The following is a 57,671-nucleotide window of genomic DNA, read 5'->3' as shown; positions in this document are numbered from 1 at the left end:
CATATTGCGCAGATTGGCCGAGGTCAGCCCGCCGAAACGCACGTTGGCGTGAGTCAACATCACGCCCTTGGGTGTGCCGGTGGTGCCGGTGGTGTACAGCAAAATCGCCACATCGGTGGCATCGTCAGACGTGCCGCCCTCCAAGGGGGCAAAAGACAGCGTGCCGTAAACCCCCACCGCTTCCACCGCGTCGAACCGCACCCCGTGGGCGGCTGCATCCGCCGATGCGCCACTGGTGCAGACCAGCGCACTCGGCTCGGCATGGTCGATGATCTTTTGCACCTCGCCTGCGGTCTGGCGCGCGTTGAACGGCACCACGGTCGCGCCGATCTTCCAAGCACCGAACAACAATGCCACAGCGGCCACACAGTTTTCGGCCAGCATCAGAACACGGTCACCCGCAACCACGCCAAGTTCGATCAACCGCGCGCCGATCTCGTCGGCACTGGCGTCCAGCTGGGCATAGGTCACGCGAACGCCGGTGTTGTCCTCGAACGCCAGTGCATCGGGGCGAGTGGCAACCTGCTGGGCCAGATAATCTTCGACCCGATCGTTCATTTGCCAAACTCCGGCGCACGTTTTTCCAAAAAGGCCGCGATGCCTTCGGCGGCTTCATCCGCGCCAGCGGCCCATGCCATGCCGTCACGTTCCATATCCAGTTGCGCGGCCTCGTCCTGCTCATAGGCGCGCGACACCATCGCGCGGATGCGCCCTTGGGCTACACGCGGGCCTTTGGCGATGCGATCCACGATGGCCAGTGCCTGCGGCACCACATCTTCCGCCGCGCAAAGCTGGCTCACAACACCCAGATCACGCATCTGCTCGGCGGTTACCGGCTGCGCCAGCACGCACATCTCCATCGCCAGTTGACGCGGAATCATACGAGCCAGATGCGCGGTCAATCCGCCATCGGGCACCAGCCCAGCGTTCACATAGGACGCGGTGAATTTCACACCCTCTTCCGCCACGATCATATCACAGGCCAGCGCAATCGACGCGCCGGCCCCCGCGGCCCCCCCTTTGACGGCGGCGATCACCGGCACCGGGCTGTTGCGGATCAAACGGACCAGATCGTGCAATTCGTCAATCTTGGTGCGGCGTTCGTCTTCGGCCATGTCGCGCCGCGCGATCAGCACATTCAGATTGCCCCCTGCGCAGAAAAATCCGCCCTGCGAGGTCAGAACAACGGCGCGAATACGCGGCTCCTGCGCCTTGACAAAGGCCTCTGCGATCACCGCATACAGTTCGGGCGACAGCGCCCCGCGCATCTGTGCATTGCCATTCCAGACAATCAGCCGGTCACCCGCATCCTCCAGATAGGCATCGCTCATCCCCGCCCCTCCGGCACTTTTTTGTAAACGCCAGTGGCCGTGGCCAGCAAACGTCCGTCTTCGTGATGCAATTCACCCTCGACAAACAACAGGCTGCGCCCGCCGCCCGTCACCTTGCCCGTCGCCACCACGCGGCCCGTCAGCGCAGGTGCTATGAACTGGGTGTTCATCGAAATCGTCAGAAACTTGTCGCTGCCGTCTTTCGACGTATGCACAGCAGCGCCATAGCCCATCGCATTGTCCAGCAGACAGGCAATGATGCCGCCATGCAGCGCACCGTGGCGGTTGCCGTGCTGCGCGCCGATATCCAGCACGCAGCGTCCTTTTCCATCATCGGCCGAAATATCAACCACATAACCCAAGAGCGTCTGTGCGCCCGTCTCGTCGCGGATAATTTCCGGCCCGTCAGTCATATCAGGCCGCACTCAGCGCGATAAAGCGTTCCAGATGGTGATCGGTATCGCCAAAACGGTGATCAGCCATGGTGATACGTTTGGCGATATGGGCCAGTTCGTACTCCTGCGTCATGGCGATGCCACCGTGCATCTGGATCGATTCCTCTGCGATCAGACGACCGGCACGGCCCAGCAGGTTTTTCGCCGCCGAAATGTTCATGTCGCGCGTGCGGGTGTCTTCGTTCAGATTGCCCGCCGCGTTGATGACGGCACTGCGTGCCTGTTCCATCTCAATCAGCATGTCTGCCATGCGGTGTGCCAGCGCCTGAAAGGTGCCGATGGGGCGGCCAAACTGCTTGCGCGTGCCAAGATAGTCGTTGGTCAGACGTGTCGCCGTATCCATCGCACCCAGCGTTTCGGCACATTGCGCCATCGTCGCCAGCGCCATCACATCGCCCAGCACGGCAAAGCCGTCCTCGGTCAGCAATTCGCCTTCGACACCGTCCAGAGTGACCTCGGCGGCGCGGCCACCGGCCAGCAACGGATAGCCCTGAATGTTCAGACCCGCCGCGTCCTTGGCCACAAGGTACAGCGAAATGCCCGCCTCGTCCGCCTCGTCACCCGATGCACGCGCCGACACAATCAGATGGTCGGCATTTTCGGCGTTCATCACCACGGCCTTGCGACCGTTCAGCTTGCCGCCGTCGACAGACGTGCGCACATGACTCAGATCATAGCGGCTGGTGGGTTCACCATGCGCCACGGCCAGTTGCAAACCGCCCCCGATCATCTCTTCAACCAGTTCGGTTTTGCCACAGGCGGCCAGCACACGGCCCCCGATCAATGCGCTGTCCATAAACGGCTCGACCACACCCGCGCGACCCAGCTCTTCGAAGACCACGGCAATGTCGAAACCCGCACCTCCAAAACCGCCCTGCTCTTCGGTGAACAGCGCACCGATGACGCCCAGTTCGGCCAGTTGCGCCCAGACATCCGCCGACATGCCGCCCGCGCTTTCCAGAATCTGGTTGCGCGTGGCTGTCGAATATTTGTCCCGCAAGTAACGCCGCAGGCTGTCTTGCAGCATTTGCCGCTCTTCTGTCAGATCAAAGTTCATTGACCGCCTCCCATCATGACCTTCGCGATGATGCCGCGCTGGATTTCGTTGCTGCCGCCAAAGATCGACAGCTTGCGATTGTTGAAATATTGCGCCGCGACCGGACCCGCCTCATGCGGATCGGGCAGGGCTTCGTTGCTACCTTCAATGGCTTCGGAGGCGAACGGCATCGCGTATGGGCCAACGGCCCTGCGCGCCAGATCGTTGATTTCCTGACGGATAATCGTGCCTTTGACCTTCAGCATCGACGCCTCGACCCCCGGCGCACCACCTGCGGCAGCCGCCGAGATAATGCGCAGGTTACTGGTCGCCATCGCCTTCAGATCAATCTCGACCTGCGCCACACGTGCCGCAAAATGCGGGTTCGCCATCAGTGGCTTGCCACCGGCCATTTCAGCGCGTGCAATCCGTTTGACAGTGTTCAGACCCGCCTGCGAAAACCCGACGCCCGCGATATTGGTGCGCTCGTGTGTCAGCAGATACTTGGCATAGGTCCAGCCCTTGTTCTCTTCGCCCACAAGGTTTTCAACCGGTACTTTGACATCGTCAAAGAACACCTCGTTCACCTCATGCGTGCCATCCAGCAGGATGATCGGGCGCACTTCGATGCCGGGCGTATTCATGTCGATCAGCAGGAACGAAATGCCTTCTTGCTGCTTCACGTCGGGATCGGTGCGCACCAGACAGAAAATCATGTTGGCGTGCTGGCCCAGTGTCGTCCACGTCTTTTGACCGTTGACGATATAGTGGTCGCCATCACGCACGGCGCGGGTTTTCAGCGACGCAAGGTCAGAGCCAGCACCCGGCTCGGAATAACCCTGACACCACCAGTCGGACCCGTCCAGAATGCGCGGCAACCAATAGTCCTGCTGCTCTTTCGAGCCGAATTTTTGCAGCACAGGTGCCAGCATCGACAAACCGAAGGGCACAATCCGCGGCGCGTGGTGTGCGGCGGCTTCTTCCTCGAAAATGTGGCGCTGCACGGCGTTCCATTCGGCACCGCCGAATTTCTTGGGCCAATTCGGGGCCAGCCAGCCCTTGCTGTTCAGGATGGCGTGCCATTTCTCCTGCCCTTCCTTGCCCAGTTCGTCACCAAGGCGGATCTTGTCCGACATCTCCTTGGGAAGTTCGTCACGCATAAAGGCGCGCACTTCGTCACGAAATGCCAGTTCTTCGTCGGTATAGCTCAGGTCCATATCCGGTCTCCTTATCGGGATCAGGCCGCAGCGGCCTTGTTGAGGTCGTCGAATGTCTTGCCTTCGGCCACCAGCTGTTCCAGCAGCGGCGCGATCTGCCAAAAATGCGGGTCTTCCTTGCGGTATTCTTGCATGTCGGCCAGCAATTCCGGCAGGCCCACAATATCGGCCCATTTCAGTGGCCCGCCGCGATAGCGCGGGAATCCATAGCCGAACAACAACGTCATATCCACGTCCAACGGACGGCGCGCGATGCCCTCCCCCACGACTTTGGCAGATTCATTGACCATCGCGGCCATATAGCGGCGCACGATTTCCTCTGCGGTGAATTCGCGGGGACTAATGCCCTGCTGGGCCCGCTCGGCTTCGATCAGGGGCATAACATCGGGGTTCGGCACACGCGCCTTGGCCCCTGCGGAATAGTCGTAATAGCCCTTGCCGGTCTTCTGGCCGAAATGACCGTCTTCACACAGCTTGTCCGCATAGGAACTGTCGCGCGCAGCCGGATCAATGCCCTCGGCGCGTTTGCGTTTGCGCACGGCCCAGCCGATGTCCAGCCCCGCCAGATCGGCCACAGCAAACGGCCCCATCGCAAAACCGAACGCCTCCAGCGCCTTGTCGATCTCGTAGGGCGATGCCCCGTCCAAAATCATATGATCGGCAGCTGTGCGATAGGTAGACAGAATACGGTTACCGATAAACCCGTCACACACGCCTGCGCGCACGCTGATCTTGCTCATACGTTTGCCCAATTCGAAGCCCGTGGCGACAACGTCGGGCGCGGTCTTGTCCGCCACAACGATTTCCAGCAGCTTCATCACATGCGCGGGCGAGAAAAAGTGCAGCCCGATCACATCTTCGGGGCGGCTGGTGCTGGCGGCAATCTCGTTCACATCCAGATAGGACGTGTTCGACGCAAGGATCGCACCCTTCTTGCAGACGCGGTCCAGCTCGGCAAAGACGGTCTTTTTCACCGACATTTCCTCGAACACCGCTTCGATCACCAGATCGACATCAGACAGCGCCTCATAATTGGTCACGACCGACAGAATGTTGTTCAGAATCGCATCGTGCTTGTCCTGACTGATCTTGCCTCGCTTCAACGCACCGCTCAGGTTGCCCGCGATCCGCTTGCGCGCCGCTTCACCCGCTTCGGGTGTCATTTCCAGCAACGTCACCTGAAACCCCGACAGCAGCGCGGATGTGGCAATGCCCGCACCCATGGTGCCGCCGCCAATCACGCCGATATGCTGCAACGCGCGCGGCTCCACGCCCTTCAGTTCGGGCAGGTTGCCCACGGCGCGTTCGCTAAAGAATGCGTGGATCATGCCCTGCCGCTGGTCGGTTTCCATCAGGTCCATGAAAATCTTGCGTTCAGCGGCCAGCCCCTCGGCAAAGGGTTTTTCAACACCGGCCTGTACCGCACGCACACACCATGCGGGCGAAATCTGGCCGCGGCCACGGGACAGAATGGTCTCGAACGCGCCATCCCAATCAATCGCGGCAGGAGTTTCCATTTCCGAAACCGGACGGCGCGGCGCGCCCGCATCCAGCAGCGACTGGGTATAATCAATGCCGTTCTGCTTGGGGTCGCCGTCGCGCACCTCGTCGATCAGGCCCAGTTTGGCTGCTTCGTCCGCCTTGATCTGGCGACCTGTGGTCATCACATCCAGTGCCGCCTCGACACCGGTCAGGCGCGGCATACGCTGCGTGCCACCGGCTCCGGGGATCAGGCCCAGATGCACTTCGGGCAGGCCAACACGGGCAGAGGGCACCGCAATGCGGTAATGACAGCCCAGCGCAACCTCAAGCCCGCCACCAAGACTGACCCCGTGCATAGAGGCAACCACCAGCAAAGGTGACGCCTCGATACGGTTGATCAACACCGGCAGATAGGGCTCCATCGGTGGCTTGCCGAATTCGGTGATGTCGGCACCGGCAAAAAACGCGCGACCCTCGCCCACGATCAGCACAGCCTTGACACCGTCATCGGCCTCGGCGCGGTCCATACCGTCCCACAGGCCCTGCCGTACAGCCTGACTTAGCGCGTTGACGGGCGGGTTTTGTACCGTAAGCACGGCGATGTCACCGTGGCGTGAATATGCAATCTTGTCGCTCATATCTGGGCTCTCCTCCGATTCGGCCACCTTGCGAGCTGGCCCTCTGTTTCGGGATGCGAAACTGCATTCCGCTCCAGCGCTGCCAGATAGCCACAAGGTACATAACCCCGCAAGCAGAACATAGGCGCGATGTGAAACGCCGCCACGTCACAACCCGCACGGTCACCGCGTCACGGCGCAAGCCCGGCTTAGCGTGGTGCGCGGTAGATGAAACAGCGCTCTGCCACAGCACCCTCGGGCAGGGGCAGTTCCTCGAAGCCTTCAAAATACATCCGGTCACTGGCCACCATCACCCCGCCGGGTGCCAGCAACGGCTGCACATAAGGCGAAATCGCGCGGGCAAAGGCGTCGTTCTTGGCAGGGTTATGCCCGCCCAGATCGGCATGTACCAGCGCCGCCACAGGGCCGAACCGGTCCAACGCCAGCGGCAGTGTTTCGAAAACATCGCCCAAAATCAGCATGTCATCGGGCGGCGTGCTGTCGGGATGCGACGCAACTGCGCGTTCAAACACATAAATATCGCGCGGTGCCAGCACTTTGCGCATGTGATCATAGGTGCGCCCGTTGCCCAGCCCCAACTCAAACGCAGGGCCGTTCATTCCTGCCACCAATCCCGCCGCATGTTCGAGACCGGCGCGTTGCGACACCATCCGGTCGATAAATATATCCAGTCGGCTCAAGGCAACAATCTCCTTTCGATCGGCTTTCCCAATGTACATGGGCCACAAGTGGGCGAATGTGTAGGGTACGACACGGATAAACCCGCCATCACTGGACCTGCGCCAAGAAATCGGGTTTCACTGATACACAGACTGTGCCCCTATCCGGCACAGCAGGGGACAGCATGACACCACTTCTTGATGTGGCAGACCTAAGCATCGGGTTCGGCACTGCGCCGCCCGTAGTGCAGGGCGTCAGTTTTTGCGTGATGCCCGGCGAAACTCTGGCACTGGTTGGAGAAAGCGGATCAGGCAAGACCCTGACCTGCCGGTCGGTGCTGCGCATCCTGCCCGCATCGGCGCAATTGCGCTCGGGCAGCATCCGCTTTGGCCACAAGGGAGCAGTGCAGGATCTGCTGGCCCTGCCCGAACGCCAGATGCGCGCCATTCGCGGCAACCACATCTCGATGATCTTTCAAGAACCCATGCGGTCGCTGTCGCCGTTGCACCGGATCGGCAATCAGGTCTCCGAAGTGTTGAAACTGCACAGGTCGCAATCGGGGGCGGCTGCGCGCAAACAGGTGCTTGAGACATTTGAGCAGGTGGGCTTTGCCGATCCCATGCGCGTCTTTCGCGCCTACCCCTTCGAATTGTCGGGCGGGATGCGACAGCGGGCGATGATCGCAATGGCAATGGTGGCCAAACCCGATCTGCTGATCGCGGACGAACCGACGACGGCGCTGGACGTGACCACACAAGCGCAAGTGCTGGGGCTGATCAAAGATTTGCAACACGACACCGGCATGGCTGTGATCCTTGTCACGCACGATCTGGGTGTGGTGGCCAACATGGCCGAAAAGGTCGTGGTGATGAACAAGGGCATGGTCATGGAAAGCGGCCCCGCAGCCGCAGTTCTGGGCGCGCCAAAACATGGCTATACGCAAAAGCTGTTTGCAGCAGCGCCGATGATCCCACAGGTGGCCGCCCCCTCTGCGCCGATGCCGCAAGACGACCTGATCCTTGACATGCGACACGTCAACAAAACCTACGAGGTGCGCGCTGGCGGCTGGAAGGCCCCCATAATTGTGCGCGCCTGCGTCGACGTGAACCTGTCGCTGCCCCGTGGCCGCACGCTGGCTGTGGTCGGTGAAAGCGGGTCGGGCAAGACGACCTGTGCCCGCATTGCCTTGGGGGCAGAGCAGCCCGACGCAGGCAGTCAGGTGATGTTTCGTGCCAGAGGCGCCGACGCAGCCCTGCCCGTGCATGCAATGGACCGCGCCCAGCGCACCAAATTCCAGCGGTCCGCGCAGATGGTGTTTCAGGATCCCTACTCGTCCCTCTCGCCCCGTATGCGTATTCAGGATGCGCTGACCGAGCCGATGGAAATTCACGGGCTTGGAACGCGCACCGACCGCCGCGACAAAGCCGCCGAAATGCTGCGCTGGGTTGGCCTGTCGCCCGATATGCTGGGGCGTTTTCCCCACGCCTTTTCCGGCGGCCAGCGCCAGCGCCTGTCGATCGCGCGCGCTCTGACGTTGGACCCGCAACTGCTGGTCTGTGACGAGCCGACCTCGGCGTTAGATGTATCGGTGCAAGAACAAATCCTGACCTTGCTTGAGGAGATCCAGCGGCGCATGGGGCTCAGCTACCTGTTTATCAGCCACGATCTGGCCGTGGTGTCGCGCATCGCGGACGAAGTTGCGGTGATGCGTCAAGGTGTGATTGTCGAACAGGCCCCGCCCGACACGCTGTTTTACAGCCCCCAACACCCCTATACCAAGGCGCTGATCGCGGCCCAGCCCGAACCCGACCTGTCACGTCCGATTGATCTGGCGCTGGTCGCCAAAGGGGCGGGCGCGCCGTGCTCGTGGCCCGAGATGTTCCGCTTTGACGGCACCGCAGCTCCTGCGCTGGTCGAAGTGAACCCAGGTCATCAGGTGCGCTGCCATGTTTAACCGGCTGTTCCCCCTTTTGCTGGCCGCCGCCGTAGCCCTTTCCTGCCCGCTGGCCGCCCAAACGCAGTCACCGCACCCCGTTGTGCAGGAAAGCACCTTTTGGGCCGACGAGGTCGCGCGCGGTCTGATGCCCCCCGCCACGTGGCGCATCCCCCAAGAACCGCTTGTCGTCGACCTCGAGGCGAAAGGCCGCAGTTTTGGCACTCAGGGCGGCACCCTGCGCACCATGATCTCGCGGTCCAAGGATGTGCGGCAGATGGTGGTCTATGGCTATGCACGGCTGGTCGGCTATGACCATAAATACAACCTGAAACCCGACATCCTGCGCGATGTGACCGTCGAAGACGGCCGTCGCTTTACGCTGCATCTGCGCGAAGGACACAAATGGTCGGACGGGTCTGACTTTACCTCGGCGGATTTCGATTATTGGTGGAACCACGTCGCCAATAATCCCGAACTCAGCCCCAACGGCCCACCCGATGTGATGCGCGTGGGGCGTCAGCTGGCCACAATGAGCTTTCCCGACCGGCTGACCGTGGTGGTCGAATGGCCCGTATCCAACCCCGAGTTTCTACAACAACTGGCGGCGGCGCGGCCTCCATTTATCTACCGGCCTTCGACCTATCTCAAGCAATTCCATGTTGATTTTGCCGACCCTGCAATACTGAAAACAGAGATCGACAAACGTCGGGTGCGCGGCTGGGCAGCGCTGCACAACCGTATCGACAATATGTACAAATTCGACAATCCCGCACTTCCCACGCTGCAGCCGTGGATGAGTGCGACCGCCACCAAATCGACACGCCAACTTTACGTGCGCAACCCGTATTTTCACCGCATCGACGCGCGCGGGGTGCAGCTGCCCTATATCGACGTGGTGGAAATGACCGTGGTGGGTGCGGGTCTGGTCGCAGCAAAATCCAACGCGGGCGAGACCGACCTGCAAGCGCGTGGACTGGATTTCAACGATGTGGCGATCCTGAAAAAGGGCGAAAGCGATGGTGCGAATTATCATACGCTGCTCTGGGGCAACGGTGCTGCCAGCCAGATTGCGATTTACCCCAACCTGAATTTTGCCGATCCCGTCTGGCGCGAGGTGATCCGCGACGTGCGTTTTCGCCGCGCCCTGTCAATGGGCATCGACCGACACATGATCAACCGCGCACTTTATTTTGGATTGGGACAAGAGGGCGGCATGGCGGCACTTGCCGGAAGTGCATTCTTTAGCGAGGCAAACCTGCACGCCTGGGCCAGCTATGACCCCGACGCTGCCAACGCGTTGCTGGACGAAATGGGCCTGACCGAGCGCACCCCTTCCGGACTCCGCAAACTGCCCGATGGCCGACCGATGGAATTCGTGATCGAAACCGCAGGCGAACGCCAAGAGGTCGAAAACGCGCTGGCCATCATTACCGACACATGGCGCGAGATCGGGATCAAGCTGGTGATGCGCCCGCTGGACCGCGACATCCTGCGCAACCGCGTCTATGCGGGCGTGACAATGGCGGCGGTCTGGTACGGCTGGGACAACGGGCTGCCCCAACCCTATACGCCACCGGGCTATCTGGCCCCCACCCAACAGGACTTTATGGCCTGGCCAATGTGGGGCCAATACTACCAGACACGCGGTGCTGCTGGCGAAGCCGTCAACATGCCGCAGGCCAAACGGCTGTTGGTGTTGTCCGCGCAATGGACCGCCGCCAAAGATGACGCCACCCGCAGTGCCATCTGGCGCGAGATGTTGGAAATTCACGCCAGCGAACAATACGGCATCGGCATTCTGGCCGAAGCCCCCCAACCCGTCGTGGTCAACAACACCCTGCGCAACGTACCAGAGGCGGCCACATGGGCGTGGGAACCGGGGGCGCATTTCGGCGTACACCGGATGGATGAATTCTGGTTCGATCTGCCCACGCAGACCGCACAGGTGAGCAAATGATGTTTCTGAAATATGCGGGCTACCGTCTGCTGACCATGCTGCTGACGCTGTGGGTGGTGTCGATACTGGTCTTTGCGATCATCAACCTGCCCCCCGGTGACTACCTGTCGAACCAGATCGCCGAACTGCGCGCCACAGGTCAGGCCGAAGGTGTGGCCAAGGCCGAATTTCTGCGCACCGAATACGCACTGGATCGCCCCTTGTGGATGCAATACCTGATCTGGATCGGCGCCGCCCCCGGCCCGCAGGGCTTCAGCGGCATGTTGCAAGGCGATTTCGGCTGGTCCTTTGAGTTTGACCAACCAGTGTCCGAGATCGTGGGCGACGCGCTGTGGCTAACCGTGCTTGTCAATCTTGCGGCTGTTCTGTTTGTCTATGTGGTGGCCTTGCCACTCGGGGTGCTGGCGGCAGCGAAATCCGAAACATGGGTGGACTATACGGCGGCTTTTGTCGGCTATCTGGGACTGGCCACGCCCAACTTTTTGCTGGCGCTGATGCTGTTCTACTATGGTCACAAATATATGGGCCTACCCATCGGCGGATTGATGGCCCCCGAATTCGAGGGCGAACCGATGAGCCCCGCCAAGGTGCAGTCGATCCTGATCCACCTGATCGTGCCGACGTTCGTCATCGGCACCTCGGGCGCAGCGGCGATGATGCAGCGGTTGCGGGCGAATATGCTGGACGAACTCAGCAAACCCTACGTCGAAACCGCCAAGGCCAAGGGCATGGCCCCTGCCCGTCTGTTGGCGAAATACCCCCTGCGCATGGCGTTCAACCCTTTCGTAGCCGACATCGGCAACCTGCTGCCTGCGATGGTCTCGGGGTCGGTGCTGGTGTCGGTGGTGCTGGGGTTGCAAACCATCGGCCCCGCGCTGCTGACCGCGCTGAAGTCCCAAGACCAGTTTCTGGCCGGTTTCGTGCTGATGTTTGTCGCCTTGCTGACATTGATCGGCACCATGATTTCCGATCTGCTTTTGGTGCTGCTTGACCCGCGCATCCGCTACGGGGCGCGCGAAGGATGAGCATGTTGCCCGGCAATCACTACGTCGACGACGCCCCGTATAATCCGGACGTCAACCTGAGCGAACCGGACCGCAAAGACATGGACGCGCCTGCGTGGCTGCTGGTCTGGCGTCGGTTCCGGCGGCACAAGATCGGGTTGCTCTCGGGTGTTTTCCTACTGCTAAGCTATCTGATGCTGCCCTTTGCGGGCTTCATCGCGCCCTATACTCCGAACGAGCGCAGCGCCGAGAACCTGTACCACCCGCCGCAAGCGATCCGCTGGTTTCACGAGGGCGATCTTATCGGCCCCTATGTCTACGCCACCAGCGGTCAGGCTGATCTGGTCAACTTCCGCTGGCAATACGAAGCCGACACAGACACCCCCATGCGGTTGCAGATGTTTTGCACCGGCGGTGAATACAATTTGATGGGATTCATCCCCTCGGATACGCACCTGTTCTGCGCGCCCGAGGGGGCCACGGTGTTCCTGTTCGGATCGGACCGGCTGGGCCGCGATGTGTTCAGCCGTATTCTTTACGGCGCACAACTGTCGCTGACCGTGGGGATCATCGGCATCACCGTATCCTTTGTCTTGGGCATCTTCTTCGGGTCCATCGCCGGGTACTTTGGCGGCAAGACCGACTGGATCATCAACCGCGCCATCGAGATACTGCGCAGCCTGCCCGAACTGCCGCTGTGGCTGGCGCTGTCCGCTGCGGTGCCGTCAAACTGGGGGCCGGTGGCGGTGTTCTTTATCATCTCGGTCATCCTCGGCATTCTTGACTGGCCGGGGCTGGCGCGGGCGGTGCGATCCAAGTTCCTGAGCCTGCGCGAAGAGGAATATGTGCGCGCCGCCGAGATGATGGGCGCAAAGCCGGGGCGTGTGATCCGCAGGCATCTGTTGCCCAATTTCATGTCACACCTGATTGCCAGCGCCACGCTGTCAATTCCAGCAATGATCCTCGGGGAAACCGCACTGTCGTTTCTGGGGCTGGGTTTGCGAGCGCCTGCGGTCAGTTGGGGCGTCATGCTGAACGATGCGCAAAATCTGGCCAGCATCGAGATCTATCCGTGGACGGCGATCCCGATGCTGCCGATCATCATCGTGGTTCTGGCGTTCAACTTCCTAGGGGACGGGCTGCGTGACAGCCTCGACCCCTACAAGTCCTGACCGGATTTAGCCGCGCGGTTTGCGGGGTGGCTGGCTGCCACCCGAACCGGAAAAGCCGCGTTTGCCAGCCGGTTTGCCCTTGGACGGCCCACCCGCAGATGCGCCTTTGCCTTTGGGTTTGCCGCCAGTGCCACCAGAGGTGTCGCCAAAGCGCGCCTTGCCGCGCGGACTGGTCACAGCGCCGTCAGCGCGTGCCGTATCCATCGCACTGCGCGGCTTTTTCTTGTGCGCGCTGTGCGGGCCTGTCGGCTTGGCACCGGCCTTGGGCTTTTTGCGGCGCGGGGTCGATGTGTCGTTCCAATCCACCGGACCCGCGGACTTTGGTGGGCCTTTGCGGGCGGGTTTGTCATCGGGCGAATAGTCCGACTTCGGCTTATAGTCCGATTTCGGCGCGGGTTTATACGCGGGCTTGTCAGACTTGGGCGCGGTATGCGTTTCGGGGGCGCGGGTTAACGCCGGTTCGGCCTTGGGCTTGTCATCCCACTGCTTCTTCGGCTTGTCGTCCCACTGTTTTTTGGGCTTGTCGTCCCGTGGCGGACGCGGCGCGCGTTCACCGCCAAAATCGCGGTCTTTGCCTTTGTAGGGCGGCTTGCCACCCTTGGCAGGGCCACGATCATCACGCGGCTTGTACGCGGGCTTGGGGCGGTTGGCTTCGGCGGGCGGTGTCGCCAGACGTTCCAGTTTCAGGCCACCTTCGACAGTCATGTCACTGCCCAAAGCCGCGGCAAAACCATCCGCGCTGGACTGCAGAATCTCGACAAAGGACGCATCGTCCGAAATACGGATCGCACCCAGATCATCCTTGGTCACGTCACCGGCCTTGCACAGGATCGGCAGCAAGCGGCGCACTTCGACGCCCTGATTGCGCCCGCCAGACACAGAGAACCACACGCTGGGGCCAAAGGCCGCGCGCGGTTTCGGCGCTTCGTTGCTGGTGGCCGACAAATCTTCGGGCGCGGTATAGCGTTGCGCCAGCACCCGCACGGTGGCCGTCGCCAATTGCTCTGCCGAATAGGTTTCGACCAGTTTGGCAACCAGCCCCGCTTCGCTCTCTGCGATGGGTTCGTACCACATGGGGTCGGCCAGCAAACGCGCCTCGTCCTCGGCGCGCACGGCGTCAGCACCCGGCGCTTCGCACCACGTCGCTTCCAACTGGGCCATTTTCAGGATGCGAGTCGCTTTCGCGCGCACCTTGGCGGTGACAATCAGCGCGCTGACGCCCTTGCGTCCCGCACGACCGGTCCGGCCCGAACGGTGCAACAGCGTCTCATGATTCGACGGCAGTTCGGCGTGCACAACCAGATCAAGGTTGGGCAGGTCGATGCCACGGGCAGCCACATCTGTGGCCACACAGACACGCGCACGCCCGTCGCGCATCGCTTGCAGCGCGTGCGAGCGTTCGGCCTGCGTCAGCTCGCCCGACAGGGCAACAACCGAAAAGCCGCGGTTCGACAGACGCGTGGTGATCCGGTTGACCATCGCACGGGTGTTGCAGAACACGATGGCATTGGGTGCCTCGAAAAACCGCAGGGTGTTGATGATCGCACTTTCGCCATCGTGGTTGGCCACGGACATAGCGCGATATTCAATGTCTGCGTGTTGCGAAGTGCCCGAAAGGGTCGTGACCCGCTGCGCGTTGCGCTGGTATTTCTGCGCCAGACCGGCAATGGATTTCGGCACCGTGGCCGAAAACATCAGCGTGCGGCGGTCTTCGGGACATTCGCCCAGAATATATTCCAGATCATCCCGGAACCCAAGATCCAGCATTTCATCGGCTTCGTCCAGCACCACGCCGCGAATAGCGCTCAGGTTGATCGAGCCGCGCATGATGTGATCGCGCAGACGGCCAGGCGTGGCGACAACAATATGCGCCCCGCGGTCCAACGCACGACGTTCGTCGCGCATGTCCATGCCGCCAACGCAAGACGCCATGACAACACCAGCTTTTTCATACAGCCATGCCAGTTCGCGTTTCACTTGCATCGCAAGCTCGCGGGTTGGTGCGATCACCAGTGCCAGCGGTGCGCTTGCGGGATCAAAGCTTTCGCTGTCGCCCAACAGGGTCTTGCCCAGCGCAAGGCCAAAGCCCACGGTTTTGCCCGATCCGGTCTGGGCCGAGACCAGCAAATCCTGCCCTTCAAGGGCCGGATCGGTCACGGCCTCCTGTACGGGCGTGAGGGTTTCATATCCGCGCTGGGTCAGCGCATCGGCAAGGCTCTGTTTCAAATGTTTTGGCTTTCGTTTGCGTAAGGCACGCGACCTATGCCTTTTGGCACCTGTTGTCGAGGGAATTTAATTACGCCATTCCAACGCCTGCAACAGCTTTGGCGCATCAAAAAACATCATCAACTGCCGCGTCTGGGTGCAGTTGCGTTTAACCAAAAGATCCAACTCTTTGGGATGCAACGAGGTTTGGGCATGTGGCACCTCGAAATCGGTCTCGTCGGGGAATGTTTCAAACTGGGCGCAAACCTCTTGCGACGGCACCACCCAACGTTCGAGGGCAGCAATCTTGGGGCGGGGCATGTTCCAGCCCAGCGGCAATTCCTGCGCCGAACTGTCGATCAGCGACTGAAACAGGCCCGCATAGATCTGTGGATCGGGAGAATGGCTGGTCTGAGTCGCCAATTCCAGCCCGCAGCTTTCGCCAAACCCGCAGCGGCGCTCCTCTAAAATGGCAATCGCCAGTTCGCCGCGCGCGGTGCGCGCCTGTAGCAAGGTCGTGACCGGATCTTTCAGAAACGACTGTGGCGCGCCGCTTGCGGGATGTTGTGGCGTGTTGCGGATCAGCACGGCGATAGTGAAAAACGGCACCTCGCACGGGGCCCAGTCCACCGGCCCGGTCATGAAGGGCACCGCGCGCGCCTCAAGCGCGTCGCAGCCGTCAACATCGGCAAAAGAGCGGTGGCGATAGTCGTCGTTGACCCCGTACCAATGCTTGCCCGTGCCCTGATTGATCACGTCCTTTTGCAAAAAGGTGGCATAGCCGTGGTTGATCGAGGCCAGGATTTCCGACAGCGTTTCGGCACCCGAATTCTCGAAATATCCGCCATCCACCAGATTTACAGCCTGTGTAACCTCGGGGCCGGTCAGAGTGGATCTGTCGGCGGGCATCTCATGCGGCGCATCGATATACGGGTTGAACCCGCGGCGCAGGGCAAAACGCAGCGACGGCGTCACCCACGGAAAGCTGGCAGAGGCCAGCGTGACGCTGCCAAGGTCCGGCTCGACCAGCGTGTGCGTGCCGGACTGCATGTCGCCCGAACCGCTGAAAAACGTCCAGCTGTTCTCGGCCCTAGTGTTGAATTCAAACGGCGAAAAAACAAACCGGTTGCCAGTCTGCACATTGGCCGTGACCGACACCAGCGCCGGTTTGCCCGACAGACGGTAGGGAAACGGGCCATTTTCGGCGCCATAAGTCCAAAAGTGGTCGGAATAGGCCACATCGGGCACGGGCACATAGCCCTCGGGAACACTGTTCAGACTCTCCAGCAGAACCCGCGTGCGTCCCTTGTCAGCCGATCCCAGAAACAGCAGCTTGCGCGGGATTTCCACAAACAACAGATGCGCCAACAATGGCGACAGATGATCCACCGTCAGATAACCCAAGTTGCTTGACGTGGCATCGGACCCGCACTGCGACACTTCGGAGGAATTGACCGCGTCGGTGTTGGCCTGAAACAGGGTGTTGCCCACCTGCCCGCCTGACACACCCACCATCGCAAACAGATGCTGCGCAAAGTTCGGGCAGCGTTTGGCCATCTTGGACAAGAACGCATAGGAATGCGCCATCGCATAACCGCCGCCGCCTTCGGATGCGGCCAATATCACCGGATAGGGTAACCGGTTGCGGCGGTAATAACCGGCATCGGCGCGATCGAACAGCCACAACGCAAAAGGATCCGCGCTGCCGACGTTCTCGGCGTTGACCGGCTGGCGGTCACGATAGACCGCCTCGTGCTGGAACTCGAAAAACACGAAACCGGCCAACACTGCCGCCCCCACCAGCCACGCCGCCCGCCGCCAGCGGCGCAGGATCGACAGGGCCACCATGACCATCCCCAGAAACACTGCGAACAACGACAGTGCCCCCATAAAGCGGGCAAAGCCCACCGCGTCCCACGACACCAGAAAATACATGACGACAAACAGGCCAATGGTCATGCCAAAAAGCTGCTGCATGGCCATTTCATTGTCCCAAGCGCGGCGCGGCAGCAGCAGGAACATCGCAAAAAGTTGCAGCCCCCAAATGACCGTCAAACCCCACACAGGCGCGACCGCATCCGACCACGGCGGACGCAGCGCCATAAAGACCAGCGGTAGCGAAAAAACCACAACATCCGCAACAAGACCGGCAAAGCTGTCGGTGCCCGAGCGGATCGCGAACAGACAGATCGCCGCCACAGCCAACAGCATCACCGGCCCGTACAGCGCCAGCGGGCCGGTGGCATCGGTGAACAGGGCCACAACCTGCAAATTGGTGCTGCTCGCAACCAGCCAGACGATCAGCGCCATCAACATCGGGATCACCCGATTAGGCAAATAATCCAGAATGCGCCCCATGCGCTGGCGCAGCGTGATCACAGGTTGGGATGTGGCCTCATCGGTCATCACCTGTCTCCTGTGCAACGTCGTGCATGTCTTCTTCGATCACAGCCTGTGCCGCGGCAGTCACCGCATCGCGCTGTTCTTCGTCCAGCTCCGACACTTTGCCATCGGCCAGACGCACAGTCACCTCGCGGTGGGCAAAGCGGATACCTTCGCGTTCGAACAGCGCGCGGATGTCTTCATAGACCTTTTTGCGCACCAGCCACTGATCGCCCGGCTTGGTCATGAACTTAACGCGGATGATCATCGCGCTGTCTTCCATCTGGATCACGCCTTGGGACTTTAACGGCTGGATGAAGTTATCGCCGATCACCGGATCGTCCAGCAACTCTATCCCCAGTTTCTTGATCAGCTTGCGCACCTTTTCCACGTCGGTGTCATAGGTCACGCGCAGGGGCAGTTTCATGATCACCCAATCGCGGGAAAAATTGGTCATGACCTGAATTTCACCAAACGGGATGGTGTGCAGCGCACCCAAGTGGTGGCGCAGCTGGAACGATCGCACGCTGATTTTCTCGACCGTGCCTTTGACGCCGCCCACGTCGATATATTCACCCTTGCGGAACGCGTCATCGAACAAAAAGAACGCTCCCGAGAACACATCCCGAACCAACGACTGGCTACCAAAGCCGATGGCGACCCCGACAAAGCCCGCACCGGCGAACAGCGGGCCCACGTTGACGCCAACCTCCAGCAGGATGATCAGCACAATCGTCACCACCACCACAATCAGCATCACGTTGCGAAACAGTGGCAGCAGCGTGGCCAGACGGGTGGCGCTGCTGGCACCACCACCTTCGTCGCCCAGTTCGGCCTCCATTTCATCGCCCTGTTCGTCTGCAATCTTCCGGTCGATCCAGATACGGAACGCGTGATAGATGATGTAGCCGATGAAGATAATCACCATGATGTCCAGCAGCGACTGGCCAAATATGTTGCCCTCGACCATATCCGAGGCGTTGCCCCAGATCAGCAAGAGCGCATAGCTGCCCGCTACAAATGCCAGAATACCCGACACCCGCCGCGCAAGCTGTTCATAGGTGTGCATCACATGGCGCGGCACAAACGGCGGCTTGGGGTGGTCCACCTCTGCCTCGGATGTTTCGTCACCAGTGTCGTCTGTTGTCTGCGCAAATGTGGGATCTGTCTGCGCGTTCATCATCTCGATCTGCCGCGCGCGTTCGAAATAGGTTTCGATCAGGTAATTGATGACACCGTACACCACCAGAATCGTGACCAGCACACCATAAGCCCCCGCAATCAGCGGGATTGATGTGGGCGTTTCCAGCACCAGATCAAAGGCCAGCTCCAGCCAGCCAAAGATGATATAAACGACCATCACCGGCAGCCACCACACCGACACGATGCGCAGCAGCCAAGCCACTTCGATTTTGCTGCGCCCATTGCGGATGGCGTTTGAAATCGCGGATCGGTTTACTGTCAGCAACAGGACGTTGATCAGCGCCATCGTCAGGCTGAGAATGCCAAAAACGATCGCATAGACGTTGTAGTTCAGCCCGAAGTCTTTCAGCCATGTGGCAAAGACCACGACGCAAATATCCAGCGACCCAACGTAGAACGCCCAGCGGTACAACCGTTTGGCATCGCGGTCGGAAAAGCGCGGGATGCGGTATTGCGACAGAAACGGCGACAGCACCATGCGCCACACGTCCCCCACGGTCCGGCAGGCCAGAAAGGTCGCGTTGATCGCCAGAATGGTGACCTGCAACGAAATGTCGGTGACGGGGTCAAAGAACAAAACGCCCAGCACATAGGCAATGGCCATCGACATCAAAGTGCTGGCAATGCCCACCAGAAAGCGGAACACCAGAAACGGCATTTTTTCGCGATAGCCTTTCGGGGTGTCCTGCATTCGTCCGGTGATAAAGCCTTGGAACACATAGGGTCCGATCAACTGCCGCATGGTCTGACTGCCGACAAACAGCAAAAGCGCACCCAGCAACAGCAGCTCGACATAGGTCATGATGCGGCCATCGGGGCTGGTTGCACGCAAGATATAGCGGACCTCGTTCAGGGAATCCGGAAGGGCATCCAACCGCTCGCTCAGGGTGCTGCGAAACTGCGCCCCGCGCTTTTGCGTTTCCATCAGCGTAGAGCCTTGCGGGTTTGGCGCTGGCACATCATCAGCAGCTTGCGGGTCTTCCGCTGCGTCCGGTGTGATCAGGTTACCTTGGGCGTCCACGACGATCACGCTCAGGCCCGCCTCGCGGGCTTTGCGCAGGGTTTCAGCCAATGGATCGTCCTGCGGCGCAGGGTCCGAGACGCTGGGAGTGAACAGGCTTTGGGATTGGGCGTGTCGCGGGGCAGCCGCAACTGTCAGCAGAACGCTTAGCCAAAAGCATAAAATCAGCCGCATCCTGTCGCCTTTTCGTCATCAAGATGACGATGACGCTAGCCGAGACGCGCATTCATTGCAATTCGCAAGCACAGACCCCACTTGTGGACACCGGTGATTTTTGCACCGTAGATATTAATAGCAGCAGTCCGGTTTGGGCCGCACGCCGCCAAAGACCAAAGGACGAATATGACAGACGCCACCCCGACCGGTTCCGCCCAGAGCGGACGTATCGCTATTCTCGGGCTGGGCTACGTCGGCCTGCCGCTGGCACTGGCACTGGCGCGTGCAGGTTTTGACGTGTTGGGACTGGACACCGATCCCGATATGGTGACCGCCCTCAGCGCGGGGCACGACCCGAACGGCGAGGTTGCGGACGCATCTCTGGCCGACACCACCGCGCGGTTCAGTTCCGACGCAGCCGACCTGAAGGGCGCGCGCAACTTCATCATCGCCGTCCCCACCCCGATTACCGACGCCAAAACCCCCGATCTGGGGCCTGTCTTGGGCGCCTGCGCCACCATCGCGCCGCATCTGACCGACGGTGCCCTGGTCGTGCTGGAAAGCACCGTCTATCCGGGCGTGACCGAAGAGGTCTGCGGCCCCGCACTGGCGGCGGGCAGCGGTCTGACCGTCGGCACCCAGATCAAACTTGGCTACAGCCCCGAGCGGGTGAACCCCGGCGACGCCGAACATTCGATGGAAAACGTGGTCAAGATCATTGCCGCCCAAGACGCAGAAACGCTGGACCGTCTGGACCTGATCTATGGTCCCGTGGTCAAGGCGGGCCTGCACCGTGCATCCTCGATCGCCACTGCCGAGGCGGCCAAGGTGATCGAGAACACACAGCGCGACCTGAACATTGCACTGGTCAACGAATTTGCGCTGATCTTCAACCGGCTGGGTCTGGACACGCTGGAAGTGCTGGAAGCGGCGGGCACCAAGTGGAATTTTCTGCCCTTCCGCCCCGGTCTGGTGGGCGGGCACTGTATCGGTGTCGATCCCTACTATCTGACCTACAAGGCGCAGCAAGTGGGCTATCACCCCGAGGTGATCCTTGCCGGTCGGCGAATCAACGACCACATGGGCGCGCATGTGGCCCAGACGCTGATCAAAACCATGCTGGGCCGTGGAAACCGTGTGCAGGGCGCACGGGTGCTGGTCATGGGCTATACGTTCAAGGAGAACTGCGCCGACACCCGCAACACCCGCGTGGCCGACATCGTGGCCGAATTGCAGGACTATTCGGTGCAGGTTGATGTGCATGAACCGTGGGTCGATGCGGACCTCATGCGCGCCCGCCACGGCGTCGACACCGTGACCGACCCCGAGCAAGGTGCCTATGATGCGATCATTGTTGCCGTCGGGCACCGCGAATTCGTCGCTTTGGGCGCTGATGGCATCCGCGCCTTTGGCAAACCGGGTGCGTTGGTCTATGACATCAAAGGGGTGTTTGGCCGGACCGGAAGCGACTTGCGCCTTTAAACACAAAAGATCAAAGGTGGCCCATGATGGCGCATGACACGACCCTGCCTCCGGCACAAAACAGAGCCCCCGATCGCCCGCGGCGGATCGTTCTTTACAGCCACGACACCTTTGGTCTTGGCCACTTGCGACGCTCGCGCGCTTTGGCTGCGGCGCTGACGCAGGCCAATCCGGACGCATCCGCGATCATCCTGACCGGATCACCCGTGGCGGGGCGCTTTACCTTTCCCGAGCGGGTCGACCACATCCGCCTGCCCGGTGTGACCAAGTTGGTCGATGGATCATATGTCAGCCAGACGCTGGGTCTGGACATCGACGAAACGACGAACCTGCGCGCGGCGCTCATCCGGTCCGCTGTCGAACAATATGACCCTGACCTGCTGATCGTCGACAAAGAGCCCACAGGCTTTCGCGGCGAGCTGTTGCCGACACTGGAGGCAATCCGCAAAACCGGCCGCACCCGCACTGTTCTGGGTTTGCGCGATGTGCTGGACGAGCCCGAAGTTCTGGCCGCTGAATGGGGCCGCAAAGGCGCGCTGGACGCGGCAGAGAAATATTATGACGAGGTCTGGGTTTACGGCGTGCGCTCGGTCTATGACCCGACCGAGGGGCTGGAATTGTCCGACGATTTGCGGTCACGCATGTATTGGACGGGATACCTGCGTCGTGATGGCGTCGAATCCGACGAGGTGCCCGACGACCCCTATGTGCTGATCACCCCCGGTGGCGGTGGCGATGGCGCAGGCATGGTGAACCTTGTGCTGGCCGCCTATGAACAAGACCCGACACTGAAACCGCGCGCAATGCTGGTCTATGGCCCGTTCCTGTCCGGCGAAGTGCGCGAGGATTTCGAGGCGCGGGTGGACAAACTGAATGGTCGCGTGACCGCTCTTGGCTTTGACAGCCGGATCGAGGCGCTTTTTGCCAAGGCTGACGGCGTGGTGTGCATGGGCGGCTACAACACCTTTTGCGAGGTGTTGTCGTTTGACAAACGCGCGGTGATCGTCCCGCGCACAGTGCCCCGTCTGGAACAGTGGATTCGCGCCAGCCGTGCCGAAGAGCTTGGCCTTGTGCGGATGCTGGATGAAAACCGCGACGGCATGACCCCGCAATCAATGATCGACGCGATCCGAGCCTTGCCAACCCAAGGCAAACCGTCGGATGCAGGGGCCGACGGGCTGCTGGACGGACTGGACTGCGTAAACGCACGCGCACATATCCTGATGTCGGCGGCCTACAGCCGGACCGCCGCCGAATGACCCGCCTGCCCGCCCGCCTTGCGGTGGTGGTCAAAGGATGGCCCCGCCTGTCCGAGACCTTTATCGCGCAAGAGCTGGTGGCGCTTGAGGCCGCAGGGTTGCAGTTGGACATCTGGTCGCTGCGCCATCCCACCGACACCAAGACACACCCGCTGCACGACCGTTTCAAAGGACCGGTACGCTATCTGCCCGAGTACCTGCACACGGAACCCGCACGCGTGGCCCGCGCCCTGCTGCACGCCCACCGTCTGCCTGGATGGGCTGCGGGTTGGGCGGCCTTTCGCGCTGATTACAAACGCGACCGCACCCGCAATCGCATCCGCCGTTTTGGGCAGGCTTGTGTCATGGCCCGTGAACTGCCCGACGATACCGGCGCGCTTTATGCGCATTTCCTGCACACACCCGCATCTGTTACCCGCTATGCCGCCATCTTGCGCGGCCTGCCGTGGAGCTTTTCGGCCCATGCCAAGGATATCTGGACCTCGCCCGAGTGGGATTTGCGGGACAAGCTGTCGCCCGCCACGCATGGTGCTGATTTTGGTGCCACCTGCACCGCGTTTGGTGCGGACCATCTGAACGGTTTGTCAGCGGGCACGCCTGTCGATCTGGTTTATCACGGGCTGGAGCTTAGCCGTTTCCCCCCCGCACCCGACCGCGCGTTGCGTGCAGTGGACGCACCCCTGCGGATGATGAGCGTCGGGCGTATGGTCGAGAAAAAGGGCTTTGACCGGCTGATCGCGGCGCTGGCCCTGCTGCCTGTGGATCTGAACTGGCACTGGACCCACATTGGCGGCGGCGACCTGAAGGATACCTTGCGCGCGCAGGCCGAGGCCGCAGGTGTGGCCGACCGGATCATCTGGCGCGGGGCCTGCGACCAGCCCGAAGTCATCGCCGCCATGCGCGAGGCCGATCTGTTCGTGCTGCCCAGCCGCGTGGCCGAAGACGGCGACCGCGACGGCCTGCCCAATGTGCTGATGGAAGCCGCCAGCCAGAAGCTGCCGATCCTGTCGACGCCCGTTTCGGCCATCCCCGAGTTCATCACCGACGGCACCCACGGCATCCTTAGCGACGATGCCCCCCGCGCGCTGGCCGACGCGATGACCCGTGTGGCCTGCGCCCCCGCACTGGGCCCGCGGCTGGCAGAGGCAGCCTACACCCGTTTGCACGCCGAATTCACCATGCAACCGGGCATTGACCATCTGGCCCGCCGCCTGACCGCATTGCTGTCGGGGGCCGCGTGACCGTTGCGGTCTATGCACCGCTCAAAGCGCCGGATCATCCGGTGCCCTCGGGTGACCGCGCGATGGCGCGAGCACTGATCGCAGCACTGGAACTGGGTGGAAACGAGACGCAGGTGGTGTCGGGCCTGCGCATCTATGACGGGCGGGGCGATGCCAACCTACAAGCTGATCTGATGGCCAAGGCGCAATTCGAGGCCGATCGCTTGCTGGCGTCGGATCAGGCGGCGGGCTGGACGCATTGGCTGACCTATCACAACTACTACAAAGCCCCCGACCTGATCGGCCCTGTGGTCTGCCGCGCCCTTGGTATCCCTTATTTACAAGTGGAATCGACCCGCGCCAGCAAGCGGATGACCGGCCCTTGGGCTGCGTTTGCCGTTGCGTCCGAGTCCGCCTGCGACGCCGCCGATGCCGTGCTGTACCTGACCGAACGCGACAGCCACGCCCTGCGTCGCGATGCGCCCGAAGGTCAGCGGCTGATCCACCTGCACCCGTTTCTGGCCCGCCCCGATCTGCCCGCGCAATCGGACCTGTCCGGCCCGATGCTGTCCGTGGGCATGATGCGTCACGGCGACAAGCTGGGCAGCTATGCCCTGATCGCGCAGACGCTAAAGCTGATTGTCCATCGGGACTGGCGGTTGGACATCGTCGGTGACGGGCCCGCACGCGACGAAGTGGCCGCGCTGATGGCCCCCTTCGGGAACCGCGTTCAACTGCGCGGACTGCAAACCGGTGCGGCCCTCGATGCCTTCTACGCGCAGGCGTCGCTGCTGTTCTGGCCCGGCGTCAACGAAGCCTTTGGCCTGACCTATCTTGAAGCACAAGCCGCAGGCATCCCCGTGGTAGCCCAAGACCGCGACGGCGTGCGCGACGTGGTTGTGGGGGGGCATCCGTCCCCACAGGACGGCCCCGCAGCACTGGCAGGGAACATCACCACCCTGCTGGACGATCCTGCCGCGCGCGTCATCGCAGGCGCCGCTGCCCGCACCCAGGTTGCGGCGCAACATCTGCTGCCTGCTGCGGCGCGCACGTTGACGCAGGCCTTGCAGGACTGTGCCAGATGATCCGCCTTGCCCTTTTGCGCCACGGCCACACCGCATGGAACCGCGCCCACCGCATTCAGGGGCGCACTGACATTCCGCTGGACGACGCGGCGATTGCCGGTCTAGGCGCCCTGCGTCTGCCCGCGCCCTGGGATACGGCCCAGATCTGGTCCAGCCCGCTGCTCCGCGCCGTACAAACCGCCCGGCTGGTTTCAGGTCGTGTGCCGCTGACCGATCCGGCCTTGATGGAAATGAACTGGGGCAACTGGGAGGGCCTACACGGCACCGACCTGCGCGCCGATCGAGCCAGCGGATTTTGCGACATCGAAGACTGGGGCTGGAACTTTGCCCCGCCGGAAGGCGAAAGCCCCGCTGCCGTGCGCGCGCGCCTGATCCCTTGGGCCAATGCGCTGGCCCGCGACAGCGTTGCAGTCTGCCATATCGGCGTGATGCGGGTGCTGCTGGCCCATGCGACCGGATGGGATTTTGATGGCCCCGCCCCCTTTGCCGTCAAACGCAACCGGTTGTTTGTCATAGATATTTCCGCCAGAGGCTGGGCGTTCGATGGCGAACCCGTACGATTGGAGACACGCCCGTGAAGGTTATGATTGTCGTCACACATCTGTTGGGCACCGGCCACCTGACCCGCGCCCTGACGCTGGGCCGCGCCTTTGTTGCGGCCGGTGACACCGTGGTGCTGGTCAGCGGCGGCGTGCCCGTCGCGCATCTGGATTTCGACGGCATTGATCTGGTGCAACTGCCGCCGCTCAAGTCCGACGGCGTTGACTTTAGCCGCATGCTAACGCCGGACGGGACCGTGGCCGATGCGATCTATCTCCAGACACGGCGACAGGCATTGCTGGACGCCTTTGCCGGTCTCCGTCCAGACCTGCTGATCACCGAGTTGTTCCCTTTCGGGCGTCGCATTTTACGCCACGAGTTCACCGCCCTGTTGCAAGCAGCCCAAGCGTTGGAGGTGCCTGTTCTGTCGTCGATCCGCGACATTCTGGCCCCCCCGTCAAAACCCGCCAAGGCAGCACTGGCCGAGGATTTGATCACCACCTATTACAGCGGTGTGCTGGTGCATTCCGTAGCCGGTATTGCCGCGTTAGACATCAGTTGGCCGGTATCCGAAAACATGCAAAAATGCCTGTATTACACAGGGTTCGTGGCCCCCGCGGCGCCCGAACCACACCCCGATGGCACCGGCACTGGCGAAGTTCTGGTCAGCGCTGGCGGCGGCAGTGTCGGCGATAACCTGTTCGACGCGGCACTGGCCGCCGCAGCGCTGGACAAGGGGCGAAAGTGGCGCGTTCTGGTGGGCGGCAGCGCGGATCGCGTCGCCGCCCTGCGCAGCCGCGCGCCCGAACACTGCACCGTAGACGCGGCCCGCCCCGACTTTCGGCAAATGCTGTGCGGGGCGGCTGTGTCGGTGTCCATGTGCGGCTACAACACCGCGCTGGACGTGCTGCAAACGGGCGTGCGGGCGGTCTTTGTGCCCTTTGATGCGGGCGATGAGGTCGAGCAGGGATTGCGTGCCGATGCGCTGGCCGTGCAGCCCGGAATTGCGGTACTGCGCGCGGCGGATCTGACGGCTCAACGCTTGCTGGATTCTGTGAACGCCACCCTCGCCGCAGCGCCGCGTGCGCCGCTGACCGAGGGCGTGGACGGAGCAGCGGAGACGGTGCGTGTTGCGCACCGGATTTTGGGAGAGCACCATGCAGGTTGATTGGACCCCGCTGCGCAGTGCCTTGCGCGAGGCGCGTGGGCAGGGGCGCGCCCTGCGGTTTTGGTGGCGCGACGATGATGCCATTGCCCCCACGCCTGCGCTGGAACGATTGGAAGGCATCGCGCACGCGGCGAATGTGCCGGTTCACATCGCGGTGATCCCCGCAACAGCCACGCCGGAATTGGCCGAAGTTTCAATAGCTTCCAAGGTTCTGGTCCCCGTCGTTCACGGTTGGGCCCATGCTGACACCTCGGCGCCGGAGGCCAAGAAATCCGAGTTCGAGCGCAACCGTTCTGAAGCGGCGGGGGAGACTGCGTTGGGGTTGGCGCGGATGCAAAAACTGTTCGGGGCGGCGCTGGTGCCCATGTTTGTGCCGCCGTGGAACCGGATCAGTGAGGGGCTGGTCGCGCAACTGGCCGCGCAGGGGTATCGCGGGCTGTCGACATTTGGGCCGCGGGGGGTGGAAATCCTGCACGGGCTGCATCTGGTCAACACCCATGTCGATCCGATTTTCTGGCGTGGAAACAGAGGCTTGGCCGATACCTCATGGCTGATCGAGACCGCCGCTGCGCATATCCGGTCGGGCAGTTCCGAGCCGCTTGGGCTGCTGACCCACCACCTTGTCCATACCGATGATATATGGGCGTTTTCCGCGCGTTTCATCGCTGAAATGCAGGATGGCGGGGCGCTGCCATTTGACCTGAAAAGCGCATTGAAGAATTGAATTGCGCAGGCGGGCCAAGGGCTTAAGCTGGGCGAAATCACCCCGTTCAGGAGCTTGACATGAAGCTGATTTATACTGCAATTACAATGGCTTACATCGCATCACCACTTTGGGCTGCTCCGCTGGAACTGATGCCTGCGGACCCGCAACCGACCGGGCTGTCCGAGGGGTTGGCGGTGCGCTATGCCTATCCGCCGGACGTGAAGACATTGGCGCAGGCCGAGGCGTTTCTGGCCGACGCAGAGCCGGGTGAACCGCTGGCCGGACTGGATTACCGCGACACCGCGGATGGTGACATGACGCTGACATCGACCAGCGCACACCATGTGGTTGCGGGCATTTCAGGCTTTGTCAGGTTCGAGACCGCTGGCACCTATGTCATTGATTTCCTGAGCAATGACGGGCTGAAAGCCAGCATTGGCGGGCAAGAAGTGGTGGTGTTTGACGGCCGCCACCCCTGCGAGGAATCCGAGGCTGCGGAGGTGAATGTGCCCCAAGCCGGATGGTACAGGCTGGAGGCAATCTACTTCCAGCGCACTGGGTCTGCCTGCCTGCACATGCGCGCGGGACAGGACGAAATGCAGTGGATGGAGAACACAGCCTTCGGGCACTGATAACGGGGCGTCCGGTGGGTTAACCGCCCGCTGGGGTCCGCGCTGTAGGCTGGGTCCGGTACATATCCGACCGGATCCGGTACAGCATCAACCAAGGCCAAAGGGGCGGTTTCAGCCCCGTTTCGGCGGTGCGGTACATATTCGGGGCAGATGCGTACACAAACGCAACAGGCCCGAAAGGTGCGACAATATGCTGCCGGCAATTCATACAGTTTCTTTTTCAGACTTCCGCGCAAACAGCGGCCCGCTGCTGCGGTTTGTCACCCGCCAGAACGGCAACCTGTGGCTGACCCGCTATCGCCGTCCGTTCTGCGCGGTGATCCCGATGCGCGACGCGCATGTGCTGGGAGAGGTGCAGGGGCGCGACGTCAACGAGCTGATCCACCGGATACAGGTGGACGCCAACCGCCATGTCGCGGCGGCACGACTGGACAAGACCTTTGACCGCTATGAGGTGGCGGGCGAGGAGTGGACCTATCCGATCATGGAGCAGGCACACGGCCGGCCGAACAGGTTTGACGAGAAGTGGCCGAAGGGGTGAGGACATTGGCCATGGCCTAACCGCTAGGGTGCGCCTGACCCGATGGGGGGCGAGAAGCGCCCGCGTCACGCCGAAGGCGTGCTTTCAGCACGACGGGGCGGTTCGGGCGCTGCCAAACCCCTTGGGAGTCTGGCATTACTCAATCACATCGTCACCATTGTCTTCAATTTGTCGGGTGCTTTCGGTGAGGTCTGTAATCATACCAACATTCAAGTCGTCGAACTCCCTAGCAGCGGCAGTTACTTTTAGGCGCTTTTGTCGACCGTCAGGTGCATCGACCGAAGTAAACGCACAGACGGCCTCCATATTCTCGTCAAATTTACCTTTTTGTCGCAAAGCATATGCACGGGCTGCATCTACAATAACAGTAAGCGATTTACGATCAGCTTCGGCTAACAAATCAAACGTGAAGGCTTGTTCTTGCTCTAAATCAAACAATCGGCCCGTACGGTTTCGCCCATCAAAACTAGTTACCAAAAACCGCTGCGAACGCATTTCATCATTAAAGATACTTTCATGCATATATTCCTTGCTATCAGCATCTAAGGTGACAATATTTGAATCCCCGTTTATGAAAATACTCACATTGGATGCACCATGGTTCACAACAGAGTGAGACCTTCGGACCGAAGGTTCAACGGCTTGTATCAAAGCACCTAGGTCACCGGCATTAATTCGGCCATCACTTTCAGCCTCTTCAATTTCATTGGCCCCGAGAAGACCGGTAGCACGATTGAAAACAGTCTCGACCAGCTTCCAAGACGCGTTCGCAAGCCCACTACCGTATGCTTCAATCAAATAGGGAGCAAATTGAGAGAACTCAAAAACAAATTCATACGACCCCGGCCGAGTTACTTTTAGGTTTAGGACCGTATCAAGGTCTTTAAAGTTTCTTCGTCTAATCTCACCAGTTTGAGCAAAATTCACAATCATCATCAACGCTTGCGAAACAGCGTGCGCACTATCAAGCGCTGTGAACGCAGGCACGTCATGCCCATCACTCTGCCCACCTGTTAGCGATACAATTAATTCAATTTTTTCCGACACAATCTATCTCCACATTGAGGTCTAAGAATTGTCTAATTTGGTAAACAACTCAAGGGCGAAGTCGAAATCGAACCAGCCTTGAAGAATTAGTCGGAAAAGGGCGACCAAAGATGTATCTATGTGTCTGCTGTAATGCCCATTAATAATGACAAACCTTTGGTGTTTTGGGTACTGCCACACCACACAACCGTGTGGGGTCGCGCCCCGCTGCGCGGGACTCTTACCCCACCGGCCTTTATCAGCGTCGAAAATGGATTAAGAATCCATTTTCAGTGCGCTGATAAAGGCCTCCTGTGGAATATCCACCTTACCAAACTGGCGCATCTTTTTCTTGCCCGCCTTCTGCTTGTCCAGCAGCTTGCGTTTGCGCGTGGCGTCGCCGCCGTAGCATTTGGCCGTGACGTCCTTGCGCATGGCGGACAGGGTCTCGCGGGCGATGACCTTGCCGCCGATGGCCGCCTGAATCGGGATCTTGAACATATGGCGCGGGATCAGATCCTTGAGTTTTTCAACCATGGCGCGACCACGGGTTTCGGCGCGGTCGCGGTGGACCATCATCGACAGGGCGTCGACGGGTTCATCGTTGACCAGCACCGACATCTTCACAAGGTTATCGGTTTGGTAACCTGTCATCTGGTAGTCAAAGGACGCATAGCCCTTGGTCACCGATTTCAGGCGGTCGTAAAAGTCGAAGACAACCTCGTTCAGCGGCAGGTCGTAGACGACCATCGCGCGGCTGCCGGCATAGGTCAGGTCAAGTTGAACGCCACGACGGTCCTGACAGAGTTTCAGCACGTCCCCGAGGTAGTCGTCGGGGACAAGGATGGTCGCCTTGATCCGCGGCTCTTCCAGGTGATCGACCACGCTGAGGTCGGGCATGTCGGCGGGGTTGTGCAGTTCTTGCATCGACCCGTCGCGCATGAAGATGCGATAGACCACCGACGGTGCGGTGGTGATAAGTTCGATGTCATATTCGCGTTCGATCCGGTCGCGAATGACTTCCAGATGGAGGAGGCCCAGAAAACCGCAACGGAAGCCGAAGCCAAGGGCGGCAGAGGTTTCCATTTCGAAACTGAAAGAGGCATCGTTGAGCGCCAGTTTGTCGATGGCGTCGCGCAGGTCTTCGAATTCGGAGGAGTCGACGGGAAAAAGGCCACAAAAGACCACCGGCTGCGCGGGCTTGAAGCCGGGCAGTGCCTGCACCGTTTTCTTGTCGTGGGTCACGGTGTCACCGACGCGGGTGTCGCGGACCTGTTTGATGGACGCGGTCAGAAAGCCGATCTCGCCGGGGCCGAGGCTGTCGATGACCTGCATCTGGGGGCGGAAGACGCCGATGCGGTCGACGTGATGCACGGTGCCGTTGGACAGGAATTTGATCCGCTCGCCCTTTTTCAGGCGACCGTCGATGATGCGGACCAGAACGATCACGCCAAGATAGCTGTCGTACCAGCTGTCGACCAGCATCGCCTTGAGGTCGGCGTTTTCGTCACCTTTGGGCGCGGGCAGGTGATGCACGATCGCCTCGAGGGTTTCGTGGATGCCGATGCCGGTTTTGGCCGAGACGCGGATGGCGCCGGATGCGTCGATGCCGATCACGTCTTCGATCTGTTCGGCCACGCGGTCGCAGTCGGCGGCGGGCAGGTCGATCTTGTTCAGGATGGGCACGATTTCGTGGTCGGCGTCGATGGCCTGATAGACGTTGGCCAGAGTCTGCGCCTCGACGCCCTGGGTGCTGTCGACGACCAGCAGCGAGCCTTCGACCGCGCGCATGGAGCGGGAGACCTCGTAGGCGAAATCGACGTGGCCGGGGGTGTCGATCAGGTTCAGCACATAGGCCTCGCCGTTGTCGGCGACATAGTCGATGCGCACGGTGTTCGCTTTGATGGTGATACCGCGCTCGCGCTCGATGTCCATGGCGTCAAGCATCTGCTCTTTCATGTCGCGGTCGGCCACGGTGTGGGTCGACTGGATCAGACGGTCTGCGAGCGTGGATTTCCCGTGGTCGATGTGCGCGACGATGGAAAAATTGCGGATATGTGAAAGCGGTGTCATGGTTGGGATATGTAGGGGATTTGGGGGTTGGTCAAGTGAGCATGAAGGGCGCGGCGCATTGTGATGCTGCGTGTTTGCGGGTGGCCACGGCAGATGCGGGGGCCGGACGGGATCGGCCCGCGATTTCCGGCAGCGTTTCGGGGTGATCCGGTCGGGCGTCTTGGGGCGTTCGGAACAGGCTGTGATTTGAAAACGGGATATCTGGCGGTATTCGGTAGAAACGGGGTGCGGGTTTGAACCGCGTATTCGCGAGAATGAACAGAGCGGAAATACCGGATTCAGAAGAGTTTTGAATTGTGACCAGCAGGTTCGGGAAATACCGCAGGCTGGACGGTAATTCTGTTTGCGCGTGTATTCGGGCGCTGGATCGAACGCCGCCTTAAACGGCAGCTCCACACGGAGTAGCGCCACGTCGATGCGTAAGATTTATTGCGCCGCTTTGACCTGCATCGGAATAATTGCAGTATAGTGCCGAATTATACGCGCTGTCGGGCTGGAATGACGCCTGCCCCGAGCCCACAACGCTCAAGCGGCGCTGCAGTATTGATCGACCAGCCCCATCAATTCACCGGCGGTGATCGGCTTGACTATGAACCCGTCCATCCCGTGTTTACTGACCACGGATTGATCGTGATAATATTCATCGGCGGTTACGGCAAAGATCGCCACATTGCGGGGCGGATCGCTCAGGCTTGCGCGGATCATGCGGGCGGCATCTGTTCCGGACAGCTTTGGCATATGGATATCCATCAAAACCAGACCATAATCTGCAGGGCAGCGATTGAGTTGTTCATAGCCCTCTTGGCCGTTTTGGGCGATATCCACCAAAATGCCCAGCGTGTCGATAATTTCTTTCATCATGAAACGCGTAAAGTAATCATCTTCCACCAGCAGAATCTTTTTCGCAGTAGACATCTATTTGACCTATTTGTTCAAAGGTTTGCAATGTTAGCGAGAATATTCAACAGTTTTCAATCGTAGCGAGAAGATCGTTGCGTAGCAACCTTGTGGTGACGGGCATGTCACATCAAGCGACGCGCCCATCAGTTCCGCCAGCTCGCGGCTGATGGCAAGTCCAAGACCCGAACCGCTGTTTTCCCGAGTCTGGGCATCGTCGACCTGAACAAATCTTTCAAAGATGGCAGCACGTTTTTCGACCACAATTCCGCATCCTGTATCGGAAACTGTAATTTCCAGCGGGGCGTTTTGCGATGCACCGGATTGCGACCCTTGGCAAACGTGTATGTCGACGCGACCGCTTTTGGTGAATTTCAGCGCATTGTCGGTAAGATTGTTTATTATCTGAGTGACCCTGCGCGGGTCGAGGTTGAACAGCTCCGGTGTATTTTCGGCAATATCCAAAGACATTTTGATCGGTTTTCCCAACCGGTGATTTGTTGCTATTGCAGTTTCCAGCCATTGTTCGGCCAAGGGCCGGATTTCGGTCATTTTCGGTGTGATCTCGACTGCGTTTGCTTCTACGCGCGAAAGTTCCAGCACATTGACCAATTGCGACAAAAGATGATGCGAGGCGTCCAGACCGACCTGCGCCTGCTTTTTTTGCCTTTCGGGCACATCAGCCATCTGGATAAGCTGGAAAAGCCCCATGATTGCATTCAGCGGCGTGCGTACTTCGTGGCTCATATTGGCCAGAAACACCTTGCGGATTTCTATGGCCTTTTTGGCCTCGGCCGCACTTTCTTCGGCGCGGACCTTTGCCGCGTTCAATTCGGTCACGTCATTTGCAATCAGGGATATTTTGGTCGCTTTGCCATTCACAAAATGCGTGATGTTCGACCAGATCATTGTTTTGCGCTGACCGTTCAGTTCCTGTTCCTGAACGAACGAAAAGGACGGGTTCTGTGGCGTGGCGGTTGCCAGATTGCGCATAATTTCGATCTGGGTGTTTTTGCTGAAGTGATAGGCAAATCTGGTGCCGACAAGATCCTCGATCGGGTGGCCAAACAGATCCGAACAAGCGGGGTTGGCCAGCAATATGGTTGTATCGGGTTCCAAAATCGCCATCGGTTCATTCACATGGTTGAACAGGGCCGAGAAGTTTTCAGATTCTTCAAGCAAGGCATGTTCGAGGTGGCGACGCTCGGTTATGTCGATGCAAAATGCGATGAACACTGCGCCGCCGGCATCGTGATGATGTTCCAGACGGATGGATACGGGGTATCTGGTTCCGTCCTTGCGCTCGTGGTGTGTTTCGAATTCCAGCTCTGATGTTTCGCCGTCTTTCAGCGGTTTGACGAAGCGTTCGAATTCCGACCATTCAAAGCCGGGTTTGATGTCGACAGGCGTGAGTTGCCGGATTTCATCCAGGGTGTAGCCAAGGTTGTGACGCGCGCCCTTGTTGACGTTCGCGAACAACAATGTGTCCGGATCAAAGGTGAACACTTCGTGGTGGGAGTTTTCGATGATGCGCCCGAACCGGTTGGCTGCCTTGCGGGTGCTTTCACTGATCAGCACAGCGGCGCGCAGCCTGATCTGGCTGGTAACCGAGGCCGCCAGATCGGCAAGCACTGACAGGTCGTCACCCGACCACTGGCGCGGCTGATGGTCGATCGCGGATAATGTGCCCAGAATTTCGCCATCAGGCAGCGTGACAGGAAAGCCCAGATAGGCGGTGATGTTCAAGTCGTCTATCGCCGGATTGTCACGGACCAGCGGGTGATCGCGGGCATCTTCGACCATCAAGGGTTTGCCGCTGGCCACAACGTGTTTGCAAAATGAATGGGACAGAGGGGTTTGCCGCTGGCTGGCCCAAGGTTCGTTCAGGCCACATGCGCTGGTAAAGAATTGCCGGTTGTTAGCGGCATCAATCACGCAGACCAGAGCCACCGGCACACCAAGTGCCTTGGTCACAAGTCGGGTGAAGCGGTCAAAGTCTTCGGTCGGCGGGCTGTCGACCAGCGACAACCGGCGCAGGGATTGTTCCATTGTGAAGACACCTTGACCCTTGGACATGCAGAGTTGTGATTGACCATATGCTTAATCAGTCATTAAGAAAGTGGTAGGCTGAACGTATTAACAGATTGTTAATGTCTTGATGCTAATTTGAAAGCTTATGTCTTTTCGCGGGTTCGGGATTTCTGGACGCAGGAAGGGTGTAGAATGATGAATTCCCCTGATCAGAGGCAATCTGGTGAAGGTCCTGGTTCTAGAAGATGATCCTGCATTGCGATTTGCGCTGACGCAAATGCTGGAGGAGGACGGCCACACGGTGAGTGAAGCCGCCGATATTCCCACGGCATGTGATCTTTTGAACGAGGTCAAACCGGATCTTTTGTTGCTGGACCTGATGATTGGTCCGGCGGATTCGATTCAGGTGGCTGATCTGGCTGGATACCGTGTGCCGGACGCCGATGTGATCTATCTTACGGGCAGCAACAAGTTTCCCAATGGCGAGTTGTTCGGGTTTTCGCGAAACGCCTCTTGGGTGTTGCGCAAACCGATAGATTTCTACGAGTTGAAGGCCATGATTGATCATATTGGGCGGTCCGGTCGCAGCCAGACCGCCGCGCCGCCGGATGGTTCGACACCGAGCTAGACACAAATGGCGGCTGTCCGCACAGTCGTGAATTGCCCCCTGCCCCGTTTTGGGACATAATCACGCACAGCAGTAAGCTGCGGCCAAAGAATGCCGCGATGGTGTGAGGCGTAACCATGATCCGAATGATGGCACTTTTATCGTGTCTGGCCCTTGTTGCCGCGTGCAGCGGCGGGACCAGATATTCCAGTCACAATGCGCAGGGCGCGCGGGCGTATTCGTCACCTTTGGGCCAGCCGGCGCCCACTTTGTTCGCGTCGGGGCCGATTGCGAATGCCTGTCAGGCGTCGGGCCGCAAGCAGGCGAACAAGGCGCGGTGTGGCTGTGTTCAGGCGGTGGCTGATATGTCGCTGAGTTCTTCGGACCAGCGGCGCGGCGCGGGGTTCTTTTCCGATCCGCACAGCGCGCAAGAGATGCGCACCTCTGATTCCGGCAGCAACGAGGCGTTCTGGCGGCGGTGGAAAGCCTTTGGCGATCAGGCCGGACAGCTTTGTTCCTGAGCCGGTTTACAGGTCTTTGATCCACACTTGCAGCGGTTTGGCCGTGGGCGCGTCTGCGCCGACGTCTTGCCATGTGAACTGCGCGATGGCCCCGTCCAGCGGCGCGTATCCGCGTTTGCGCCAGAAGGCATCAAGCGGGCGGTAGTCGGCCGGATGTAGCGGGTGGTCGGCAGGGCGTTGCACGGCGCAAAAGGCAGATTTGCTGTAGCCGAAGGCGCGGGCGGCGTCCTCGCGGGCGTCGAAAAACTGGTGGCCGATGCCCTGCCCGCGGTAGTCGTCGAGCAGCACGCTTTCGGCGCAATAGAAGACATCCGCGATGTTCACGCCCGTGCCTGCGAAGGCTGCGGCGAAGTCGTCGGCATGGTCGGCCAGAGGGGCGGCTGTCGCAGCACCCACGAGTGTGTCGCCGTCATAGGCGCCGACCACGACGGCCTGTGGCGAGGCGCGGAAAGTGGAGAGATAGCGGCGCTCGTAGTCGAGATCGCCGTCGTAGAGGTAGGGCCAGTCGCGGAATACGGCGATGCGCAGGCGGGCCACATCGCCAAGGGCCGCGTCGAGTGCGGCACCTGTCAGCACATGGCACAGGGTCACGCGACCTGTGCCGTCCAGTCGGCCAGATTGTAGTAGGTGGTGACGCGGGCGATCTTGCCGTCCCTGAGATCAAAGAACGACCCTGCGGGGAGTTTATAGGTCTGGTTGCGGGCTTCGGGCAGGCCCGCGTCGGTTTGCAGGTAGGTGCCGTTGACCACGTATTCCGCCGCCGCGCGGGTCTGGTCGTCGTTCACGAAGATCACCATATCGGTCAGGTTCTCGCGGTAGCAGCGTGTCATGTGGGCGCAAAACTCGGCAAAGGGGGCCTTGCCGGTGCGGATCTGGCCTTCGTTCACGTGGTGGGCGATGTCGTCGGTCAGACAGTCCAGCATGGCGTCGGTGTCGCCTGCGTTGAAGGCATCGAAATAGCGGTGCACCACGGTCATCGGGGTCTCCTTCAGGTGAGTACGGTGGGGTCGCCCCAGCGTTCGAGCAGGTGGGCGATGATCTGGTCGCGGGCGTTGCGATAGCTGACCAGCTTGGCCTCGCGGGTTTCGCCCAGTCCGGTCGGGTCCATGATCGGCCAATAGGCGATTTCGAGGTGGCAGTAGCGGGTCAGGTCCAGCGCGCGGCGTTGCGATGCGGGTGACAGGGCCACGATCAGATCGAAGCTGCCCAGATCGTCGCCCCAGTCTTCCATCTGGTCGAAGCTGCGCGACCGGTGGCGCGACAGTTCGACGTCGATTTCCTGACAGACGGCTATGGAAAAGCCATCGATTTCCATGTCGGCCTTGACCCCTGCGGACTGGACATAGGTGCCGGTGCCATAGAACTTTTTCATGATCGCCTCGGCCATCGGAGAGCGCACTGCGTTGTGATCGCAGCAGAACAGAACCGATTGGGGCAAGGGTGCAACCATTCTAACCGCCGAAATGCAGGACGCAGATCAGGGTAAACAGGCGGCGGGCGGTGCCTTCGTCAATCTCGGCCTTGCCGGTCAGCCGTTCCTGAAGCACGCGGCTGCCTTCGTTGTGGATGCCGCGACGGGCCATGTCGATGGTCTCGATCTGGCTGGGGGGCAGTTTCTTGACCGCCTCGAAATAGCTTTCGCAAATCTGGAAGTAGTCTTTGACGACCTGCCGGAACGGCCCGAGCGAAAGATGGAATTCGGCGGCCTTTTCGGCATCTTCGGTGGTCACGTCGAAGACAAGCCGGTTTTCACGGATGGCAAGGCCAAGGTGATAGGGCCCCGGTGGCACCTCGCGGCCCTCGCGGGGGGGCAGCGCAAAGCTGTTCTCTTCCAGCATGTCGAACATCGCGACTTTGCGCTCTTGTTCGATTTCAGGCGTGGGGGGCGGCAGGTTGGCGTCGTCGAGGTCGATATGGGTGATGCGGGACATGTCGCATCCTTTGCGTGTGAGTCACATCAGGTTAGACCATGAACAACAGCGGGTTCAATCACCCCGCTGCGTCATGTGTCAGGTTTCGCTGTTCAGGCGTTTCAGGCGGGCCGTGACCGACAGGCTGTGGGCCTGAAGGCTTTCCGACGTGGCCAGCGTTTCGGCCGCAGGGCCGATGGCGCGCAGGGCGTCGGGAGTCATTTGCGCCAAGGTGGTGCGTTTGACAAAATCCATCACCGACAGGCCCGACGAGAACCGCGCCGAACGGGCGGTGGGCAACACGTGGTTGGGACCGCCGACATAATCGCCAATGGCCTCGGGGGTCCAGGCGCCCAGAAAAATGGCACCGGCGTGGGTAATCTTACCACTGAGGCCCGTGGGGTCGGCCACCATCAGTTCCAGATGCTCGGGGGCGATGCGGTTGCTGAGGGCGGTGGCGGTGTCGAGGTCGGGCACGGTGATGACCGCGCCGAAGTCGCGCCAGCTGGCCCCCGCAATGGCGCGGCGCTCCAGCGTTTGCAGGTGGCGGTCGACCGCTTCCGCGACCTTGCGGCCAAGGGTGGCATCGGTGGTGATCAGCAGGCTTTGGGCGCTTTCGTCATGTTCGGCCTGACTGAGCAGGTCGAGGGCGATCCAGTCGGGATCATTGTCCGCGTCGGCAATCACCAGAATTTCCGAGGGGCCTGCGATCATGTCGATGCCGACCTTGCCAAAGACGCGGCGTTTGGCAGCGGCGACAAAGGCATTGCCGGGGCCGGTGATCTTGTCCACGGGTTTGATCGTTTCGGTGCCATAGGCCAGTGCCGCAATCGCCTGCGCACCGCCGATGCGGTAGATTTCATCAACGCCCGCCAGACGGGCCGCCAGCAACACCAGCGGGTTCAGGATACCATCGGGCGTAGGCACGGTAATGGCCAGACGCTGCACCCCTGCGACCTTGGCGGGGATCGCGTTCATCAGCACCGAGGACGGATAAGACGCCAGCCCGCCGGGTACATAGAGGCCCGCCGCGCTGACGGGTGTCCAGCGCCAGCCCAGCGTGGCACCGGCGTCGTCGGTCCAGCTGGCATCTTCGGGCAGTTGGCGCGCGTGATAGGCGCGGATGCGCGCGGCGGCCAGTTCCAGCGCGCTGCGGTCGGCGGCGTTCACCTGTGCGATGGCGGCGTCAACTTCGGCGTGCGAGATGCGCAGGGTGGCTGGCGTCAGGTCAAGACGGTCGAATTTCGCGGTCAGGTCAATCACGGCAGCGTCGCCACGGTCGCGCACCTGCGCGATGATGTCGGCCACGATGGCGTCCACATCGGGGCTGTCCTCACGCTTGGCGGTCAGCAGCGCGTCGAAACGGGCTTCAAAGTCGGCGTCGGCATGGTCGAGAAACTGGGGCATGGGGTGCTCTTTTGCAGTGTCGGTGTGACATAGCGGGCGGGGGCGGCAGGCTCAAGCGGGGTCGGGGGCGCTGCCCCCGCGCCTTGCGGCGCACCCCCGGAGTTTAAGGGCAAGATGAAGGGGGACGTCAGTCGGGGTGACGGGGTTTGGATTTGGACGGGGCAACATAGGGGCGTGTGACGTCTTTCAAGGTGGCCTCGATTGCCTCGACGGACAGGCGGATCACGCCGTCGCCCGCCAGTGTCAGCAGGATATAACCCGCGCCGTCTTGGGTGGGTTCGAAGGTGACCGACAGCAGCGACAGCACGGTGTCCTTGTCGCTGCGGTCAATGCCCTGGCTGGCGACTTCGAGCACGGTGTCGAAGGACAGCAGCGCCTGCACCCGTTCGGGGCGGGCGGCGTCGTCTTCCCAGCGGAAGCGGTTGAGCAGGATGGCAAAGCGGCGCTGGCGGATGGCCCATTTCATTTCGGTGATCGGGAACACCGCGTCCTGCGCCAGCGACGAGATCACCGACAGGTCGTCGGCATCGAGTGCGCCGAGGTTGAGGGGGCGTTCGCGGCCATCCTCGAAGGTTGCGTCCTGACTCATGTGTCTTTGACCCGTTCGATGTCGGCCCCGACAGCCGAGAGTTTGGCGACCACGTGTTCATAGCCGCGGTCGAGGTGATAGACGCGGCTGACCTTGGTTTCACCGTCGGCGGCGAGGCCTGCGAGGATCAGCGAGACCGAGGCGCGCAGGTCGGTGGCCATCACCGGCGCACCTTTGAGACGTTTGACGCCCTTGACCGTGGCGACGCCGCCCTGCACGTCGATATTGGCCCCCATGCGGATCAGTTCGGGGGCGTGCATGAAACGGTTTTCAAAGATCTTCTCTTCGAGCACCGAAGTGCCGTTGGCGGTGCACAACAGCGCCATCATCTGCGCCTGAAGGTCGGTGGGAAAGCCCGGGAAGGGTTCGGTGGTGACATCCACGGCCTTGATGTCGCCGCCGTTGCGTTTGACCGTCAGGCCATTGGCGGATTCCGAAACCGAGATGCCAGCGGCGTCGAGTTTCTCGCAGAACGCCTGCACCAGATTGATGCGCCCGCCCAGCAATTCCACCTGACCGCCGCAGATCGCGGGGGCCAGCATGTAGGTGCCCAGTTCGATCCGGTCGGTCACGACAGGGTGCGTGGCCCCGCCCAGACGGTCGACGCCCTGAATGGTGATGGTCGAGGTGCCCTCGCCTTCGATCTGGGCGCCCATCTTGCGCAGACATTCGGCCAGATCGACGATTTCCGGCTCGCGCGCGGCGTTGTTGATCACGGTGGTGCCCTTGGCCAGCGTGGCGGCCATCAGCGCGTTTTCGGTGGCCCCGACCGAGGCGAAATCAAAGTTGATGGTGCCGCCGCGCAGACCCTTGGGGGCCTTGGCGTGGACATAGCCGTCTTTCAGATCAAGTTCGGCGCCCAGTGCTTCGAGCGCTTTCAGGTGCAGATCGACGGGCCGCGCACCGATGGCGCAACCACCGGGCAGCGACACGATGGCATGACCGTCACGCGCCAGCATCGGCCCCAGCACAAGGATCGAGGCGCGCATCTTGCGCACGATGTCGTAGTCGGCGGTGTGGTTGTTGATGTTGTGGCTGGACATGGCCAGCACCTTGCCGTCCTGCAGGCTGGTGACCTCGGCCCCGAGCGAGCCCAGAAGCGCCGTCATCGTCTTGATGTCGCTCAGGCGCGGCGCGTTGGTCAACGTCAGCGGCTCTTCGCTGAGCAGGGTCGCGGGCATCAGCGTAAGACAGGCGTTTTTGGCACCGGCAATGGGGATCTGCCCCTTGAGCGGGCCACCGCCCCGTACGAGAATCGAATCCATCAGTTTTTGTCCTTTGCCTGCGCCGTCTGTTGCCCATTGGTTGCCCGCGCGCGGGCCTGTGCCTTGCGTTTAGCCATATTGGCCTTGAGCGCTGCTTTCAGGCGGTCCTGACGCGCGTTGGAGGGCTGGGGTTTGGTGCGGTTGTTTTCTGCCATGCGGTCTTGTTAACGCAGGGGCGCGGGGGCGTCCAGAATGGGTTGCATTTCCAGTGCCGAAGGGGGTTGCGCGGGGGGACGTTTGCGTCTAATCACCCCGCACACTGGCGCTGCTGTAGCTCAGAGGTAGAGCACTCCCTTGGTAAGGGAGAGGTCGAGAGTTCGATTCTCTCCAGCAGCACCATGTGTGGTTTCCTGATAGATTTATTTGACGTGGGGCCGGTGGGCGGACTGGTCTCTTGGTGTACACCAAGGTCTGATGTGCAGGACTTGGCGAGATTTCACAGCTTTCACGCCAAGAACAGCTTTTGTAGCACAAGCCAACAACGGTCGCTTTCGCCAATGACAGAACCGCAGGAGTCGTCGAAAATTTCTTATCCAGCAGAGGCTTAAATAACGCCTGATTTGACAAAAATGTCGGCGTTCCGAGCACTCTGTACTGGCGAATGCGAACAAGTTAGGGCTGTATCCGAGACGGATATGAAACTGAGGGTGTACCAGTGAAGAAAATACTTCTTGTAAACTGATGTTTGTAGCAGCCTGCACGGTGCAACCAGTTTTTACACCCGAGCAAGGAAAATCTTTGGCAAAAGCTTGCATAGAAGAGGTGCAAGCGCCCGGGGTCTATTCGATGTCGCCTGGCCGCCCCTCAGCGAGTCCCCGAGAAGCATTGCCACGCGCGCGCGCAGTTGAGAGGCTTGGGGGGACGTCGTCTGGAGCTGCCGCTATTAATTCGTGTATTCAGCGCCGGGCGATTGGATGAAGTACGAGAAAAATTGAGACTGTTAAAACAACGACAAAGTCGCGTGACGACTATGTTGTCTCTCTGCCGGACAGAACCACCCGCCACAAGCGCCTACTAAAAAACGACATGGTGTGATTGCGGCGGTCGCTCTCCAGTGGCGAACGAGGTCCGGTATGTTGGCCTCATGGATATAAGCCGTGAGGAGAACGACCTATGGAACATTATGCTGGTTTGGATGTGTCACTGAAAGAAATTTCGATCTGCGTTGTCAATCATGATGGCAAGACCATCGCGCGCGGGACGTGCCCTGCGGACCCGGAGGGCGTGGCAGGTTGGTTTCGCAACCGATCGCTCACGCCACACCGGATCGTACATGAGAGCGGGATGCTTTCGATCTGGCTGCAGCGCGGGATGATGAGGCTTGGTCTTCCAGCGACATGCATCGATGCCCGGAAGGCGCACAAGGCTCTGTCGGCCCGGCTCAACAAGTCCGATGCCGCTGATGCTGAAGGACTGGCGCAGCTCGCGCGGACCGGCTGGTTTACACCGGTCCACATCCGCAGCGAAGATGCTGACAGGCTGCGAAGTCTGGTCGGTGCGCGAGAACGGATGATCCGGTTGCGCAAAGACCTCGAAGGTCACATCCGGGGCGTGCTGAAAACCTTCGGCATCCGAATGACCGGCATCGGCCAAGGTCGGCAGCGCCAGAATTTTCGCGACCAACTGGCCGCAGCGGGGGAAACCGATCCGGTGCTGCGCGCCATCGCCGATGGGTTTATTACGGCCCACTCCACGTTGTGCCAAGCGGCGGACAATCTCGATAAGGCTGTGAAGAAAAAGGCAAAGGCCCACCCCGTTGCGTGTCGCCTGATGACCATTCCTGGCGTCGGGCCAGTGAATGCGCTCAGCTTCATTGCCCTGGTCGATAATCCAGACCGGTTCAGCCGGGTGACTGATGTCGGCGCATTCCTCGGGCTCACACCAAAGAGGCACCAGTCTGGCGAAATGGATTGGTCGGGACGGGTGTCGAAGTGCGGAGACGGGACGATGCGCGGACTGCTGTTCGAGGCAGCGTCCTGCTTGATCCGCCAGGTGAAGCGTTTCTCGCCACTGAAGAGCTGGGCTGTGCGACTGGCCGGACGACGCGGGTTCCGAAAGGCCGCAGTCGCAACAGCGCGCAAGATCGCAGTCCTGATGCTGACGATCTGGAAATCTGGCGCGGACTATCACTGGACAAAGGAGGCCACTGCCTGATCTGAATTTCCGCCGCTGAGAAGGCGGGAAGCGAAGTCCCGACGGGACGGAGGTAGATCGATCTCGTAAAAACGGTTGGGGCGCAGGCTCGCTTGCCCACCCCGCAAACGACATTGGAGACGATCCACCACCGAAAACCATCATGAGGCGCAATGCGCGACCTCGGAGAGATGGGATGGTTGCCGCCCTCCCGAAACGGCATCGCAATGTGCCATATTGATTTTGTTGATGATCAATAAGAGAGGACGGCAAAATGAAGGATACAATGATTGGCGTTGACCTGTCGAAGTCAGTTTTTCAGCTGCACGGCACATCAATGACGGGTGAACTGAAGTTCCGAAAGAAACTGTCGCGACAGGGATTTGTGCGGTTCATGGAATCGCATGATCCAGCGGTGGTCGTTATGGAAGCCTGCGGCGGTGCCAACTTCTGGGCAAGGGAATTGGCCGGGCTGGGCCATGATGTCAAACTCGTAGCACCTCAGTACGTTCGACCGTTTGTTAAGCGGCAGAAAAACGACGCGGCGGACGCGGAAGCGATTGTCATTGCCGCGCAACGTCCGGAAATGCGCTTCGTCGAGCCGAAGACGGAAGAACAGCAGGCAAGAGCAGTTGTCTTCCGTGCACGCGAGCGACTGCTCTACCAAAGGACCGAACTGGTCAACGTTGTTCGCTCCATTCTCTATGAGCATGGCCTCACGTTCCCGACAGGCTTCGAGCAAATCGGACGCATTGAGGCAACGCTTCGTGATCCCGCCACCGTGTTGTCCGATATTGTCCGCACAGAGTGTCTAGATTTGATCGAGCAGATCGCAGAAAAGACAACGCGTATCAATACGAAGACGCAGATGGCCAGGGAACTCGCAAAAGATGCGGAAACGGCGAGACGGCTCCAGACGATGCCCGGTCTCGGACCGATCACGGCATTGGCCATCGAAACCTTCGCGCCGCCAATGGAGACTTTCAAATGCGGCCGCAGCTTCGCAGCCTGGCTTGGTATCGTCCCTCGGCAGCATTCCTCCGGCGGCAAAGCCAGGCTGGGACGTATCTCCAAGGCAGGACAGGCAGACATCCGAAGACTGTTGATCACCGGCGCGATGACGCGATTGAACTGGCTCGGCCGGAAAAGAATCCAGCCCGGTTCATGGTTGGCAAAGATGCTGGACAGAAAACCGAGGCTCCTTGTCGCGATCGCCCTGGCAAACAAGATGGCACGCGCGATCTGGGCGATGCTCACCAAAAAGGAAGACTACCGGGACCCCGCACAAGTTGCGATCGCCTGACAGCACAGCATAACGAAACCCAAAGGGCGGAAAGGAATAGTCCAAGAAGTCGATCCCTCGAATGGGCAAAATGATCGAACAGATCTGGATCGGGAAAACCAGAGTGGTTCTGTGAGCGCTTCAGCTCTGCGGAGAGATTTGGACCCGACCCGCTGATCACCATACCGGCCAGCGGCTTCTTTAGCGCCGCACACCAAGGCCTTATAGAAGACCGCACTCGATCACTCGCCAATAAAGGGAAAGAGTTCTTGCACTACGGGCGGCAACCATAGAAGAACCATGACCCCGAACGGACAGATCGCCATCCCGCTTGACAAAGCCGCAATCAGAGAACCGTTTTGGGCCAAGCTACAGAAAGCGGTCATTTGCCACTGTGCAACTATCCGGTAGGCTTGGGCTCGAAGCCGCCTCCTCTATGAAGCACCTCAAGGACCGCAGTGCGGGACAAAATGGCATTTCAACCCGGCTCAGCGAAGGGCTGCTTTCCAACGTTCCTGTAACCGTCTAAGTAGTTTTAAGCTTTTGCTAACTTAATAGCGTACTTTCAGTTCACAGGGTCCGAGAATATGACGTTTTTCGAAAAAGTCGCAATCGCTGAAGAAAAGAATAACTCGCACTTATGTATTGGTTTGGACCCTAGGCATTCGCAAATGCCGCAGCATATTCAGCAAGACGAGAATGCGCTTTTTGACTTTTGTACTGCGATTGTTGATGCCACAAAAGACTTGGCCAGTTCATATAAACCTCAAATCGCGTACTTCGCAGCCGAAGACGCGTGTGACGTACTCAAGTCATTGATCACCTACATCCATGAGACGACTGAGATACCGGTGATCCTAGACGCAAAGCGGGGCGATATTGAATCAACAACCGAACGATACGCAGTTGAAGCCTTCGAAGTTTATAAGGCAGATGCCGTTACAGCCAACCCATATTTGGGGATAGATGGGATTGCTCCGTTTACCAGTTATTCAGACAAAGGCGTTTTTGTTCTCTGTAAGACCTCAAATTCTTCGGCTCCTCAATTGCAAGATTGCCTGTTGCAAAATGGGCACCGACTGTATGAACACGTCGCAGAACTCGCAAGCACAAAGTGGAACAAATCGGGCAATGTCGGGCTGGTTGTGGGCGCAACAGTGCCCGAAGAGGCATCGGCAGTACGTGAGATCGTTGGCCAAATGCCCTTGCTCATCCCCGGTATCGGGGCGCAAGGTGGTTCATTGAGCAGGATCATCGCCGCCGCTGCGGGTGGCGGCATACTAATTAACTCTGCCAGAGCGATTAACTACGCGGGATCGGAGCCAGATTTCGCAGATAGAGCTAGGGGCGCTGCTATGACTCTCAAGAACGAGATCAATGAAACAGCACGACAAAAGAACAAAGATGTATTTGTTTCATACAGATAGCCGATTTCTGCCAGATGGATGCCCATTGCTTTTGATTGTTGGAAGGCTAGTCGACCGAGCCCCTTGGATATCGAATTCCATCATAACTACGAATTCAAGGCCAACATCCCGAACTGAAGCGGACTTTCAGACAACTTGCAGCATTCGGTAAAGTGGCCCCGAAGCTGGCCTTTGCCGCGCCTGAAAGCAAGATTGGCGACCAGCCGGAAGGCGAACGGCAGATGTGCAGAACTTAGTATGCATTCGCTGCGTCTGCACCAATGACGGATTTGGAGAGCGTTCAGTAAAAGTTCATTTGTTGAGCGTACCTGTGTGTTGGACTATTTTAGCGCTGCGATCTTGTTACAATTGCCCGACGTATTGAAAGGAACACGTAGCATGATTGCATATGTCACCGTCGGCGCTGATGATCTTGTGTGCGCGAAACGGTTTTACTCTGCGTTTCTGCCAACCCTTGATTATGATCTGAAAGAGGGCCCTGAAGGTCTGAGCTTTACGTTGCCCGTACCGGCAGGTCAGACTGCCGTTCTGCCGGATTTTTACGTTAAACCAACATTCGATGGACGTCCCGCGTCGGCTGGGAACGGTGCCATGATCGCATTCGAGGCGCGCAGTCAACAGCAGGTGCGTGATCTTCACTCCGCCGCGCTTGCCGCGGGCGGTTTTGACGAGGGTCAGCCGGGTTTCCGCGACTCGTATGGGGCTCATTTTTATGTTGGCTACCTTCGCGACCCTCAAGGCAACAAGATCGCGCTGTTTTCCAACGATCCGGAGGAACCCGGACGAGAGGGGTAATGCGCGCAACACGGGTGACGCAAGCGCAGTGGTCGCATGCCAGACCTAGGGGCAGCGACGCATCCGCCAAATTGGGCGCGATGTATCCTTGCGGCAGCGCAGCGTATAGATTTCACGCGGCGCGCATCGACTTTGGGTGCTGTTGGCGGCAGGTCAGCAGACTGCGGTCACAGCAATCAGATTTTGCCCGAGGCTGTTTTAAGCACATATTGCCGGGTGAGGTGTTGGGGAACCCGCCGGTGCGGCCCCCTGCCCGCCTGGGGTGGCCCGTCAGGATGAAGGAAGGCGTTTCGTGAAAAACCTGCTGCAAGAGCTTTACGAAGGTGACAGGCGCACGGCGCGGTGGTTCCGCACAGGCTTGTTGGCTTTTGATATTCTGACGATCAGCTATTTTCTGTTCACTGCGACGGCAGAGCTGGACGCCTCGCTTCTTGCGCTTGATCTTGTCATCGGGGTTGTCATCCTTGCCGATGTCGTGGCGCGCGTATGGATTGCGCCGAAGCGGCTTCGGTTTTTATTGTCTTTGACTACCATCTCGGACCTGATCGTGCTGGCCTCACTTTTTGCGCCGCTGATCACCGGGTCGAACCTTGGCTTTCTGCGGGTGCTGAGGATGCTGCGTCTGGTCAGGAGTTTCCGGCTGGTAGAGCGTCTTGACGACCTGACCAAAGATATTCCGATCAACACGCGCGTGCTTCTTGCTGCCGCCAATCTTGTGACGTTCATATTCGTGGTCACCAGCGTGATCTGGGTCTGGGAGCATGGCCGCAACGCGGAGATGAAAACCTATGTCGACGCGCTTTACTTTACGATCACCACGCTGACGACAACCGGATATGGTGACATTACGCTTACCGATCAAACGGGGCGGCTGCTGACAATCGGCGTGATGATCTTTGGCGTCGGGTTCTTTCTGAACCTGCTGCAAGCGATTTACCGCCCCTCCAAGGTGCAACATCCCTGTCCCCATTGCGGCCTGAGCCTGCATGACCACGATGCCAGCCACTGCAAGCATTGTGGCAGCGTGATCTATATCGAGACCAAAGGGCAAACCTGAGGGGCTTGCGGATCTGCAGGGCAGGATCGGTGCCCTTTTTCGTGTTCAACGCATGGTTCTTTTTGTGACTCCGGTTTTGAACGGCTGGATGTCTGTGGATTTTGCCGGAAACCTCGGGATTCTGCTGGCCGGGCTGTGGGGATGCAGTTGAGCAGGCGCAAGCGGCAAGTGGTGTGATCGACGTGAACTTTGCCATAGCAGACGTGCCAGCGGGAACGGGTGTGTCATTGTCCCTTGGGTCTGATGCCGGATCAGTAGTCTTTTTCGAAAAACACACCCAGACCTGTTTCGCCATCCGATTTGACGCTGCCACGGGCGGTCAGTGACGGGCTGATCGTGAGGTTCAGGTTCACTTCGGCGTCGCCTTCGGCCCCGACTGTGACATCGGTATAGATGTTGTCGGTTATGTATTTGCCCACACGCGCACTGGATTGGCCGTTTTCGTCGGTGACAATGTCCAGATCATCCAGACCAAAGCGTTCGCGGATGCTGTTCAGCAAGCCGCCGCCGCCCTTGCCGCTGAGCGTGCGCACGGCTGCGGCCAGTTGCACCGCTTGCAGCGGCGAGATTTGCGCCAGACCGCGCCCGAACAGCAGTTGCGCCAGAATTTCGTCATCGGGCTTGCTCGGGGTCGAGGTAAAGGAAATCTCGGGCTCGGAGGCGAGACCTTCGACGATGATGCGGATGGTGGCGTCGCTGGTGGTGGTTTCCGCGACAAAGCGGATATAGGGATCAAAGCCGCCCTGAAGCCGCGCCGCACCTTCGACAAGCTCCAAGCGTTTGGTCAGGATGTCAAAACGACCACGGATCAGGTCGAAGCGGCCCATTGGCACCACATTGGCGGTGGTGCCGGTCAGGCGCAATTGCCCGCCCAGTTCAGCATCAAGACCGCGACCGCGCACGAAGATCCGCGAGGGTGCGCGCAGGGTGATGTCGATGGGAAAGGCGATGCCGCCGCCGCCACTGCCCGCTGCGCTGTCTTGGGTTGTGATCAGCCCTGCGCGTTCGCGGGTTGCGCGGACGGCTGCGGGTTCGGCAACGTGGTTCAACCCTTCGAGGACCGGCGCGGACGCTGCACCGCCTTCGGGCACACGAATTTCGGTTGTGCCAAGGGTCAGGTCGGCCCTGATCGCAGCGCCACCCGAAAGCGGCCCCCGAACCGAGGCGGTGCCATTAATGGTGGTGTCGTAGAGATTGGGGTCGGTGATGCGCACGGCAGAGGCGGTGATGGCCAGATCGGCGGTATTGGGCGCGTCCAGAGCCACGGGGCCGGTGACGCGGACGGTGCCCCCCGACGAGACAGTCGCGGTGACATCCAGCGTGGCGCGGCCCCCTGACAGGCTGACCGATGTTACGATGGGTGCCAAGGTGATGCTCTGTTCGGGCAGCACCAGACGCGCGGCGTCGGTGTTGATCTGGCCCGACACGGAAGACAGCGCCAGCGGGCCATTCAGCGACAGGTCAAAGCGTGCCTGACCGGCGGCAATATTGGGCGCAATAAAGGTGTTGGCAAGCGCGATGGGCGCGGCCCCCGTCACGTCGATGTTGGCGCTGCTGCCGTCGGCGGCAACCTGACCGCGGACGGTGGCCACGGTGCCTGCGGGGCCGGTGGCGTCGATGTTGACGCGCCATGTGTTGCCCACCTGTTCGGCGGTGCCCTTGGCGGTGGCGGGGCCATTGATCCCTTCGGCAAACAGGCCGATGTCACGCAAGCTGGCGTCGAATTGCAGGGTGGCGCCCGTTTCGGGGGTGGTTGCGGTGACAGAGGCCTGTACTTGCGGAGTTTGCAGGTTCAGCCTGTCCACGATCAGCGGCTGGCCTGCGGTCTTGTGGGCGGCCAGATCCAGCGTGCTGGCACCGCGCAGCAACTGGTCTAGCTGCGGGATGCCCACGCCAAGGTTCTGGCTGCCAAGGTCGGTGGACACGTCAAATGTACCGTCGCGGGGGTCGTACCAGCCTTGGGCCGTGACATTGGCGGCCCCCGAAAGCTGTCGCCCTGCCAGTGTCGAATAGGGCGAGAGCGCCTGTGCCGAGCCTTGTATGTTTGCGGTGATCCGCGCCGGTGCGCCGTCCACGATGGGCACCACACCATCGACGCGCACATCGGCGCGCCCCGGTCCGGTGGCGCGCATGTCCACGGCCCAGTCGTTGCCGGTCTGGCGCAGGGTGCCGTTCAGCGTCGCCGCGCCCGACAACCCCGGCGCCACCACGGCGGTATCGGCGATGCGGGTGTCGACACGCAAGGCGCCCTCTTGCGTGCCAAGCGTGCCGTTGACGGTGGCGGTGATGTGATCGGTGGCCAGTTTGAAGGTTTCGATGGTGGTGACGGTCTGGTTGCGCTGGGCGACCACGTTCAGCGTGCTGGGGCCACGCAACAGACCGTCAAGCTGCGGAATGCCCGCGCCAAGGTTCTGGCCGGTGAGGTCGACATCGAGATCAAAAGTGTTGTCGCGCGGATCAAACCAGCCCTGCCCCGTCACGTTGGCGGCACCGGACAGCGACCGGCCCGCGAGTGTGGAATAGGGGGCCAGCGATTGTACCGATCCTTCTACATCTGCGGTGATGCGCACCAATGCGCCCTCGACCAGCGCGATGACGCTTTTGATGTTCACATCTGCGCTGCCCGGACCGGTGGCGCGCATGTCCACATTCCAGTCGGGGCCGGACTGGCGCAGGGTGCCGTTCAGGGTCGAGGCACCGTTAAGGCCTCGTGCGATGCGGGAGGTTTCGGTGATCTGCGCCGCGATACGCAGGTCGCTGCTGTCCGAGGCCAGCGCGCCGCTGACAGTGGCAGCGACGTGGTCGGTGGCGATCTCGAAATTCTCGATGCGGGTGCCGGTTTCGTCGCGCTGTGCGGACAGGTTCACACGGCTTTGCCCTTCGATCAGGGCATCGACCTGCGGAATGCCCACGGCCAGATTGGTGCCGGTGCCGGTCAGCGCCACGTCGAACGCGCCAGAAATCGGGGCAAAGGTGAATTCAGCGTCGAATTTAGTCGCGCCTTGCAACTCTTGGCCCGAAATCTGCGAAAAGCGGGCCAGATCGTCGGCGGTCAGGGTCATGTCGCCCGCCACAGACAGGTTCAGATTGTCGGTGATACCTTGCAACCGGGCCTGTCCGGTCAGGCCATAATCGGCGCCGGTCAAGTCGATGTCGGTCAGGTTCAGCGGAGCGTCTTCGGTCCACGCAAAGGTCAGGCCGCCATCGATACGCGGGCCCACGGCCTCGGCCAAGGCGGTGTCGGTCAGTTCGATCCCTGCGATGGCATAGGTCAGCACGCCCTGTGCGCCGCCGACGTCTGTGCCGCCGCCCTTGGTCAGTGTGCCGTCGGCCTTCAGGCTGAGGCTGTCGAGTTTCAGGGTTGGCTGGTCCAGACCCGCGACCGCGATTGTCGCGTTCCACCCGTCGCCCGATGCAGCGTCAAAGCGGACTTCCAGCAAGGCCGTGTCGATCTGCGTCTGTTCGCCGGGCAAGGGCAGCAGAACCGGCGTGCCTTCGGCGTCGGCGATACGTCCGTCCAGTGCGATGACCGAGGGCCAGCCGCCCGCGTCCAGTGCCACGTTGCCGGTCAGGGTCAACGACCGGGTGTCCAGATCCAGCGTGTCCAGCGTCAGGCGGCCATCGGCAAACAGCGTGCCCGAGGATGTGAGCGAGATGTTGTCGCCAAAGAATGCACCGTAGCGCGGGGCAAACACGGGGGCGATGTCGCCGCCAAGGTCCAGCGCAAAGCTGCGGTCGATCGCGGGGGCGGCGCCTGTCTCGGACGGGGTGCCCTTGAGTGTGACCGACCCGTCAAGACGCTGGGTGTCGTCGGTGGCCAAGGTGATGTCGGCGGCGAAATCATCCAGCGGGCCGGAGCCTGCGATGGTCAGGTCGATGGAAGGGGTGTCGGGCAGCGACATCAGGGTCGAGAGAATACCGCCGCTGTCCTCGGACACGGTCAGTTCCAGATCAAGCACATCGGTGGCGTTGGCGTAAGTTGCTGCAAGGGTCACGTTGCCCTCGGTTCCGTCGATGCGGTTGACCTCGACGCTGGCGGTGCCTTCGCCGCCGGCCAGTTGGGCGGAGCCGTTCAGCGAGATCACAGCCGCCTCGCCAAAGACCGGTGCGCCGATTTCGACGCGCGCGGCGCTGATCCGTTCAATGTTCACCGAGACCGGCAGATCGGGGATGGAAAAGCTGCCCGAAGCCTCGGGGGCGGGCACGTCGATTGTGTCGGGGGTGATCGGTTTGCGCGGCAGGATGACTTCGGCCACCGACAGTTCGACGACTTCAAGCCGGCCGGTCAGCAGGGCCGCACGGCTCCAGTCCAGCGCGACATCGCGCAGGGTCAGCCAGACGCCTTCGTCGTCGGCGATGGTCAATTCCTCGATCGTGGCGCGCGAACTGAGCGCGCCTTGGAAGCCTATGATGCGCACCTGACGGCCCGCGCCGGACAGGCTGTCTTCGAGAAAGGCCTGAAGATAGCCGCGGTCGTCATTTGTCTGCGCAGCGACGCCGCCGGGCAGCCAGAACAGGGCAAGAGCGGTGAGGACGATCAGAAACTGTTTCAAAACGATTGTCCTATGCCGACGTAAAACTGCACCCCGTCGCCGGTGTCGCCACCCACGGGGGCAGCCACGTCCAGCCGGATCGGGCCGATGCCCGTGTTGTAGCGCAGGCCGACGCCCGCGCCCGCGTGCCAGTCGCCATCATCGGCAAACAGCGAGTCCGCCGAGACAAAGCCCGCGTCGGCAAAGCCCACCAGACCGATGGTGTCGGTGATTGACGCGCGCACTTCACCCGACAGGCCGACAAAGGATTTGCCGCCCGACAGGGTGCCGCCGCCCAGATCGACGCCAAGCGACTGGTAGGGTTGCCCGCGCACGGTACCGCCCCCGCCCGAGTAAAACAGGAAGTCCGGCGGCAGGTTGGCCAGATCGGCGCCCACGGTAGAGCCGATTTGCACGCGGCCTGCAAAGACCACATTATCTGCCTCACCGACCGAGCGAAAAATACGCCCGTCGGCATAGAAGCGCAGTCCAAGATCGGAATCGTCCAGTCGCACGAAAGGCATCGCCTCGGCCTTGAGGTAGTAACCTGTGGTCGGGTTCAGCACGTCGTCGCGGTGGTCCAGCGTAGCCGAAACCGGCGCGTTCAGGAAAAAGAACGTGCGTTCGCCATAAAAATCGTCGGTGGCTTTGACATAGCGCAGTTCCAGCGCCGCTTCGGCCTGTAGGTGATCGGAGAAGATGCGCGATGCGCCTGCGCCAAAAAGAGCCTCTTGCTGGTTGTAGAATTCTTCATCCTCGTCCGAGATCGAGCCGTAGACAAAGCCGTCGGTGTCGGTGCCGAAAAAGGCGGGGCTGTTCAGACGGCCCGACAGATTATAGTCGATGCCGCCGGTTTGGCCTCCGATGCCCGACATCTCGCCTTCGATGCGCAACCGTTCGGCGCCGCCAAGCAGGTTGCGGTGCATCCAGAAGCTGGACAGGGTCAGCCCCTCGAACGAGGAAATTTCGGCACCAAAGCCGAAGCGGCGGGGTTTTTCATCGACCAGCGCCAGTTCCACATCCAGCGTGTCCCCGTTGCGCAAAACATCGGCTTCGGTCAGGGAAACAGACGAAAATGCGCCTGTGCGGCGCAGGCGTTTGGCCATGGTTTCAAGTTCGGCAGGCGAGAAAACGGTGCCTTCGGGAAAGCCTGCGATGCGGGCGATCCGTTCGGCGCGCACGTCACTGTCGCTGGTGCGCACCAGCTTGCCGAATGTCACGCGCGGTCCGGGTGCCAGACCCAGACGAACGGACAGGGTGTTTTGCGCGTGGTTTGCTGTTACGTTTTGTTGTGACAGGGCCACTTTGGCGTGGCCTGCGTTGCGCCATCCGGAAACGCCGCTGTCCACGGTTTCTTGTAACACCGTGCTGCGGGCGGGTTGGCCCGGCTGGAAATCTGCGGGCGGTGTGTCACCGGGGGCCAGCGGTGCAATCTGCGCCACGCCCAGCGCGAACTGCGGGCCGGGGTTGATGGTGACGGTGGCCTGACCGATGCTGGCAGGCACTTGGAACGTAGGGATCGCCGAGGCCTCGCGGCCATCCAGTTTGATATTCACCACACCGCTGTAATAACCCATCGCATAGAGCGCACGCACCAGCCGTGCATAATCGGCGGTGGCGGCGGCCAGAACCTCGCGCGGGGTTGCCTGTTCGTTGTCGGCGGCGGCGACAACCAGCGAGGCCTGCATCAGCGTTTCGCGCATATCCTCGTCGTCGGTGGCGACATCGAAGCTGCCGATTTCGATGGCTGACGCTGGCACTGATGCGGTGACGGAAAACACGGCCAAGAACGCCGCAAGAGTTGTTCTGAATGGGTGTTTCGTCACGTTATCTAAACCACAAGTTGGCAGGCTGCTTTAAAAGATCATAACCAACGGCCAAGCGGGTCACCATCCGATAATCGTACTGTGTCGGGACACATCAAGTTGATGTCGACAACTGGAGTGTGAACGTAGTTCGTGCGGGGTTCGAGACAATGGCGCGCGGGCGGCGCGTTTTCGCCTATGGCTTGCGTCTGCCCTGACCATCGGCACGATTGGGGGACGCGACCCCTACACCCGATTGCTGATCCAGAGGCATTGGTAGGGGTCCAATGTGATCTCGGGGGCCAGCACGTCGACCTCTTGGCCCGACAGCAGGTCGTACCACGCCATGTCCTCGATCAGGTTCAGCGCCTCGGTTGAAATGGTCACGGTTTCATCGCTGATGTTGTGCAGGGCAAAGATCGACTGGTGACGGTCAAGGCTTTGCCGCCAGACGCCAAAGATGCGGTCATCGCCCATGTTCACGGTGAACTGGGTGGCGTTGGGGTGGAATGCGGACTGGCGGCCCCGAAGTTTCAGACGCCGGGTCAACGATTTCAGAACGCGGGCCTGAAGGCTGTCGGCGTCGTCCAGCAGGGCACGCAACTGCGGATAGTCCCAGTGGTGACGGTTGATGGCGCGGTTCATGCCGCGGTGTTCAACCTGATCATGGTCGTTGGGCGTGGCCAGCAGTGAATGGATGTAGAAGGCGGGGATGCCCTCAAGCGACATGACGATGGTTTGCGAACAGATGAAGCGTTCGAAATGGTATTGGTCCGCGCCTTTGAACGTACGGCCCGTCGCCTCGTAAAAGGTGGTGTTCAATTCGTAAGGGCTTTGACTACCATCGGGCAAAGTGCGCATCGACACCAGCCCGCCGATGTCGCGCACGGTGTCGATGACCTGTTGTTTCTCGTCATCGGGCAGCAGCCCTTCGGCCGGGCGCATGCCGATGCCGTCGTGGCTGGCGGTGAAATTCAGATAGGCGCAGCCCATCGGCGCGGGTGGCATACCGCGCTGCCAGCGGCGGAGATACCGCGCCGAGCCGGACATCATCGCGTGCAGGATCAGCGGCGGCAGCGGAAAATTGTAGATCGCGTGCGCCTCGTCGCCCTGCCCGAAATAGCTGAGGTTTTCGGCCTTTGGCACATTGGTTTCGGTCAGCAGGATGATTTTCTCGTTGGCGAAATCGCACAGCAGGCGCATCAGCTTTACCACCGCATGGGTCTGCGGCAGGTGGATCGACGGCGTGCCGATTTTCTTCCACAGGAACGCCACCGCATCGAGGCGGATGATCTCGACCCCGTTGTCGACGTGCAGACGGATGATGCGCAGGAACTCCAGCAGCACCTCGGGGTTGCGGAAATCCAGATCAATCTGGTCGTGGCTGAAGGTACACCAGACGTGGCGCGGCCCGTCAGAGGTTTCGACCTTGCGCAGCAGGGGCGTGGTGCGCGGACGCACGACGATGCTGAGATCGTCATTCGGATCGGCCTCGAAAAAGAACTTGTCATAGGGTTCCTGCCGCTGCCGGTAGGCGTTGAACCATTTACCCTGACTTGAGACATGGTTGAGCACCAGATCGGACATCAGTTTGAAATCGCGCGCGATACGGTTGATGTCGGCCCAGTCGCCCAGTTGCGGATTGACCGCGCGGAAATCGGACACCGCAAAGCCGTCATCCGAGGTGTAGGGAAAAAACGGCAGGATATGCACGCAGTTGATCGCGCCGCGCAGGTAGCGGTGCAGGAAATCGTTCAGCAAATCCAGCGGCTTGTGCGCGCCATCAACGATCGAGTTACCATAGGTGATGACCAGCGCATCATGCTGCGACCACAGCGTGTTGCCACGCACCCTGCCCCTTTTGCGGCGCCGGGTGTCCTCGGGCCAGAAGGCGTCGATGATCAGGGTGGACAGGATCGTGGAGTCCAGATCAGGATAAATCTGCTGGACCAGCTCTTGCAACCTACGGCTGAGGGATCGTGAATTTCGGGTCATACCTGAACGCTCTTGATCGTGGCACAGCGCCTGCGTGTCATACGCAGGATATGGGGCATCGGGTTGGATCGAGCGTGGGCTGCTCTTGTCATGTGGCCCGAGTATGAAGCCTGAACAGGCGGGTGCAACCCGTGCCCCCGAAAATGGCCGGAAATTGGGCATGATGCCTGATTTTGCAGCGCTTTTCGCCCTGATGGACGCCGCCAGCACGTCCACAGGACCGAATGACCCTGCGCAACAGCCATCGCAAGGGGGCGGCAGAATATGCGGTGACCTTTTACCGTATCCCCCCTACATTGTTGTCAAATGAACCCTTATGCAGAAATCACACGCCTGCGCGTGCTGGAATATTCCGAACTGACGGAATGGCTGGTGCGGCTGCTGGGCATTGCACTGGGCAGTGCATTGCTGGCTGCATATGCGCACCAGCCGGTTGCACTGCTGTGGATCGCAGTCTTTGTCGGCGCGCATTTATCCTATTATCTGTTTCTGAACAGCCGCACCGAAACCGCCACTTTGCGCGAGCTGCGCATCGCGCAGCTGCTGTTTCTGGTGGTGCTTGAAAGCTTTCTGTGTGCGCCCGCGTGGATGGTCAGTCAGGAAAGCCGTGTGCTCAGCCTTGTCGGGGCGGGTCTGTTCGGCTGTGGGTTGATGTATCTGATCCGGCGCAACGAGGTTTCAAAGTTTCTGGTCATTGGCGAAATCCTTGTGATCGCGCTGACGATGGCTGTTGTGGCGTTCAAGTTGGTGCAGGAATTCGACACTGTTTCGGGACGTCTTGGGCTGGTGGTCAGCTGGATGGCGCTGATTGGTTATTTCGCGCAATCCATGTGGCAAACACGCAAACTGACGCTGGCCGAAAAGTCGGCCAAGAATGATGCGGCACAGGCCCACAAACTGGCCGCGATCGGGCAGTTGGCGGGAGGCATCGCGCATGACTTCAACAACAACCTGACGATCATATCGGGCAATCTTGAACTGCTGGAGGACATGGACGATCCGCAAGAGCGGGCCATCTGTCTGGCGGCAGCGCAACAAGCGACCGCGCAGGCGGCGGCGACCGTGAATGAACTGCTGATCTTTGCGCGCAAGACGCCGACGCGGCTGGTCAAGCTGGATGCGAACACGCCCTTGGCTGACGTCGGGGTTTTGGCGCGCGGGCATATGTCGGAAAAGATCACGATGCGCGTGCACCCCCTGCCGGACGAGGTGTATGTGCTGGCGGATAAACACCAGATTGTGACGGCGGTTCTGAATCTGGTATTCAATGCCCGCGATGCGATGCCCGATGGCGGCACGCTGGACATCTCGGCGCGCATGCTGAATCTGGCGCATTCCGAACCCGTGGCCGGCGAGCGCAAATTGCCTGCAGGGCATTATATCAGCTTCGAGGTACGCGACACAGGCCACGGCATTTCGCCCGAGATACAGCGCTGGGTGATCGAGCCGTTCTTTACCACCAAGCCGACGGGCAAAGGCACGGGGCTGGGGCTGGCGATTGTGCATTCCATCGCGGAAAGATTCAACGGTGGGGTGCAGATTGCATCGGACACCACCGGCACGACAGTGTCCATTCTGTTGCCGCAGATTGATAACGGTCAGGTGGTTGGACTGGACAGTGATCGCCCCTAGATTAGAGGCAACGAAAGGTCTTACCTATATGCAACACTTCTCGCTTCTTGATCTGTCGCCGGTGCCCGAAGGGTCAACCACCGCCGATGCCCTGTCCAACACCGTCAAACTGGCGCAGGCAGCCGAGGCTGCGGGTTATCACCGCTATTGGCTGGCCGAACACCACAACATGCCGGGGATTGCCAGTGCTGCAACCGCC

Annotated in this window: 47 protein-coding genes and 1 tRNA gene (2 of these 48 only partly in view); 23 read left to right on the top strand and 25 right to left on the bottom strand. The window is 60.5% G+C overall.

Going from position 1 to position 57,671, the window contains the following annotated elements; all coding sequences use genetic code 11:
* The 7 genes from SULPSESMR1_RS01295 to SULPSESMR1_RS01265 form a co-directional block, all read right to left on the bottom strand.
* Nucleotides 1–558, bottom strand: the 5' end (the start) of a protein-coding gene (locus SULPSESMR1_RS01295) for a class I adenylate-forming enzyme family protein (RefSeq protein ID WP_089419198.1). It extends 936 nt beyond the left edge of the window; only the first 558 of its 1,494 coding nucleotides appear in the window; its start codon is at nt 556–558; its stop codon lies beyond the left edge, outside the window.
* Nucleotides 555–1,331, bottom strand: coding sequence for an oxepin-CoA hydrolase, alternative type (locus SULPSESMR1_RS01290; protein WP_089419197.1), 777 nt, complete (start codon nt 1,329–1,331; stop codon nt 555–557). Before SULPSESMR1_RS01290 ends, SULPSESMR1_RS01295 begins: the two co-directional genes overlap by 4 nt.
* Nucleotides 1,328–1,744 carry a PaaI family thioesterase gene (locus SULPSESMR1_RS01285; protein WP_089419196.1) on the bottom strand — a complete coding sequence of 139 codons (417 nt, stop codon included), beginning with the start codon at nt 1,742–1,744 and terminating at the stop codon, nt 1,328–1,330. The genes SULPSESMR1_RS01290 and SULPSESMR1_RS01285 overlap by 4 nt, the downstream gene beginning before the upstream one ends.
* 1 nt (nt 1,745) lies before the next feature.
* Entirely contained in the window at nt 1,746–2,843 is a 1,098-nt protein-coding gene (locus tag SULPSESMR1_RS01280; RefSeq protein WP_089419195.1) for an acyl-CoA dehydrogenase family protein, read from the bottom strand.
* On the bottom strand, nt 2,840–4,039 hold the full coding sequence (locus SULPSESMR1_RS01275) for an acyl-CoA dehydrogenase family protein (protein WP_089419194.1): 1,200 nt from the start codon (nt 4,037–4,039) through the stop codon (nt 2,840–2,842). The genes SULPSESMR1_RS01280 and SULPSESMR1_RS01275 overlap by 4 nt, the downstream gene beginning before the upstream one ends.
* A gap of 20 nt (nt 4,040–4,059) precedes the next feature.
* The gene (locus SULPSESMR1_RS01270; RefSeq protein ID WP_089419193.1) at nt 4,060–6,159 is read right to left on the bottom strand and encodes a 3-hydroxyacyl-CoA dehydrogenase NAD-binding domain-containing protein; all 2,100 of its coding nucleotides are present in this window, start codon (nt 6,157–6,159) and stop codon (nt 4,060–4,062) included.
* Between the two features lie 188 nt (nt 6,160–6,347).
* The gene (locus tag SULPSESMR1_RS01265) at nt 6,348–6,839 is read right to left on the bottom strand and encodes a class I SAM-dependent methyltransferase (protein ID WP_089419192.1); all 492 of its coding nucleotides are present in this window, start codon (nt 6,837–6,839) and stop codon (nt 6,348–6,350) included.
* Nucleotides 6,840–7,003: 164 nt separating this feature from the next.
* Here SULPSESMR1_RS01265 and SULPSESMR1_RS01260 point away from each other — a divergent pair, with 164 nt between their 5' ends.
* Genes SULPSESMR1_RS01260 through SULPSESMR1_RS01245 form a run of 4 tightly spaced genes read left to right on the top strand, consistent with a single transcriptional unit; the run spans nt 7,004 to nt 12,888 of the window.
* Complete coding sequence (locus tag SULPSESMR1_RS01260) at nt 7,004–8,773, top strand: ABC transporter ATP-binding protein (RefSeq protein ID WP_089419191.1); 1,770 nt, start codon at nt 7,004–7,006, stop codon at nt 8,771–8,773.
* The gene (locus SULPSESMR1_RS01255) at nt 8,766–10,712 is read left to right on the top strand and encodes an ABC transporter substrate-binding protein (protein WP_089419190.1); all 1,947 of its coding nucleotides are present in this window, start codon (nt 8,766–8,768) and stop codon (nt 10,710–10,712) included. Before SULPSESMR1_RS01260 ends, SULPSESMR1_RS01255 begins: the two co-directional genes overlap by 8 nt.
* On the top strand, nt 10,709–11,737 hold the full coding sequence (locus SULPSESMR1_RS01250; RefSeq protein ID WP_089419189.1) for an ABC transporter permease: 1,029 nt from the start codon (nt 10,709–10,711) through the stop codon (nt 11,735–11,737). The genes SULPSESMR1_RS01255 and SULPSESMR1_RS01250 overlap by 4 nt, the downstream gene beginning before the upstream one ends.
* Nucleotides 11,734–12,888, top strand: a complete 1,155-nt coding sequence (locus SULPSESMR1_RS01245) for an ABC transporter permease (RefSeq protein WP_089419188.1) — start codon at nt 11,734–11,736, stop codon at nt 12,886–12,888. Before SULPSESMR1_RS01250 ends, SULPSESMR1_RS01245 begins: the two co-directional genes overlap by 4 nt.
* A 6-nt stretch (nt 12,889–12,894) precedes the next feature.
* Here SULPSESMR1_RS01245 and SULPSESMR1_RS01240 read toward each other — a convergent pair whose 3' ends face one another.
* The 3 genes from SULPSESMR1_RS01240 to SULPSESMR1_RS01230 form a co-directional block, all read right to left on the bottom strand.
* A complete protein-coding gene (locus SULPSESMR1_RS01240) occupies nt 12,895–15,114 on the bottom strand; it encodes a DEAD/DEAH box helicase (protein WP_089419187.1) in 2,220 nt (739 codons plus the stop codon).
* A 66-nt stretch (nt 15,115–15,180) separates the two neighbouring features.
* The gene (locus SULPSESMR1_RS01235) at nt 15,181–17,499 is read right to left on the bottom strand and encodes a hypothetical protein (protein ID WP_089419186.1); all 2,319 of its coding nucleotides are present in this window, start codon (nt 17,497–17,499) and stop codon (nt 15,181–15,183) included.
* Complete coding sequence (locus SULPSESMR1_RS01230) at nt 17,489–19,873, bottom strand: mechanosensitive ion channel domain-containing protein (protein ID WP_089419185.1); 2,385 nt, start codon at nt 19,871–19,873, stop codon at nt 17,489–17,491. Before SULPSESMR1_RS01230 ends, SULPSESMR1_RS01235 begins: the two co-directional genes overlap by 11 nt.
* Nucleotides 19,874–20,041: 168 nt before the next feature.
* Between SULPSESMR1_RS01230 and SULPSESMR1_RS01225 the strand changes: the two genes are divergently transcribed.
* The 9 genes from SULPSESMR1_RS01225 (at nt 20,042) to SULPSESMR1_RS01185 (ending at nt 28,488) form a co-directional block, all read left to right on the top strand.
* Nucleotides 20,042–21,337: a nucleotide sugar dehydrogenase gene (locus tag SULPSESMR1_RS01225; RefSeq protein WP_089419184.1), complete on the top strand. Its 1,296-nt coding sequence runs from the start codon at nt 20,042–20,044 to the stop codon at nt 21,335–21,337.
* A 26-nt stretch (nt 21,338–21,363) separates the two neighbouring features.
* Nucleotides 21,364–22,596: a glycosyltransferase family protein gene (locus SULPSESMR1_RS01220; RefSeq protein ID WP_089422072.1), complete on the top strand. Its 1,233-nt coding sequence runs from the start codon at nt 21,364–21,366 to the stop codon at nt 22,594–22,596.
* A complete protein-coding gene (locus SULPSESMR1_RS01215; RefSeq protein ID WP_089419183.1) occupies nt 22,593–23,837 on the top strand; it encodes a glycosyltransferase in 1,245 nt (414 codons plus the stop codon). Before SULPSESMR1_RS01220 ends, SULPSESMR1_RS01215 begins: the two co-directional genes overlap by 4 nt.
* On the top strand, nt 23,834–24,901 hold the full coding sequence (locus SULPSESMR1_RS01210) for a glycosyltransferase family 4 protein (protein ID WP_345889520.1): 1,068 nt from the start codon (nt 23,834–23,836) through the stop codon (nt 24,899–24,901). The genes SULPSESMR1_RS01215 and SULPSESMR1_RS01210 overlap by 4 nt, the downstream gene beginning before the upstream one ends.
* Complete coding sequence (locus SULPSESMR1_RS01205; RefSeq protein WP_089419182.1) at nt 24,898–25,479, top strand: histidine phosphatase family protein; 582 nt, start codon at nt 24,898–24,900, stop codon at nt 25,477–25,479. Before SULPSESMR1_RS01210 ends, SULPSESMR1_RS01205 begins: the two co-directional genes overlap by 4 nt.
* On the top strand, nt 25,476–26,609 hold the full coding sequence (locus SULPSESMR1_RS01200; RefSeq protein ID WP_089419181.1) for a glycosyltransferase family protein: 1,134 nt from the start codon (nt 25,476–25,478) through the stop codon (nt 26,607–26,609). The genes SULPSESMR1_RS01205 and SULPSESMR1_RS01200 overlap by 4 nt, the downstream gene beginning before the upstream one ends.
* A complete protein-coding gene (locus SULPSESMR1_RS01195) occupies nt 26,599–27,333 on the top strand; it encodes a polysaccharide deacetylase family protein (RefSeq protein ID WP_089419180.1) in 735 nt (244 codons plus the stop codon). The genes SULPSESMR1_RS01200 and SULPSESMR1_RS01195 overlap by 11 nt, the downstream gene beginning before the upstream one ends.
* A 59-nt stretch (nt 27,334–27,392) precedes the next feature.
* On the top strand, nt 27,393–27,947 hold the full coding sequence (locus tag SULPSESMR1_RS01190; protein WP_089419179.1) for a PA14 domain-containing protein: 555 nt from the start codon (nt 27,393–27,395) through the stop codon (nt 27,945–27,947).
* Nucleotides 27,948–28,137: 190 nt separating this feature from the next.
* A complete protein-coding gene (locus SULPSESMR1_RS01185; RefSeq protein WP_089419178.1) occupies nt 28,138–28,488 on the top strand; it encodes a hypothetical protein in 351 nt (116 codons plus the stop codon).
* A 135-nt stretch (nt 28,489–28,623) separates the two neighbouring features.
* On the opposite strand, the gene SULPSESMR1_RS01180 is transcribed toward SULPSESMR1_RS01185, so the two are convergent.
* The 4 genes from SULPSESMR1_RS01180 to SULPSESMR1_RS01165 all read right to left on the bottom strand — a co-directional run bounded on the left by SULPSESMR1_RS01180 (nt 28,624) and on the right by SULPSESMR1_RS01165 (nt 34,533).
* The gene (locus tag SULPSESMR1_RS01180; protein ID WP_089419177.1) at nt 28,624–29,535 is read right to left on the bottom strand and encodes a hypothetical protein; all 912 of its coding nucleotides are present in this window, start codon (nt 29,533–29,535) and stop codon (nt 28,624–28,626) included.
* Nucleotides 29,536–29,790: 255 nt separating this feature from the next.
* Nucleotides 29,791–31,587: a translation elongation factor 4 gene (gene lepA / locus SULPSESMR1_RS01175; RefSeq protein ID WP_089419176.1), complete on the bottom strand. Its 1,797-nt coding sequence runs from the start codon at nt 31,585–31,587 to the stop codon at nt 29,791–29,793.
* 525 nt (nt 31,588–32,112) lie between these two features.
* Entirely contained in the window at nt 32,113–32,502 is a 390-nt protein-coding gene (locus tag SULPSESMR1_RS01170; RefSeq protein ID WP_089419175.1) for a response regulator, read from the bottom strand.
* Nucleotides 32,503–32,535: 33 nt separating this feature from the next.
* Nucleotides 32,536–34,533, bottom strand: coding sequence for an ATP-binding protein (locus SULPSESMR1_RS01165; protein ID WP_162791922.1), 1,998 nt, complete (start codon nt 34,531–34,533; stop codon nt 32,536–32,538).
* A 205-nt stretch (nt 34,534–34,738) separates the two neighbouring features.
* On the opposite strand from SULPSESMR1_RS01165, the gene SULPSESMR1_RS01160 reads away from it, so the two are divergent.
* Nucleotides 34,739–35,143 (top strand): response regulator, encoded by a 405-nt coding sequence (locus SULPSESMR1_RS01160; protein WP_157728949.1) that lies wholly within the window; start codon nt 34,739–34,741, stop codon nt 35,141–35,143.
* 116 nt (nt 35,144–35,259) lie between these two features.
* Nucleotides 35,260–35,643 (top strand): hypothetical protein, encoded by a 384-nt coding sequence (locus tag SULPSESMR1_RS01155; protein WP_089419172.1) that lies wholly within the window; start codon nt 35,260–35,262, stop codon nt 35,641–35,643.
* Nucleotides 35,644–35,649: 6 nt separating this feature from the next.
* On the opposite strand, the gene SULPSESMR1_RS01150 is transcribed toward SULPSESMR1_RS01155, so the two are convergent.
* The 8 genes from SULPSESMR1_RS01150 to SULPSESMR1_RS25160 form a co-directional block, all read right to left on the bottom strand.
* A complete protein-coding gene (locus SULPSESMR1_RS01150; RefSeq protein ID WP_198362829.1) occupies nt 35,650–36,234 on the bottom strand; it encodes a GNAT family N-acetyltransferase in 585 nt (194 codons plus the stop codon).
* Entirely contained in the window at nt 36,231–36,620 is a 390-nt protein-coding gene (locus tag SULPSESMR1_RS01145; RefSeq protein WP_089419171.1) for a ketosteroid isomerase-related protein, read from the bottom strand. The genes SULPSESMR1_RS01150 and SULPSESMR1_RS01145 overlap by 4 nt, the downstream gene beginning before the upstream one ends.
* Before the next feature lie 11 nt (nt 36,621–36,631).
* Nucleotides 36,632–37,093, bottom strand: a complete 462-nt coding sequence (locus SULPSESMR1_RS01140; protein WP_089419170.1) for a low molecular weight phosphatase family protein — start codon at nt 37,091–37,093, stop codon at nt 36,632–36,634.
* Between the two features lies 1 nt (nt 37,094).
* Entirely contained in the window at nt 37,095–37,574 is a 480-nt protein-coding gene (locus tag SULPSESMR1_RS01135) for a UPF0262 family protein (protein ID WP_089419169.1), read from the bottom strand.
* A gap of 78 nt (nt 37,575–37,652) precedes the next feature.
* Nucleotides 37,653–38,960: a histidinol dehydrogenase gene (gene hisD, locus SULPSESMR1_RS01130; RefSeq protein ID WP_089419168.1), complete on the bottom strand. Its 1,308-nt coding sequence runs from the start codon at nt 38,958–38,960 to the stop codon at nt 37,653–37,655.
* 127 nt (nt 38,961–39,087) lie between these two features.
* A complete protein-coding gene (locus tag SULPSESMR1_RS01125; protein WP_089419167.1) occupies nt 39,088–39,549 on the bottom strand; it encodes a DUF2948 family protein in 462 nt (153 codons plus the stop codon).
* Entirely contained in the window at nt 39,546–40,814 is a 1,269-nt protein-coding gene (gene murA, locus SULPSESMR1_RS01120) for a UDP-N-acetylglucosamine 1-carboxyvinyltransferase (protein WP_089419166.1), read from the bottom strand. Before murA ends, SULPSESMR1_RS01125 begins: the two co-directional genes overlap by 4 nt.
* Nucleotides 40,814–40,969, bottom strand: coding sequence for a hypothetical protein (locus SULPSESMR1_RS25160; protein WP_198362828.1), 156 nt, complete (start codon nt 40,967–40,969; stop codon nt 40,814–40,816). Before SULPSESMR1_RS25160 ends, murA begins: the two co-directional genes overlap by 1 nt.
* Nucleotides 40,970–41,078: 109 nt before the next feature.
* On the opposite strand from SULPSESMR1_RS25160, the gene SULPSESMR1_RS01115 reads away from it, so the two are divergent.
* The 6 genes from SULPSESMR1_RS01115 to SULPSESMR1_RS01090 all read left to right on the top strand — a co-directional run bounded on the left by SULPSESMR1_RS01115 (nt 41,079) and on the right by SULPSESMR1_RS01090 (nt 47,508).
* Nucleotides 41,079–41,153: transfer RNA gene (locus SULPSESMR1_RS01115), tRNA-Thr, on the top strand.
* Between the two features lie 774 nt (nt 41,154–41,927).
* A complete protein-coding gene (locus SULPSESMR1_RS01110; protein WP_089419165.1) occupies nt 41,928–42,968 on the top strand; it encodes an IS110 family transposase in 1,041 nt (346 codons plus the stop codon).
* A 253-nt stretch (nt 42,969–43,221) separates the two neighbouring features.
* The gene (locus tag SULPSESMR1_RS01105) at nt 43,222–44,250 is read left to right on the top strand and encodes an IS110 family transposase (protein ID WP_089419164.1); all 1,029 of its coding nucleotides are present in this window, start codon (nt 43,222–43,224) and stop codon (nt 44,248–44,250) included.
* A 566-nt stretch (nt 44,251–44,816) separates the two neighbouring features.
* Nucleotides 44,817–45,656 carry an orotidine-5'-phosphate decarboxylase gene (gene pyrF / locus SULPSESMR1_RS01100; protein WP_089419163.1) on the top strand — a complete coding sequence of 280 codons (840 nt, stop codon included), beginning with the start codon at nt 44,817–44,819 and terminating at the stop codon, nt 45,654–45,656.
* Between the two features lie 378 nt (nt 45,657–46,034).
* Nucleotides 46,035–46,451 (top strand): VOC family protein, encoded by a 417-nt coding sequence (locus tag SULPSESMR1_RS01095; RefSeq protein WP_089419162.1) that lies wholly within the window; start codon nt 46,035–46,037, stop codon nt 46,449–46,451.
* 292 nt (nt 46,452–46,743) lie between these two features.
* The gene (locus SULPSESMR1_RS01090; RefSeq protein ID WP_089419161.1) at nt 46,744–47,508 is read left to right on the top strand and encodes an ion transporter; all 765 of its coding nucleotides are present in this window, start codon (nt 46,744–46,746) and stop codon (nt 47,506–47,508) included.
* A 251-nt stretch (nt 47,509–47,759) separates the two neighbouring features.
* Here SULPSESMR1_RS01090 and SULPSESMR1_RS01085 read toward each other — a convergent pair whose 3' ends face one another.
* The 3 genes from SULPSESMR1_RS01085 to SULPSESMR1_RS01075 form a co-directional block, all read right to left on the bottom strand.
* The gene (locus SULPSESMR1_RS01085; protein ID WP_089419160.1) at nt 47,760–52,061 is read right to left on the bottom strand and encodes a translocation/assembly module TamB domain-containing protein; all 4,302 of its coding nucleotides are present in this window, start codon (nt 52,059–52,061) and stop codon (nt 47,760–47,762) included.
* Nucleotides 52,058–53,821: an autotransporter assembly complex protein TamA gene (locus tag SULPSESMR1_RS01080; protein ID WP_250161475.1), complete on the bottom strand. Its 1,764-nt coding sequence runs from the start codon at nt 53,819–53,821 to the stop codon at nt 52,058–52,060. The genes SULPSESMR1_RS01085 and SULPSESMR1_RS01080 overlap by 4 nt, the downstream gene beginning before the upstream one ends.
* 270 nt (nt 53,822–54,091) lie before the next feature.
* Nucleotides 54,092–55,840: a sugar phosphorylase gene (locus tag SULPSESMR1_RS01075; RefSeq protein ID WP_089419159.1), complete on the bottom strand. Its 1,749-nt coding sequence runs from the start codon at nt 55,838–55,840 to the stop codon at nt 54,092–54,094.
* 306 nt (nt 55,841–56,146) lie between these two features.
* Between SULPSESMR1_RS01075 and SULPSESMR1_RS01065 the strand changes: the two genes are divergently transcribed.
* Nucleotides 56,147–57,472 carry a sensor histidine kinase gene (locus SULPSESMR1_RS01065; RefSeq protein ID WP_089419157.1) on the top strand — a complete coding sequence of 442 codons (1,326 nt, stop codon included), beginning with the start codon at nt 56,147–56,149 and terminating at the stop codon, nt 57,470–57,472.
* A gap of 28 nt (nt 57,473–57,500) precedes the next feature.
* A protein-coding gene (locus tag SULPSESMR1_RS01060; protein WP_089419156.1) for an LLM class flavin-dependent oxidoreductase crosses the window boundary here: on the top strand, nt 57,501–57,671 show its 5' portion. 837 nt of this gene lie beyond the right edge of the window; only the first 171 of its 1,008 coding nucleotides appear in the window; its start codon is at nt 57,501–57,503; its stop codon lies beyond the right edge, outside the window.

The sequence above is a fragment of the Pseudosulfitobacter pseudonitzschiae genome (assembly GCF_002222635.1).
In the GTDB taxonomy this organism is placed as follows: Bacteria; Pseudomonadota; Alphaproteobacteria; order Rhodobacterales; family Rhodobacteraceae; genus Pseudosulfitobacter; species Pseudosulfitobacter pseudonitzschiae_A.
The sequence above is the reverse complement of the archived record's forward strand: the minus strand, read 5'-3'. Positions and strand labels throughout refer to the sequence as shown.

Excerpts from the sequence above, each read along its gene's own strand:
- SULPSESMR1_RS25160 (WP_198362828.1), bottom strand. The coding sequence starts at position 40,969 with ATGGCAGAAAACAACCGCACCAAACCCCAGCCCTCCAACGCGCGTCAG.
- murA (WP_089419166.1), bottom strand. The coding sequence starts at position 40,814 with ATGGATTCGATTCTCGTACGGGGCGGTGGCCCGCTCAAGGGGCAGATC.
- SULPSESMR1_RS01195 (WP_089419180.1), top strand. The coding sequence starts at position 26,599 with ATGCAGGTTGATTGGACCCCGCTGCGCAGTGCCTTGCGCGAGGCGCGT.
- SULPSESMR1_RS01095 (WP_089419162.1), top strand. The coding sequence starts at position 46,035 with ATGATTGCATATGTCACCGTCGGCGCTGATGATCTTGTGTGCGCGAAA.
- SULPSESMR1_RS01205 (WP_089419182.1), top strand. The coding sequence starts at position 24,898 with ATGATCCGCCTTGCCCTTTTGCGCCACGGCCACACCGCATGGAACCGC.
- SULPSESMR1_RS01170 (WP_089419175.1), bottom strand. The coding sequence starts at position 32,502 with ATGTCTACTGCGAAAAAGATTCTGCTGGTGGAAGATGATTACTTTACG.
- pyrF (WP_089419163.1), top strand. The coding sequence starts at position 44,817 with ATGACGTTTTTCGAAAAAGTCGCAATCGCTGAAGAAAAGAATAACTCG.
- SULPSESMR1_RS01065 (WP_089419157.1), top strand. The coding sequence starts at position 56,147 with ATGAACCCTTATGCAGAAATCACACGCCTGCGCGTGCTGGAATATTCC.
- SULPSESMR1_RS01235 (WP_089419186.1), bottom strand. The coding sequence starts at position 17,499 with ATGACCGATGAGGCCACATCCCAACCTGTGATCACGCTGCGCCAGCGC.
- SULPSESMR1_RS01275 (WP_089419194.1), bottom strand. The coding sequence starts at position 4,039 with ATGGACCTGAGCTATACCGACGAAGAACTGGCATTTCGTGACGAAGTG.
- hisD (WP_089419168.1), bottom strand. The coding sequence starts at position 38,960 with ATGCCCCAGTTTCTCGACCATGCCGACGCCGACTTTGAAGCCCGTTTC.
- SULPSESMR1_RS01185 (WP_089419178.1), top strand. The coding sequence starts at position 28,138 with ATGCTGCCGGCAATTCATACAGTTTCTTTTTCAGACTTCCGCGCAAAC.
- SULPSESMR1_RS01245 (WP_089419188.1), top strand. The coding sequence starts at position 11,734 with ATGAGCATGTTGCCCGGCAATCACTACGTCGACGACGCCCCGTATAAT.
- SULPSESMR1_RS01105 (WP_089419164.1), top strand. The coding sequence starts at position 43,222 with ATGAAGGATACAATGATTGGCGTTGACCTGTCGAAGTCAGTTTTTCAG.
- lepA (WP_089419176.1), bottom strand. The coding sequence starts at position 31,587 with ATGACACCGCTTTCACATATCCGCAATTTTTCCATCGTCGCGCACATC.
- SULPSESMR1_RS01155 (WP_089419172.1), top strand. The coding sequence starts at position 35,260 with ATGATCCGAATGATGGCACTTTTATCGTGTCTGGCCCTTGTTGCCGCG.
- SULPSESMR1_RS01165 (WP_162791922.1), bottom strand. The coding sequence starts at position 34,533 with ATGGAACAATCCCTGCGCCGGTTGTCGCTGGTCGACAGCCCGCCGACC.
- SULPSESMR1_RS01255 (WP_089419190.1), top strand. The coding sequence starts at position 8,766 with ATGTTTAACCGGCTGTTCCCCCTTTTGCTGGCCGCCGCCGTAGCCCTT.
- SULPSESMR1_RS01260 (WP_089419191.1), top strand. The coding sequence starts at position 7,004 with ATGACACCACTTCTTGATGTGGCAGACCTAAGCATCGGGTTCGGCACT.
- SULPSESMR1_RS01125 (WP_089419167.1), bottom strand. The coding sequence starts at position 39,549 with ATGAGTCAGGACGCAACCTTCGAGGATGGCCGCGAACGCCCCCTCAAC.
- SULPSESMR1_RS01280 (WP_089419195.1), bottom strand. The coding sequence starts at position 2,843 with ATGAACTTTGATCTGACAGAAGAGCGGCAAATGCTGCAAGACAGCCTG.
- SULPSESMR1_RS01230 (WP_089419185.1), bottom strand. The coding sequence starts at position 19,873 with ATGCGGCTGATTTTATGCTTTTGGCTAAGCGTTCTGCTGACAGTTGCG.
- SULPSESMR1_RS01075 (WP_089419159.1), bottom strand. The coding sequence starts at position 55,840 with ATGACCCGAAATTCACGATCCCTCAGCCGTAGGTTGCAAGAGCTGGTC.
- SULPSESMR1_RS01270 (WP_089419193.1), bottom strand. The coding sequence starts at position 6,159 with ATGAGCGACAAGATTGCATATTCACGCCACGGTGACATCGCCGTGCTT.
- SULPSESMR1_RS01190 (WP_089419179.1), top strand. The coding sequence starts at position 27,393 with ATGAAGCTGATTTATACTGCAATTACAATGGCTTACATCGCATCACCA.
- SULPSESMR1_RS01225 (WP_089419184.1), top strand. The coding sequence starts at position 20,042 with ATGACAGACGCCACCCCGACCGGTTCCGCCCAGAGCGGACGTATCGCT.
- SULPSESMR1_RS01135 (WP_089419169.1), bottom strand. The coding sequence starts at position 37,574 with ATGTCCCGCATCACCCATATCGACCTCGACGACGCCAACCTGCCGCCC.
- SULPSESMR1_RS01290 (WP_089419197.1), bottom strand. The coding sequence starts at position 1,331 with ATGAGCGATGCCTATCTGGAGGATGCGGGTGACCGGCTGATTGTCTGG.
- SULPSESMR1_RS01110 (WP_089419165.1), top strand. The coding sequence starts at position 41,928 with ATGGAACATTATGCTGGTTTGGATGTGTCACTGAAAGAAATTTCGATC.
- SULPSESMR1_RS01215 (WP_089419183.1), top strand. The coding sequence starts at position 22,593 with ATGACCCGCCTGCCCGCCCGCCTTGCGGTGGTGGTCAAAGGATGGCCC.
- SULPSESMR1_RS01285 (WP_089419196.1), bottom strand. The coding sequence starts at position 1,744 with ATGACTGACGGGCCGGAAATTATCCGCGACGAGACGGGCGCACAGACG.
- SULPSESMR1_RS01140 (WP_089419170.1), bottom strand. The coding sequence starts at position 37,093 with ATGGTTGCACCCTTGCCCCAATCGGTTCTGTTCTGCTGCGATCACAAC.
- SULPSESMR1_RS01145 (WP_089419171.1), bottom strand. The coding sequence starts at position 36,620 with ATGACCGTGGTGCACCGCTATTTCGATGCCTTCAACGCAGGCGACACC.
- SULPSESMR1_RS01250 (WP_089419189.1), top strand. The coding sequence starts at position 10,709 with ATGATGTTTCTGAAATATGCGGGCTACCGTCTGCTGACCATGCTGCTG.
- SULPSESMR1_RS01220 (WP_089422072.1), top strand. The coding sequence starts at position 21,364 with ATGGCGCATGACACGACCCTGCCTCCGGCACAAAACAGAGCCCCCGAT.